Annotated in this window: 55 protein-coding genes and 1 tRNA gene (2 of these 56 cut by a window edge); 30 read left to right on the forward strand and 26 right to left on the reverse strand. The window is 39.0% G+C overall.

Going from position 1 to position 57,671, the window contains the following annotated elements:
- A protein-coding gene (locus V6C71_16855) for a response regulator (GenBank protein ID HEY9770131.1) crosses the window boundary here: on the reverse strand, window positions 1–676 show its beginning. 1,295 nt of this gene lie to the left of the window's left edge; only the first 676 of its 1,971 coding nucleotides appear in the window; its start codon is at window positions 674–676; its stop codon lies beyond the left edge, outside the window.
- 540 nt (window positions 677–1,216) lie between these two features.
- Between V6C71_16855 and V6C71_16860 the strand changes: the two genes are divergently transcribed.
- The 3 genes from V6C71_16860 (at window position 1,217) to V6C71_16870 (ending at window position 4,036) form a co-directional block, all read left to right on the forward strand.
- Window positions 1,217–2,464, forward strand: a complete 1,248-nt coding sequence (locus V6C71_16860; GenBank protein ID HEY9770132.1) for a glycosyltransferase family 4 protein — start codon at window positions 1,217–1,219, stop codon at window positions 2,462–2,464.
- 33 nt (window positions 2,465–2,497) lie between these two features.
- Window positions 2,498–3,703 (forward strand): glycosyltransferase family 4 protein, encoded by a 1,206-nt coding sequence (locus V6C71_16865; protein ID HEY9770133.1) that lies wholly within the window; start codon window positions 2,498–2,500, stop codon window positions 3,701–3,703.
- A gap of 126 nt (window positions 3,704–3,829) precedes the next feature.
- Entirely contained in the window at window positions 3,830–4,036 is a 207-nt protein-coding gene (locus V6C71_16870) for a sensor histidine kinase (protein HEY9770134.1), read from the forward strand.
- Window positions 4,037–4,133: 97 nt separating this feature from the next.
- On the opposite strand, the gene V6C71_16875 is transcribed toward V6C71_16870, so the two are convergent.
- The gene (locus V6C71_16875; GenBank protein HEY9770135.1) at window positions 4,134–6,083 is read right to left on the reverse strand and encodes an acetate--CoA ligase family protein; all 1,950 of its coding nucleotides are present in this window, start codon (window positions 6,081–6,083) and stop codon (window positions 4,134–4,136) included.
- A 307-nt stretch (window positions 6,084–6,390) separates the two neighbouring features.
- Here V6C71_16875 and V6C71_16880 point away from each other — a divergent pair, with 307 nt between their 5' ends.
- Window positions 6,391–7,239: a cyanophycinase gene (locus V6C71_16880; GenBank protein ID HEY9770136.1), complete on the forward strand. Its 849-nt coding sequence runs from the start codon at window positions 6,391–6,393 to the stop codon at window positions 7,237–7,239.
- An 18-nt stretch (window positions 7,240–7,257) separates the two neighbouring features.
- On the opposite strand, the gene V6C71_16885 is transcribed toward V6C71_16880, so the two are convergent.
- Complete coding sequence (locus V6C71_16885) at window positions 7,258–9,123, reverse strand: chloride channel protein (GenBank protein HEY9770137.1); 1,866 nt, start codon at window positions 9,121–9,123, stop codon at window positions 7,258–7,260.
- A gap of 419 nt (window positions 9,124–9,542) precedes the next feature.
- Window positions 9,543–10,295 (reverse strand): amino acid ABC transporter ATP-binding protein, encoded by a 753-nt coding sequence (locus V6C71_16890; GenBank protein HEY9770138.1) that lies wholly within the window; start codon window positions 10,293–10,295, stop codon window positions 9,543–9,545.
- 389 nt (window positions 10,296–10,684) lie between these two features.
- On the opposite strand from V6C71_16890, the gene V6C71_16895 reads away from it, so the two are divergent.
- The 3 genes from V6C71_16895 to V6C71_16905 are packed head-to-tail and all read left to right on the forward strand — an operon-like array spanning window position 10,685 to window position 13,083.
- The gene (locus V6C71_16895) at window positions 10,685–12,232 is read left to right on the forward strand and encodes an ABC transporter permease subunit (GenBank protein ID HEY9770139.1); all 1,548 of its coding nucleotides are present in this window, start codon (window positions 10,685–10,687) and stop codon (window positions 12,230–12,232) included.
- A 53-nt stretch (window positions 12,233–12,285) separates the two neighbouring features.
- Window positions 12,286–12,669, forward strand: a complete 384-nt coding sequence (locus V6C71_16900) for an S-layer homology domain-containing protein (protein HEY9770140.1) — start codon at window positions 12,286–12,288, stop codon at window positions 12,667–12,669.
- Complete coding sequence (locus V6C71_16905) at window positions 12,670–13,083, forward strand: hypothetical protein (GenBank protein HEY9770141.1); 414 nt, start codon at window positions 12,670–12,672, stop codon at window positions 13,081–13,083.
- Between the two features lie 78 nt (window positions 13,084–13,161).
- Here the strand turns inward: V6C71_16905 and acnB are convergent, their stop codons facing one another.
- From acnB to V6C71_16925, 4 genes are all read right to left on the reverse strand, one after another.
- Window positions 13,162–15,759, reverse strand: a complete 2,598-nt coding sequence (acnB, locus tag V6C71_16910) for a bifunctional aconitate hydratase 2/2-methylisocitrate dehydratase (protein HEY9770142.1) — start codon at window positions 15,757–15,759, stop codon at window positions 13,162–13,164.
- 221 nt (window positions 15,760–15,980) lie between these two features.
- A complete protein-coding gene (locus V6C71_16915; GenBank protein ID HEY9770143.1) occupies window positions 15,981–16,259 on the reverse strand; it encodes a GIY-YIG nuclease family protein in 279 nt (92 codons plus the stop codon).
- A gap of 2 nt (window positions 16,260–16,261) precedes the next feature.
- The gene (locus V6C71_16920) at window positions 16,262–16,594 is read right to left on the reverse strand and encodes a hypothetical protein (GenBank protein ID HEY9770144.1); all 333 of its coding nucleotides are present in this window, start codon (window positions 16,592–16,594) and stop codon (window positions 16,262–16,264) included.
- Window positions 16,591–17,247 (reverse strand): hypothetical protein, encoded by a 657-nt coding sequence (locus V6C71_16925; protein HEY9770145.1) that lies wholly within the window; start codon window positions 17,245–17,247, stop codon window positions 16,591–16,593. Before V6C71_16925 ends, V6C71_16920 begins: the two co-directional genes overlap by 4 nt.
- A gap of 139 nt (window positions 17,248–17,386) precedes the next feature.
- On the opposite strand from V6C71_16925, the gene V6C71_16930 reads away from it, so the two are divergent.
- The 4 genes from V6C71_16930 (at window position 17,387) to V6C71_16945 (ending at window position 19,399) form a co-directional block, all read left to right on the forward strand.
- Window positions 17,387–17,938, forward strand: a complete 552-nt coding sequence (locus V6C71_16930) for a hypothetical protein (protein HEY9770146.1) — start codon at window positions 17,387–17,389, stop codon at window positions 17,936–17,938.
- 156 nt (window positions 17,939–18,094) lie between these two features.
- A complete protein-coding gene (locus tag V6C71_16935; GenBank protein HEY9770147.1) occupies window positions 18,095–18,700 on the forward strand; it encodes a Uma2 family endonuclease in 606 nt (201 codons plus the stop codon).
- A gap of 126 nt (window positions 18,701–18,826) precedes the next feature.
- A complete protein-coding gene (locus tag V6C71_16940; protein HEY9770148.1) occupies window positions 18,827–19,042 on the forward strand; it encodes a hypothetical protein in 216 nt (71 codons plus the stop codon).
- 30 nt (window positions 19,043–19,072) lie between these two features.
- Entirely contained in the window at window positions 19,073–19,399 is a 327-nt protein-coding gene (locus tag V6C71_16945) for a toxin-antitoxin system HicB family antitoxin (protein HEY9770149.1), read from the forward strand.
- Window positions 19,400–19,412: 13 nt separating this feature from the next.
- On the opposite strand, the gene V6C71_16950 is transcribed toward V6C71_16945, so the two are convergent.
- The 3 genes from V6C71_16950 to V6C71_16960 all read right to left on the reverse strand — a co-directional run bounded on the left by V6C71_16950 (window position 19,413) and on the right by V6C71_16960 (window position 23,947).
- Window positions 19,413–20,165, reverse strand: a complete 753-nt coding sequence (locus V6C71_16950; protein ID HEY9770150.1) for a DUF3153 domain-containing protein — start codon at window positions 20,163–20,165, stop codon at window positions 19,413–19,415.
- A gap of 69 nt (window positions 20,166–20,234) precedes the next feature.
- Window positions 20,235–21,539 (reverse strand): TldD/PmbA family protein, encoded by a 1,305-nt coding sequence (locus V6C71_16955; protein HEY9770151.1) that lies wholly within the window; start codon window positions 21,537–21,539, stop codon window positions 20,235–20,237.
- A 149-nt stretch (window positions 21,540–21,688) separates the two neighbouring features.
- Window positions 21,689–23,947, reverse strand: a complete 2,259-nt coding sequence (locus V6C71_16960) for a ribonuclease R family protein (GenBank protein HEY9770152.1) — start codon at window positions 23,945–23,947, stop codon at window positions 21,689–21,691.
- Between the two features lie 555 nt (window positions 23,948–24,502).
- Between V6C71_16960 and V6C71_16965 the strand changes: the two genes are divergently transcribed.
- Complete coding sequence (locus V6C71_16965; GenBank protein ID HEY9770153.1) at window positions 24,503–25,285, forward strand: hypothetical protein; 783 nt, start codon at window positions 24,503–24,505, stop codon at window positions 25,283–25,285.
- Window positions 25,286–25,430: 145 nt separating this feature from the next.
- Window positions 25,431–25,742: a DUF6679 family protein gene (locus tag V6C71_16970; protein ID HEY9770154.1), complete on the forward strand. Its 312-nt coding sequence runs from the start codon at window positions 25,431–25,433 to the stop codon at window positions 25,740–25,742.
- 87 nt (window positions 25,743–25,829) lie between these two features.
- Here the strand turns inward: V6C71_16970 and V6C71_16975 are convergent, their stop codons facing one another.
- The 3 genes from V6C71_16975 to V6C71_16985 form a co-directional block, all read right to left on the reverse strand.
- Window positions 25,830–27,482, reverse strand: coding sequence for an MBL fold metallo-hydrolase (locus tag V6C71_16975; GenBank protein ID HEY9770155.1), 1,653 nt, complete (start codon window positions 27,480–27,482; stop codon window positions 25,830–25,832).
- Between the two features lie 185 nt (window positions 27,483–27,667).
- Window positions 27,668–27,790 carry a hypothetical protein gene (locus V6C71_16980; protein HEY9770156.1) on the reverse strand — a complete coding sequence of 41 codons (123 nt, stop codon included), beginning with the start codon at window positions 27,788–27,790 and terminating at the stop codon, window positions 27,668–27,670.
- Between the two features lie 108 nt (window positions 27,791–27,898).
- The gene (locus V6C71_16985) at window positions 27,899–29,824 is read right to left on the reverse strand and encodes a cation:proton antiporter (GenBank protein ID HEY9770157.1); all 1,926 of its coding nucleotides are present in this window, start codon (window positions 29,822–29,824) and stop codon (window positions 27,899–27,901) included.
- Between the two features lie 684 nt (window positions 29,825–30,508).
- Here V6C71_16985 and V6C71_16990 point away from each other — a divergent pair.
- Entirely contained in the window at window positions 30,509–32,158 is a 1,650-nt protein-coding gene (locus V6C71_16990) for a glycosyltransferase family 39 protein (protein HEY9770158.1), read from the forward strand.
- A 174-nt stretch (window positions 32,159–32,332) separates the two neighbouring features.
- Here V6C71_16990 and V6C71_16995 read toward each other — a convergent pair whose 3' ends face one another.
- Entirely contained in the window at window positions 32,333–32,719 is a 387-nt protein-coding gene (locus tag V6C71_16995; protein HEY9770159.1) for an AbrB family transcriptional regulator, read from the reverse strand.
- A 258-nt stretch (window positions 32,720–32,977) separates the two neighbouring features.
- Between V6C71_16995 and V6C71_17000 the strand changes: the two genes are divergently transcribed.
- The 7 genes from V6C71_17000 to V6C71_17030 all read left to right on the forward strand — a co-directional run bounded on the left by V6C71_17000 (window position 32,978) and on the right by V6C71_17030 (window position 38,199).
- Window positions 32,978–33,421, forward strand: coding sequence for an Rrf2 family transcriptional regulator (locus V6C71_17000; GenBank protein HEY9770160.1), 444 nt, complete (start codon window positions 32,978–32,980; stop codon window positions 33,419–33,421).
- Between the two features lie 14 nt (window positions 33,422–33,435).
- The gene (locus V6C71_17005; protein ID HEY9770161.1) at window positions 33,436–33,621 is read left to right on the forward strand and encodes a hypothetical protein; all 186 of its coding nucleotides are present in this window, start codon (window positions 33,436–33,438) and stop codon (window positions 33,619–33,621) included.
- A complete protein-coding gene (locus V6C71_17010) occupies window positions 33,618–33,827 on the forward strand; it encodes a hypothetical protein (GenBank protein ID HEY9770162.1) in 210 nt (69 codons plus the stop codon). Before V6C71_17005 ends, V6C71_17010 begins: the two co-directional genes overlap by 4 nt.
- Window positions 33,802–34,833 carry an adenosylcobinamide-phosphate synthase CbiB gene (cbiB, locus tag V6C71_17015; GenBank protein HEY9770163.1) on the forward strand — a complete coding sequence of 344 codons (1,032 nt, stop codon included), beginning with the start codon at window positions 33,802–33,804 and terminating at the stop codon, window positions 34,831–34,833. The genes V6C71_17010 and cbiB overlap by 26 nt, the downstream gene beginning before the upstream one ends.
- 876 nt (window positions 34,834–35,709) lie before the next feature.
- Entirely contained in the window at window positions 35,710–36,066 is a 357-nt protein-coding gene (locus V6C71_17020) for a Mo-dependent nitrogenase C-terminal domain-containing protein (protein ID HEY9770164.1), read from the forward strand.
- 45 nt (window positions 36,067–36,111) lie between these two features.
- On the forward strand, window positions 36,112–36,879 hold the full coding sequence (locus V6C71_17025) for a hypothetical protein (protein ID HEY9770165.1): 768 nt from the start codon (window positions 36,112–36,114) through the stop codon (window positions 36,877–36,879).
- Between the two features lie 153 nt (window positions 36,880–37,032).
- On the forward strand, window positions 37,033–38,199 hold the full coding sequence (locus V6C71_17030) for an ABC transporter ATP-binding protein (GenBank protein HEY9770166.1): 1,167 nt from the start codon (window positions 37,033–37,035) through the stop codon (window positions 38,197–38,199).
- Between the two features lie 115 nt (window positions 38,200–38,314).
- Here V6C71_17030 and V6C71_17035 read toward each other — a convergent pair whose 3' ends face one another.
- Complete coding sequence (locus V6C71_17035; protein HEY9770167.1) at window positions 38,315–40,198, reverse strand: ferredoxin--nitrite reductase; 1,884 nt, start codon at window positions 40,196–40,198, stop codon at window positions 38,315–38,317.
- 792 nt (window positions 40,199–40,990) lie between these two features.
- On the opposite strand from V6C71_17035, the gene V6C71_17040 reads away from it, so the two are divergent.
- Together V6C71_17040 and V6C71_17045 are read left to right on the forward strand one after the other, a co-directional pair.
- Entirely contained in the window at window positions 40,991–41,608 is a 618-nt protein-coding gene (locus tag V6C71_17040; protein ID HEY9770168.1) for a hypothetical protein, read from the forward strand.
- A complete protein-coding gene (locus V6C71_17045; GenBank protein HEY9770169.1) occupies window positions 41,605–41,877 on the forward strand; it encodes a hypothetical protein in 273 nt (90 codons plus the stop codon). The genes V6C71_17040 and V6C71_17045 overlap by 4 nt, the downstream gene beginning before the upstream one ends.
- Window positions 41,878–42,210: 333 nt before the next feature.
- Here V6C71_17045 and V6C71_17050 read toward each other — a convergent pair whose 3' ends face one another.
- Window positions 42,211–43,938 carry a diflavin flavoprotein gene (locus V6C71_17050; protein HEY9770170.1) on the reverse strand — a complete coding sequence of 576 codons (1,728 nt, stop codon included), beginning with the start codon at window positions 43,936–43,938 and terminating at the stop codon, window positions 42,211–42,213.
- Window positions 43,939–44,111: 173 nt separating this feature from the next.
- Window positions 44,112–44,939, reverse strand: coding sequence for a phytoene/squalene synthase family protein (locus V6C71_17055; GenBank protein HEY9770171.1), 828 nt, complete (start codon window positions 44,937–44,939; stop codon window positions 44,112–44,114).
- Between the two features lie 283 nt (window positions 44,940–45,222).
- Here V6C71_17055 and V6C71_17060 point away from each other — a divergent pair, with 283 nt between their 5' ends.
- From V6C71_17060 to V6C71_17075, 4 genes are all read left to right on the forward strand, one after another.
- The gene (locus V6C71_17060) at window positions 45,223–45,540 is read left to right on the forward strand and encodes a 2Fe-2S iron-sulfur cluster-binding protein (protein ID HEY9770172.1); all 318 of its coding nucleotides are present in this window, start codon (window positions 45,223–45,225) and stop codon (window positions 45,538–45,540) included.
- A 62-nt stretch (window positions 45,541–45,602) separates the two neighbouring features.
- Window positions 45,603–45,815, forward strand: a complete 213-nt coding sequence (locus V6C71_17065; GenBank protein HEY9770173.1) for a hypothetical protein — start codon at window positions 45,603–45,605, stop codon at window positions 45,813–45,815.
- A 46-nt stretch (window positions 45,816–45,861) separates the two neighbouring features.
- Window positions 45,862–47,079: a transposase gene (locus V6C71_17070; GenBank protein ID HEY9770174.1), complete on the forward strand. Its 1,218-nt coding sequence runs from the start codon at window positions 45,862–45,864 to the stop codon at window positions 47,077–47,079.
- 104 nt (window positions 47,080–47,183) lie between these two features.
- The gene (locus V6C71_17075; protein HEY9770175.1) at window positions 47,184–48,302 is read left to right on the forward strand and encodes a branched-chain amino acid ABC transporter permease; all 1,119 of its coding nucleotides are present in this window, start codon (window positions 47,184–47,186) and stop codon (window positions 48,300–48,302) included.
- A gap of 106 nt (window positions 48,303–48,408) precedes the next feature.
- Here V6C71_17075 and V6C71_17080 read toward each other — a convergent pair whose 3' ends face one another.
- Entirely contained in the window at window positions 48,409–48,714 is a 306-nt protein-coding gene (locus V6C71_17080; GenBank protein HEY9770176.1) for a hypothetical protein, read from the reverse strand.
- Window positions 48,715–49,588: 874 nt separating this feature from the next.
- Window positions 49,589–51,187: a hypothetical protein gene (locus V6C71_17085; protein HEY9770177.1), complete on the reverse strand. Its 1,599-nt coding sequence runs from the start codon at window positions 51,185–51,187 to the stop codon at window positions 49,589–49,591.
- A 332-nt stretch (window positions 51,188–51,519) separates the two neighbouring features.
- Here V6C71_17085 and V6C71_17090 point away from each other — a divergent pair, with 332 nt between their 5' ends.
- From V6C71_17090 to V6C71_17100, 3 genes are all read left to right on the forward strand, one after another.
- Window positions 51,520–51,891, forward strand: coding sequence for a hypothetical protein (locus V6C71_17090; GenBank protein HEY9770178.1), 372 nt, complete (start codon window positions 51,520–51,522; stop codon window positions 51,889–51,891).
- Window positions 51,892–52,078: 187 nt separating this feature from the next.
- The gene (locus V6C71_17095; protein ID HEY9770179.1) at window positions 52,079–52,324 is read left to right on the forward strand and encodes a hypothetical protein; all 246 of its coding nucleotides are present in this window, start codon (window positions 52,079–52,081) and stop codon (window positions 52,322–52,324) included.
- Between the two features lie 27 nt (window positions 52,325–52,351).
- On the forward strand, window positions 52,352–53,410 hold the full coding sequence (locus tag V6C71_17100) for a radical SAM protein (protein ID HEY9770180.1): 1,059 nt from the start codon (window positions 52,352–52,354) through the stop codon (window positions 53,408–53,410).
- An 86-nt stretch (window positions 53,411–53,496) separates the two neighbouring features.
- Here V6C71_17100 and V6C71_17105 read toward each other — a convergent pair.
- The 6 genes from V6C71_17105 to V6C71_17130 form a co-directional block, all read right to left on the reverse strand.
- A tRNA-Cys gene (locus V6C71_17105) sits at window positions 53,497–53,568 on the reverse strand.
- A gap of 72 nt (window positions 53,569–53,640) precedes the next feature.
- Window positions 53,641–54,102, reverse strand: a complete 462-nt coding sequence (locus V6C71_17110) for an anti-sigma regulatory factor (protein ID HEY9770181.1) — start codon at window positions 54,100–54,102, stop codon at window positions 53,641–53,643.
- Window positions 54,103–54,457: 355 nt separating this feature from the next.
- A complete protein-coding gene (rlmD, locus tag V6C71_17115) occupies window positions 54,458–55,819 on the reverse strand; it encodes a 23S rRNA (uracil(1939)-C(5))-methyltransferase RlmD (GenBank protein ID HEY9770182.1) in 1,362 nt (453 codons plus the stop codon).
- Between the two features lie 69 nt (window positions 55,820–55,888).
- The gene (locus tag V6C71_17120) at window positions 55,889–57,220 is read right to left on the reverse strand and encodes a cytochrome P450 (GenBank protein ID HEY9770183.1); all 1,332 of its coding nucleotides are present in this window, start codon (window positions 57,218–57,220) and stop codon (window positions 55,889–55,891) included.
- A gap of 259 nt (window positions 57,221–57,479) precedes the next feature.
- Complete coding sequence (locus V6C71_17125) at window positions 57,480–57,614, reverse strand: hypothetical protein (GenBank protein HEY9770184.1); 135 nt, start codon at window positions 57,612–57,614, stop codon at window positions 57,480–57,482.
- A gap of 12 nt (window positions 57,615–57,626) precedes the next feature.
- Window positions 57,627–57,671: the 3' portion of a hypothetical protein gene (locus V6C71_17130; protein ID HEY9770185.1), read on the reverse strand. The gene runs 78 nt beyond the window's last position; the window shows 45 of its 123 coding nt (coding positions 79–123); the start codon falls outside the window, past its right edge; the stop codon is at window positions 57,627–57,629.

A 57,671-nucleotide genomic window follows, 5' to 3' on the forward strand; every position in this document is an offset into this window, starting at 1 on the left:
GAAGGCTAATTGCCCATTCGCTCTTATAGGTGGGAGCTTTCAGAATTAGATAGGCTAAAGCTGCTGTCCATAATAAAGTATTCCCAATCAGCCATATTGCTAAATAAGATTTCCGACTTCTATGAAAGCGACGTAAACTAAACCCGGTTTCGAAGTTTGCAAGGTTTACGGTTTTTACAGATGAACGAATTGCACTTATTTCTGAGGGTTTTGGCTTTCTAGATTCGCTCGTTTTTGTTGGTAGCAAATTTAAATTGAACTCTGGGATTTGAGACAGTGTTTGATTCAATAAACCCGGTCCAATTTGAGCATAGCCTCTGTGTACAAATCTAATCACTGCTATTAATTCGTCAAGAGGAGGAACTTTGATTAAATAACCAGTTGCTCCAGCCTTTATCGCCTGATCTAGGTAGTAAGCTTCATCATGCACACTTAAAACAATTACTTTAACTCTAGTAAATTGCTCACAGATAATACGCGTTGTGGCAATCCCATCTAAACCAGGCATTTCCAGGTCAATCAAAACCAAGTCTGGATGCAGCTTACCAACTTGCTCTATGGCACTATAACCATCACTAGCAGTACCCACAATTTCCAAATCTACTACAGGCTCTAACCAAACCCTAAGGGATTCTCTGAAAGTTTTTTGATCGTCAACTAATAAAATCCGAATCATATTATTTTTTGTCAAAAAGTTAGCTCATTTCGACGGTGAATTGGCTTAATTTGATTGCTATGAAAATCTAACTAATAAATTTACTTTTTTATAAAAAAGAGTTTGAAATTTTAGTAATTTATACTCAGCAATATACATTTAAAGCCTACTTTTGTAAATATAGATTCAAATATGTTGCATTTTGTATAAGCTTTGTAGTGTAGTGTATGGTTTAGCTCTTTACATAGTCATTGGAATACATATGAACTACAAAATGAATAGTGAGTTATTACTAATTTTGTGATTATAACGATACCGATTAATCAGACAAAGAAGTAGTTGTTCATCGCAACATCACATTAATTAAAAATATTGCTTGAAACATAATATAATCTATGATAATCTTTATCAGTATAAGCTTTTAAAATAAACACTTAATTTATATTATATATCTGCGAACCATTTTGGGTACGTACTACTCAAAACGCGCATATAAATTGATTCTGTTGCTTATGCATATCCATAACTTACATAAGCTTATGTAATTGATTGTGAAAAAACATGAAAAATAAGCCCACACTATCAATTTTCTACCAGTTTAATCCTTGGAGTAGTAGCATTGGTGGGATTCAAACTTTTGTCTGCTCTTTTTTAAAGTATGCTCCTCCAGAGTTTGAAGTCAGGCTTATAGGCACTGGAGACAACGATACAGCTATTGGACAGTGGCAAAAAAAAGAATTTGCGGGTCGAGAAATTCAATTTATGCCCCTAATCAAAATCGAAAACGATGATGTTCGGCATTTAATTCCCACAACTTTAAAATATACAGCTGCTCTACTCAAACATGATTTTGCCTCGGATTTCATGCACTTCAATCGTATTGAAGCAGCTTTAGCGACTAGTAACTGGCAAGGAGAGAAAACTCTTTTAGTTCATAATGATATCCAAAAACAAATGGATCCAGTTGCTGGTAATAACGCGATTCTTTGGCAAAAGTTTCCCACAGCTTATTTCGCTTTAGAAGGCTGGTTAATCAAGCAGTTTGATTACATCTATTCTTGTCATACTCAGACAGCCGAGTTTTATCAGCAAAAATATTCCCAACTAGCTGACAAGATTAGCTATCTCAAAAATACAGTCGATGAAGAGCGATTCTATCCTTTAGATTTTGCAACCAAACAAAAGCAACAGCAAGCATTAGCAACAGAAATGGGGTTGCCTGAAGATACTCGTTTCATCCTTTTTGCTGGTCGTCTTCATCCCCAAAAAGATCCTTTGTTACTGATTGAGGCTTTTGCTGTTCTTAAACAACCTAAGGTTCACTTATTAATGGCTGGTGCAGGAGAATTAAAATCGCAAATAAAGGCAAAAATAGACGATCTTGGTTTAGCACAACAGGTGACAATGCTAGGAGCAGTACCTCAAGATAAATTAGCTTCTTTACACCAAGTCAGTAGTGTTTTTGTTCTTTCCAGTGTTTATGAGGGTTTACCCCTTACGGTTTTAGAAGCACTATCCTGCGGTACGCCAGTAGTTACTACCAATTCAGGAGAAACGCCAGACTTCTTAACTAATGATAGTGGCATTGTTTGCGACCAAAGAACGCCTCAAGCGATCGCAGCCGCGCTCAGGCAAGTCTTACAACACCCAGCAAAGTATCCCCCTGCCGCCTGTGTCCGAACAGCTAAGCCCTACAGTGCCAAAACAGTCGTAGGCGAAGTTTATCAAAATATGCTGGAGAGATGGGATCAAAGCTCAGCCTCGAATACCTTAACGAATCAGCCAATCGCTAAAAAACAATTCGTTTAAAAAATCCTTTTAGAAAAATTGTAACTTAAAAATATGAAGATAGCCGTTATTGGAGTCAAGGGACTACCTGCTAATCAGGGTGGGATTGAACATTACTGTCAGGCACTCTATCCCCGAATGGTTGAACTAGGACATACCGTAGATTTGTATTCTCGTTCCAGTTATACAAAGCAGCCTTGGTTCTCTATTCGCCAATATCATGGAGTACGAGTAATTTGCATCCCTTCATTGCCGTTTCGAGGGCTAGATGCTTTAACTAACTCGGCTTTAGCTGCGATCGCAGCTACATTAAAAGACTACGATATTGTTCACTTTCATGCCCTAGGACCTTCCTTGTTTAGTTTTATCCCTCGGTTGTTATCCTCGGCCAAAATCATTGCAACCTGTCAGGGATTAGATTGGCAGCGAGGAAAATGGGGCAAGTTATCTAGCCGTATTATTCATTGGGGAGAAAAAGCGGCAGCTAAGTATGCTCACAATGTAGTTGTAGTTTCCCAAGCCCTAAGAACATACTTTGAAAAAACTTATGAGATCGAACCTATATATATTCCTAATGGACCAGGGATATATGCAAAATCCGATCCAAATTTTTTGTGTGTTAGGTCTTTTGATTTGAAGCCAGGCAGATATTTACTTTTTGTCGGTCGGTTAGTACCTGAAAAACGACCAGACTTATTAATAGAAGCGTTTAAAAGACTGAAGCGATCTAACTGGAAATTGGTTCTAGCAGGGGGGGACAGCGACACCACTGAATACATCAGTAAACTGATGAAATTATCTGGTAATAATCCTAATATTGTTTTTGCAGGAGAACTTCGAGGTAGTAGTTTAGCAGAAATGGTGAGGGGGGCAGGTTTATTTGTCCTACCCTCAGATCTTGAAGGATTGCCTTTAGCGATGTTGGAAGCGATGCGGGAAGGTGTACCCGTAGTTGCTAGCGACATTCTTCCTCATCAACAGTTGATTGGTAGCGATCGCGGAGTTTTATTTGATTCGGGAAGTGCAATTTCCTGCTCCGAAGCTCTAGATTGGGCAATTGATCGACCAGAAAAATTAGCTGTCATGGCGAGAAATGCACGAGAGCATATCAAGGCTAACTATGACTGGGATAAGATCACCATTGATAATTTATCTGTTTACGATCGAGACTTTAAACTAGATTCTTCAGGAAAAATTACTGGTTCAACCGCTGCCAATTCTCAGGTTACATCGCTGAAAGCAAAAGTTACGCAATCATAAAATCATCAAGAGTTTCAGTCGAGTAATTAACGGAAAAAAATCAAAATTTTCGCAGGCGATCGCGCGTTGGGCATAAATCCTTATTATGTTGCCGAAAATTGATGGTTTACGTTTGTTAGAAAATATTTGTTCGGCAAAAATTCTGACTCCTGTGTTGTTGTTAACAGTAGCGGTATAGCTGCTCAAGATTTGCCTTACTTGTTCGATCGCTTTTACCGTCGCGATCGCGATCACGACATTCCAGGTGCGGGTTGGGGACTAGCGATCGCTACTTTAATTGCCCGTTGTCATGGTGGTCAAATTTCTGTCACTAGTCAAATACATATGAACTAACTACCTTTAAAGTTAGCTTACCTATGTTTAATAGTTAGCATTGCCAAATCGGGAAAGGGTAAATAAGAGAATAGTTAGAATGACATTCTCAGCTAATTTATTCTAAGATGGTCGCGATTTCTTTAAGATAAACCTGCTCTAATAATTCTCCTGATTCTAATTCATACTGTTCCAACAAACCTCGATGTCTGATACTAATTTGTCGGTCTTGTTTAATAATTACCGTGGAGTCAGGAAAAACATCCCGCGCTAACATAGTTTCTACCTCGCTGGGGTCGTCTAAAACTACCATGTTGCTACCATAGTAAAACATTCCTTCTGTATTTAATACTTTTTCGTCGTATTCGGCAATTAATAAATCTAATCGAGGATTGCGTAAGAGATTACGGACATTGGTATTGTAATTAGAGTTGAGTTGCTTTTCAGAACGATTGACAATAATTCCTTCGCGACATACTGCACCAATTGTCCAATCAGGATGAAACGTCAGAATGCGATCGCTCAATCGCTGTAGCTGTCTTAGGGTAATACGGTTAAGGCTAATAATGGGAATTCGAGCATCTTTACCCGAATCAAAAAAGGTTTCCAAAATGCGTGAGGTAACGTCTACTGGTTCACCAATGGCAGGATTGAGGTGCATATAAACTCCTGGTGCAGCGTTAATTTCAATAATGCCAAAGCTATTTTGTTTCCAGGATTTAGCAATATCGGCAGTAATGATATCAATTCCCATGCAGGTAAGGCGGAAATGCTGAGCAATATCCTGTGCCAAAATAATATTATCAGGATGTATTTTATTAGTGGCATCGATACTAAAACCACCAGAAGAAAGATTAGCAACCTTACGTAAATAGACAATGCGATCGTTTTCAATTACGCTATCTAAATCCAGTCCCTGTTCTAATAAATACAGGTACATCGCCTCATCAGTTTGGATTTTACCCATTGGCGAATTAGGAGTGTCATTGCGTTGGGGAGAACGATTTTCTCTTTCAATCAGTTCTCTTAAAGAAGATCGACCATTGCCAGTTACTGAGGCTGGTTGACGTTCAATCGCTGCGACAAAACGACCGTTAACGCATAGTAAACGATAATCATGACCTGCAATGCTATTTTCCACAATAATTGCTGATTTTTCCCCTTCGGGAACAGCATCTACCGCCCTTTGATAAGCGGTTTTCAGTTCAGATTCTGCTTGTATGTCGGCAGTTACCCCAATACCTTTATGTCCCGATACGGGTTTGACAGCCACGGGATAACCCAATTCTTCGGCCGCATCACAGGCTGCCTCGAAAGAGTAAACTATATCCCCTTGAGGTACGGGAAAACCTAACTCGGCTAAAAATCGTTTGCAATCATCTTTTTGCGTTGTAAAGTCAGAATCGAGATGACTATCAGTATCAAAAGTGGTGGCTACTCCTCTGATTTGCTTTTTGCCATAACCATACTGCATCAATCTTTCATCCCAAAGATAAAAGCTAGGTATTTCTTTGGCATTTGCCGATCGCAATAGAGCATATACAGTCGGGCCACCATATACTGAATTACGAAAAACTTGTTGCAAGCTATCAATTTGTGAGGCAATTTCCAAATCCTCGCCCCTGGCGAGCGCCTCAAACCAATCCCAGACTGTATAAATTACCTCTCTTGTAGTGCGCAGATGTAGTGCTTCTATGGCAATTTTGGCAGATTCAGATTCTTGAGGATACGGTTGCGCCACTGGACGCAACGGGAGATGTCCGTGCTGCTGTACACTCCAACCCTGGAGATGTAAATCCATGTCTAGCTTATTTACCATCGAAGCTGTACTAGCAAATAACTCTGCATGAGAAGAATATTCTTTTTCGGTTAATCGGGGATAACGCGCTCCCAATACAGCTAAATAATCAGAGATAGGCAAAGGGCGATCGCATCCTGTTAAGACCAATTCAAACACCAATGAGGCTCGATTTAAATAAGGATTTGGTCCTAGATATTCTTGAAAGTTGAATAAATCAAAAACATCGGTGTTCCTAGCATTTACACGAACTGGTCGATCTATGTCCATTAACCTTGAATTTCTTTCACAGCAACATCACTTACAGTAGGGATAGCTTTGGTTTTTCACCTCTATCCAGGGATTTATTTTTTAGCTAACCAAACTAAACACTTCTGCTCTGCAAGCTGATATTTTATATATACTAATTGTTTTTCAATTTTATAGAAAGTAAAAGGGGATCGTGCCATATTAACCAATAATTATTAGTTATCTATCTTGCAAAATATTAAAATACACCTTTAGCAATATACAAATCAATTTAAAAATATGTTTTATTAGAAATTATCAATATTATAATAGATAAGTTAATGTAGCTATGGTGGCACTTGAATCTAAAAAAAGCGATGACAAAAATGTGGAAGCTGTTAGCAAATCTCAATCTGGACAGCTAATAATTATTGGTGGTGCGGAAGATAAAGAGGGTGAATGTAAAATATTAAGAGAATTTATCCGTCGTGCAGGAGGCAGAAACGCTCGAATTGTGGTGATGACTGTGGCGACATCTTTGCCTGAGGAAGTAGGTTCAGACTATCGATATTTATTTGAAAAGTTGGGTGCAGACACAGTTGAGATTGTCGATACCGAACGTCGAGAAGATGCTAGTAATGAAGGAAATCTAGAAGTTATTGATAACGCCACGGGAGTATTTTTCACAGGAGGCGATCAAGCTCGGATTACCGAAATTCTTAAAGATAGCGAGATTGACAATCTGCTTCATCAAAAGTTCGAGCAGGGTTTAGTTATCGCAGGTACAAGTGCAGGAGCAGCCATGATGCCCGATATTATGATTGTTGAAGGCGACGGCGAAACTAATCCTCGTCTGGATACGGTTACTTTAGAGCCAGGTATGGGTTTCTTACCCCAAGTAGCGATCGATCAGCATTTTTCCCAAAGAGGTAGACTGGGCAGGTTTGTTTCTGCTTTAATTCAACAACCTGCGGTATTAGGTTTTGGTATTGACGAAAATACGGCGATCGCCGTAAATGGAGATGAAATCGAAGTTATTGGTGAAGGTGCAGTAACTATTGTTGATGTTGCCAATCTCAGTCACACTAACCTCAATGAATCTCTACAGGATGAAGCTTTAGCAATATGTGGTGCAAAATTGCATATCTTACCTAATGGCTATCGCTTTAGTCTCAAACAAAGAGATTGTCTTTGTTAATCTTAATCAGCAATAAATTTATATTTTTAATGAATAAACTTGATATGAACTAAGAGCTGCTTGAGTTAAAATCAAATCTTCAGCTAAATATATTTGTTCTTTACTGATTACTCCCAAAATCAGACGGGGGTTGTCGCGATCAACCACTGGTAGTAAATATAACCCCCTAGTTCCCATGCGCTCTAAAGCCGAACTGATTGGTTCTTCGGGATAAGTATAGAGAACTTCTAAGGTACAGATATCTTGTAGTTGTGGTCGATCTGTCTGTGGTGCTGAGTGTTGTTGGAGTTCTAGAACATGGCGTTTAATATCTGCCAGAGTAACAATACCGATCAATTGCTGCTGTTGGTCGATTACTAAAGCAGTGTGAGATTTATTGCTTAAGATTGTTTCCCCAGCCTCTAGCACTGATAAAGATTGAGGCAATGCCAAATAAGAACTTGACATCATTTCGGCTACAGACATTTGACCTAGCAATTCTCGTTCATCCTGTTTTTCTAAGTTCATGCCCATTTGCTGAAGGTTTAAGCCATCGGTTGCTTGTTGAGATTGAATCAAACCAATAATCCAAACGCTAACGCCCACAGCAGCCATTAAAGGTAAGATAATCGAATAATTTTGAGTTAGCTCAAACAGTAAAGCGATCGCGGTTAAAGGCGCGTTAACACTTGCAGCTAAAACAGCTGCCATGCCCACGATGGCGTAAGCAGGAGGCGGGGCAATGGCTAATTCTGGAGGCACGATTAAAGCTAAGATATTGCCGTAAGTCGATCCCAAACAGGCCCCTAAAAATATAGCTGGAGCAAAAACTCCGCCTACAAAACCGCTACCTAAACTAATAGCGGTGACAATTAATTTAACTATGAGCAACCAAGACAATAAAGCCAGGGAAAATTGGCTTCCCCTTAAAATCTGCTCTACCGTGCCATAATCTACTCCCAAAACTTGGGGTAAGCTTAAGGCTACCGTACCAAGAACTATCCCACCAAGGGCAGGTTTGAGCCAGATCGGTAGTTTGCCTAACCACTGTAAACCAGCAATTTCTCCTCGAAAACTAGCTTGCGCCAATTTAATTGCTTGGGTGTAGGTAAAAGCGACAAGACTAGCTAATAATCCTAAGCCCAAGTAAAATAACCATTCCCAATAGCTAAAAACTTGATAAGTTGGTAATTCTAAAGCTGGATGTACGCCCAAAATCGACGAGGCGATCGCCGCACTAATAAAGGCAGACAGCAAAATTAAACTAGCTGCTGGAGTGGTAAACGCCGTATCCAGAACTACTTCTAGGGCAAAAAAAACTCCAGCAATGGGAGCATTAAAACCTGCTGCTAGTCCTGCTGCTGCCCCTGCACCCAACAGTAGCCGATAGCGGTCTTTGGAGACTTGAAACAGTTGTGCCAGAATAATGCCAATATTCGCACCAATTTCCACACTGGGACTTTCTGGCCCTAAAGAAGCCCCCGTACCCAGAGAAATAGAGGCTGCCAGCATTTTGAGGGCAGGTCGCCAAGGCGCGATTTTTTGCTCTCTAGTACTCTTGAGTAAAGTATAAAAATCTTGACCTAATACTTGAGGAAACAGCCATTTCATCGTACCGACGATCGCGCCACCCAGAGTAGGTATCAACAATAATGTCCAACCACCCCAAATGGAGATTATTCCTAATAGTTTTTCAAAACTCCAAGTTTGAAATAGATCGATTAAATAGCGAAATAAAACGACAGTTAAACCTGAACCTCCGCCAACAATTAAAGCCACAATTAACACTAAGGCTTCTGGTGAAGGTTGAAGGCGATTGAGGCGATCGGTTAAATATTCTGAAAGGGAAGACGGATTCGATTTAGGAGCTAAAAATAGCTGGGATTGGATATGTGTATCGATCATTAATGGGTACGCTTGCGATCGCTAACCATAATTCCGAGATTAGCGTCCAATCTAAGATTAACTTCTTTCTAAATAAATATGTGTTTTAAGTCTAAAAACTGCAAATAAACCAAAAATTGCCAGTAGTTGTCAGAAATTAGCCATAAATATCCGTAATTATCCCAAAAATATTATAACTCTCTCATTATTTTATTAAAGTCATCTGGTTATCTTGGTTAAAGATTTGTAAATAATAAATAAATCAAGAGCAACCTATCGATGGCAGTTTAATTCTATTGATAGTTATTCCTTTGATAACTCAGCAAATAGCTAATAGCTATTTGCTACGAACCGAAACACTTTGAGCAAGGAAGCCCGTCGAGGAAACCTCGACAAGGGCAAGTCTTGCTGTTGTACCTTATACGTTAAATCACCAAGGCTTAATTATTCATCCGACTAAGAAAAGCTTTAAGGCGATCGCATTGAGGATTGGTCAATACTTCTTTGGCATCTCCCTGTTCTTCTACGACTCCCTGATTGAGAAACATAACTCGGTTTGCCACCTCGCGGGCAAACTGCATTTCATGGGTAACTACTACCATCGTCATTCCTTCTTCAGCAAGCTGCTTCATTACCATTAAAACTTCTCCGACTAATTCAGGATCGAGAGCGCTTGTCGGTTCGTCAAACAGCAGCACTTCAGGCTTCATACAGAGGCTGCGCGCGATCGCCACCCGCTGTTTTTGTCCCCCAGATAGCTGTTCGGGATAGGCGTCGGCTTTACTAATCAAACCCACCTTATCTAAATAATGTAGGGCGCGATCGCGACATTCTGATTTTGATTCCTTTAATACCTCAGCAGGCGCTAACATCAAGTTTTGCAACACATTGAGGTGAGGGAATAGATTGAATTGCTGAAAAACCATACCTACCTTAGTTCGTAGCTGCTTTAATTTGTGCGCGCTAATCGTTGGTTGGGAAAGATCGATATCCATTACCCTGAGCTTGCCACCATTAATAGTTTCTAAGCGGTTACAGCAGCGCAGCAAAGTACTTTTTCCACAGCCAGAAGTACCAATTATTGAAACAACATCTTTTTTATAAAACGAAGCAGTAATCCCTTTCAATACCTCTAATGAACCGTAGCTTTTTCTTAAATTATCAAAGGAAATAACTGGGGCAGAAGTAGACATACTTATTAAATCTTATCAAATTACTCTCAAGTAAAATAACTCACTATTTTTGGTTCAACTGTACAATTGAACACATTAATTATATTAGGTTATGTTCATAATTCGTCTTATTTGCAAAATTTTGCAACCATTAACTTATGCTAACCACATCTATATGGTATATAGCTTAAAGTAGAGTTTAGTTCAAAAGCTTATATCCTGTATCCAGCAAGGTATGGTGGTTGAATAAATTAATTATTAAATGCAGCTAGTAAGATTAGTATTGTTATGAATTTATAAATTTACTTGATATTAATCGATAGTTTTGCTCCAAAAAAAGACTCTGCTAATTTTTTAAATTTAAACCTATCTAGATAAAGAAAATAGTAATCATAAACTATTAAATAACTATGAATAAAAATAGCTTACGATTTTGGTTAGGAAAAATAGGATTCAGTTTAGTTGGATTATTATTAATAATTAGCCTCAACTTTTATTTAACTTCTTCTTTAAACGCTCAAGGGGTTTTAAAAGTAGGAACAGACCCAGCTTTTCCTCCTTTTGAAATGCGGGCTTCAAATGGTAAAGGGTTTACTGGATTTGATATCGATCTATTTAAAGCAATTGGTGAAGAAGCGGGTTTAGAAATTCAGTTTCAAAGTATGCCCTTTTATGGGCTAATTCCCGCTCTACAGGCTAAAAACATTGATGCGGCAATCAGTGGCATGACTATTACTGCCGAACGGGCCCAGACAGTAGATTTTGGTCGCCCATACTTTCAATCTGGTTTGGCGATCGCCGTTAGGAAAGAAGACAAAGGGGAAATTAAAAGTTTTGATGATTTAGAAAATAAAAAAATTGCCGTTGCGATTGGTACAACTGGAGCGCAGGAAGCTCAGAAAATAGCAGGCTCAGAAATTTTTACTTTTGATAATCCCCCACTTGCTCTACAAGAATTAAGCAATGCAAATGTAGATGCTGTAGTCAATGATGCTCCCGTAACTCTTTATGCAATCAAAGTTGGCAATCTTAATAATGTTGAGGTGGTTGGAGAACTATTGACTGAAGAATACTATGGAATTGCCCTGCCGAAAAACTCGCCCAATTTAGAGAAAGTTAACAATGCTCTAGATGAACTGCTCAAGAGCGATCGATATCGCGATATATATCAGAAATGGTTTGCAGGAGAGCCGGCAAAATTACCTTTAGTTGCTCCAGCCTTAGAAGGAGAAGCCTCTGCCTTTAGCCTGGCTAGAATGTTGCCCACCTTACTATGGGGAGCATTAGTAACTGTAATGTTAACGACGTTTTCGGTATTCTTTGGCACAATTGGCGGCACTTTACTGGCTTCAGCCTCAATTTCCGACTTCAAACCTTTGGGTTGGTTGAGTCGCATCTATGTAGACTTCTTTCGCGGTACGCCTTTGCTAGTTCAAATCTTTATGATCTACTTTGGTTTACCGTCTCTACTACAGCAAATAGGCTTAGATTTTAGCTTTAATCGGTTTGCTGCTGCGGTTACGGCTTTGAGTCTTAATTCTGCTGCCTATTTAGCCGAGATTATTCGCGGTGGTATTCAATCGATCGACCAAGGACAGTGGGAAGCTTCTCAATCAATGGGAATGGGTTGGTTGCAAACTATGCGCCACGTCATTTTCCCCCAGGCTTTTCGGCGAATGTTACCGCCTTTAGGTAATGAGTTTATCACCATGATTAAAGACACGAGCTTAGTCGCGATTATTGGTTTTGAAGAACTATTCCGTCAGGGACAACTAATGGTGGCAACTACTTATCGTGCTTTTGAAATTTATGCAGCAGTAGCCTTAATTTATCTGTTTTTAACCTTTATTGCTTCTAGAGTCTTTAGTTGGCTAGAAAAACGGCTCAACCCCGTGCGAAGTGCTAATAAAAAAGCCTCAGCCCAAGTTGCTTCGAGTTCGGAACAATTAGCAGGCTAATCAAGCTTAATAATGTTGGCAGACAAAAATCAATAATTTTAGGTGAGAGGATAATGTTTAATCGTGTAGTTAAATTGCTCCCTATAGGTGCAATAGTTTCTGGTGTCGTTTTGAGCGATGGCGATCGCGCTCAAGCCACGCCCCAGAATATCTATCAAGATGATTTAGGGCAGGTTACTAACGTCAATCAGCTAAGAGATGTTGCTCCGACAGACTGGGCTTACGAAGCACTGAGAAGTTTAGTTGACCGCTACGGCTGTATTGCTGGTTTTCCTAATCAAACGTATCGCAGCAACCAACCCTTGACTCGTTATGAATTTGCCGCAGAATTGGCTACTTTGGGGGGTAGAGTCGATGAACTGGAGAGTCGGACGGCTGTATTAGAAGACAGTTCTTTTTCCACCACTACCAAGCTAAATACAGAGATCGTTAACTAGGTGCTGGGAACATTTGGCGATGCTAAACCAGACGGTAGCGATGTTGATGATGAAATAACTTTTAGCAGTCGCGTTCAACTCAATTTAGATAGCACCTTTACGGGAGAAGATCTGCTACGAGTGCGATTAGAAGCAGCAAACATTACTACTCCAGTGGAATCTGGCAAAACTAATTCTTTAGCGCTTAACTTTGAGGGAGATAATGGCAACAATGTCGAAATCGACGATTTATACTACACTTTTGCTGTTACCGAAAGAATTTCTGCTTTAGTTGGTGTTAATGGCGTTGATGTCGATGATTTTTTTGATGTTGTCCCGACGATGGGAGTAGCCTATGACACGCTGAGTCTATTTAATCAGAATTTTGCTCTTATATCAAAAGATAATGCTTTATTACTCTGCTTTTTAATTTGAGTTGATATTTAACACTTTGATCGCCGTCAACTATTTTCGTCAACCCCTCTCGTGCGAAGAGAGAGGTTGGGTGAGAGGTTAAACAGGCATCCCTAAAATATCCTCAATTTTAGGCATTTCTTCTAACGAAATTACTCTACCTTCATCTTCAAAGCTATCAATCTGATCAAAGTTGAGATAGCGATATAGATCGTTTTCAAAAGGTGCAATTTTCTCTTTGACAACTGTCATGTATTCTTCCACGGTAGGAATCTTACCCAACAAGGCACAGACAGCAGCTAATTCCGCCGAACCTAGGTAAACCTGCGCGCCTTTACCCATGCGGTTATTGAAGTTGCGGGTAGAAGTAGAAAAGACAGTAGCATTATCTTCCACACGGGCTTGATTACCCATGCAAAGAGAACAGCCAGGCATTTCGGTACGTGCGCCAGCAGCAGCAAACACTCCGTAGATACCTTCCTCGCGCAGTTGCTTTTCATCCATGCGAGTAGGGGGACAAATCCATAAGCGTCCCTTAACTACCCCTGCACCCTCAAGGATTTTGGCAGCAGCGCGATAATGTCCGATGTTGGTCATGCAAGAACCAATAAATACTTCGTCTACTTTATCTCCTGCACATTCTGACATTAGCTTAACGTTATCAGGATCGTTGGGTGCAGCGACGATAGGTTCTTTTATTTCACTGAGGTTGACTTCAATAATATCAGCATATTCTGCATCCTTGTCGGCAGACATTAACTCGGGATTGGCAAGCCACTGTTCCATTCTAGCTACGCGACGCATTAGAGTACGGGCATCTTGATAGCCACGGGCAACCATGTTTTTCAGCAGTGCCACGTTAGAACGTAAATATTCGGCGACAGTGTTTTCACTAAGTTTGATCGTACTACCAGAACACGAACGTTCGGCGGTAGCATCCGTCAGCTCAAAAGCTTGTTCTACCTTGAGATTAGGTAAGCCTTCCATTTCCATAACTCGCCCGTTAAAGACATTTTGCTTGTTTTCTTTAGAAACAGTTAGTTTGCCCTCTTGAATAGCTACCCAAGGAATAGCGTTAACGATATCTCTTAAAGTTATTCCTGGCTGTAATTCTCCTGTAAAGCGAACTAAAACAGATTCAGGCATATCTAGAGGCATTACACCCAAGGCAGAGGCAAAAGCAACCAAACCTGAACCAGCAGGAAAGGATATACCTAAGGGAAAACGAGTATGAGAGTCTCCGCCAGTACCAACCGTATCGGGTAATAGCATTCTATTTAACCAAGAGTGGATAATACCATCTCCAGGACGCAACGCTACTCCACCACGAGTCGAGAAAAAATCAGGTAAATCTTTATGAGTTTGAATGTCTACAGGTTTAGGATAGGCTGCGGTATGACAGAAGGTTTGCAAAGTTAGGTCGGCATTAAAACCAAGACAAGCCAACTCTTTTAATTCATCCCGTGTCATCGGTCCTGTAGTATCTTGAGAACCAACGGTAGTCATAATCGGTTCGCAGGATGTATTAGGACGAACCCCTGCCAAACCACAGGCTTTACCAACCATTTTTTGCGCCAAAGTAAAACCTTTGCCTGTATCTTCTGGCATAGAGGGGCGAGTAAAGACTTCAGACGTATCTAGTCCTAATGCTTCTCTGGTTTTATCAGTTAATGCACGACCAATAAGTAAAGGAATTCTACCTCCTGCCCGTACTTCATCGATGATCGTATCTGGTTTGAGAGTAAAGCTAGAAATAACTTCGCCAGCTTCGTTAGTAATTTCGCCTTTATAGGGATAGATCGTAATTACATCGCCCGTATTCATTTGGACAACATCACATTCGATGGGTAATGCACCAGAATCTTCGGCGGTATTAAAAAAGATCGGCGCAATTTTGTTACCCAGAATATAGCCTCCAGCTTTCTTGTTGGGAACAAAAGGAATTTCATTGCCAATGTGCCACAATACAGAGTTAATCGCTGATTTACGAGAAGATCCTGTCCCAACCACATCACCTACATAGGCAATAGGATGTCCTTTTTCTTTTAACTTCGCAATGGTGTCTAATCCATCGGGCATCTTTGACTCTAGCATTGCTAAAGCATGGAGAGGAATGTCTGGGCGAGTTGTCGCATGGGGTGCAGGAGATAGGTCATCGGTGTTGGTTTCTCCTGGTACTTTAAAGACGTTAACGGTAACGGCTTCAGCCGGCTTAGGGCGATGGGTAAACCATTCTGCATTTGCCCAAGAATGAATTACCTGTTTGGCATATAAATTGCTTTTAGATAATTCCAAGACATCATTAAACTCATCAAATACTAACAGAGTTTTACTTAATGCCTTAGTTGCTTCAGTGGCGATCGCACTATCATCAGACTTTAATAAATTAACCAAAGACTTAACATTGTACCCTCCAACCATCGTACCAAGTAAGCGTACTGCTTCGGTGGTAGAAATTACAGGACACTCAATCTCACCCTTAGCTACGCCAGTTAAGAAACCAGCCTTAACATAGGCTGCATCGTCTACCCCAGGTGGAACTCTATCTCTTAATAATTCTAGTAGTTCTTTTTGTTCTGCTTGGGGAGGATTTTTTAATATTTCACATAGTTCTGAAGTTTGCTGTGCTGTTAAGGGTAACGCAGGAATACCCATAGCTGCTCTTTCGGCTGCGTGTTTTTTATATGCTTTTAACATTTAGTAGTTCTCCTCTTTCTATATGTATATTTATTACAGAATATCTATTGTCTCATCTCTCATCGATCCTAATAATTCCAGGTTGATTGAAGTAATTTTTCAAGAAACAAAATGACTTAGATGTGAATACAATTATTCTATTGCTTCCAGTTTTGTGTAGTGTATCGAGATTGTCAGACTGTAGCGGCGAGGTTAAGCAATCTTGCTCAAAAGGATGCTGATTAGACAATAGGCGGAGTTTTAATATTTAAAGGAGGCTGATCAAACGCGATCGCAGCATTCTCGGCACGGTTTAATAACCATTCTGGTATTTGAACCCAGACAATAAAGGCCTTAGTCCCACACATAGCAAGTATTTTACTTGTTTTATGATGACCGTTGTTCCAGCGAAGATAAATATTTTTTGCTTGTCCAATATATAAAACATTGTTGTTAGCATCGACAACTTTATAAATGCCGCTAATTTTTGGTAAGCTATGAAGCTCAGTAATTGGTATCATGGCTACAGCTCTTCTAGATGAATATCTGCCAACTGAGTTTCCAACTGAATACGCTCCCAATCAACTTCTATTTTAGCATCGTTTAAACCTGCCATACGACCGACGGTTAATAAAGAGTTTTTCAGCATTTTTTCTGATGCTTCTAAATTTTGAAGAGAAATATCTAAATTTTTTTCTTTTAGTAACTTTGTTTGGTTAAAAATCTCAATCCAGCATGATTTATATCGCAGATCTTTTCCCTTCGTTAAGTCCGAACGTTTTTTCTTTAGTTGTTTAGTATTTTTGGTATGAGTAAGATCATAAACTACTTGCTTTATTTTAAATAATTTCATCATTTATCTTGCACAACTTTGGCGTATCGAATCGCTTTTTTGACTATTTTAAGAATTTCTGATTGTTCTAAATTTAAAATATCTCTGCCTTTTTCAACAGCTTTATTAACTGAACGAGTGTCGTAAATAGCATTTATCTTGGCAATTACCTCTAAAGATACTTCCTCTTCCAGTAATTTCTTAACTAGTTCTCGCTGTACTCGATAAGTATCGTTCCAAGTTTGTAGAGATCTTTGACTGCTTTCTAAATTGCCAATTCTTTTAATTTGCTCAGACCAATTATCGAGGAGTTTTACTAATTCTAAAGCGGTTTTTACTTTTGCTTTATTAAAAATTTGCTTAAGAGCATTACCTTTTTTGTGGCTATCTTCAATAACTTTAATATGTTCTTCTTGATACTTTGCTAAAACTTGTTCTGCTGCGCCAACTGCTGCTTTTTTTTGTTGATAACTTTTAACATAACCTTGTTGTTCACGAATTTCGTTCAATACCTCATCATAATTAGTCATGTTGTGACGATAATGATTAAAAAGCTGCCTACCATTCGCTTTGTCATAATCAATTATTTTTCCGTGTTCATTTTTTATTTGATAAAAATTTTCAAGGTTGCGTAATTCTATTTTTTCGCGCGGATTAATATCTTCATTAATACTCATAATATAAAAGTTTTTTTGCTTGTAGACAAATATAATATTATATATTACATAAAATAGCAATCGCAATCACAATCAAACAATTGATTGTCTAGCAACAATGGAAGCAGTGATTTTATTATTCCAAAAAGATTAATTCAGAATGGATGTATTTATCTTTCCCATTGCCAGTCTTTTGCAAGCTATAATCCAAGAAGCTCATGCTGAGAATCAAGGCCGACACGAAGAAAAGATGTCGCAAATCAACTTAATTGCTAATTCTGAATTAAGAGATAGTTATGTACAGCAGCTTATTTTAGATAAGTTTTTAGCCCCTGTTGAAGATGCACAACATCAAATAAAAAATACTGCTAAACACGCTCAATATATGGCTGAGTCAGTTAATTATTATTACCGAGATCATTATTTATCAAAAGAGCAAGCAAAAGATGTTTGTCAACGGTTTCGTTTCTTAGCAGTCAAAATTGCCGAAGTTGATTCTTTATATGAGTTGAAATTAATATATCAGGCAATTACTTTGTTTGCGCATCGAATGTGTGAATTTAAGCATAATGACCGTAAATATTCTATAGAACAAGCTGTCAGGAAAAATATTTTAGATAGACTGAGTACTTGTATTGCTGTAGAAAATAATTTTCAATGCAGATTATCTTTGATGAGCAATAATAGTAAGGGTACGAAGAATAATAATTAAAAAAGTTTGATGTCAGCCTGATGATTCTTATTTTATTTTGATGAGAGTAATTAAAAATAATTTAAGATATTGCGATCGCCTTGGCAAATCCCTGCACTTCTACGCTCATAAAACATACAATTATAATATTAACAACAATTATCTAGGTAATATTTGATGATTACCTCTCCTCAAAATTCGTATTTGACAATCAAAGAATATCTTCAGTTAGAAACAGATAGCGATATCAAACATGAGTATATTGATGGTGAAGTTTATGCAATGGCTGGTGCTACCGATACCCATGTCACTATTGCAGGAAATATCTTTGCCCTACTACTTTCTCACTTAAGAGGTTCTGGGTGTCGGGTGTATATTTGCGATATGAAAGTCACGATTGAAGCCAAGAATTACTTTTACTATCCTGACATATTAGTGATTTACGAAGAGAAGGACAAGGAAAACAGTACGTTTAAAAAGTTTCCCAGTTTAATTATTGAAGTGTTATCTGACTTCACTGAAGCTTTTGACCGTGGTGATAAGTGTGCTGACTATAAGTCTTTGCCAAGCCTACAAGAATACGTGCTGGTTAATCCAAAAAAAGCAAGAATTGAGTGCTTTCGGGGCACAGAACGCGGTTTATGGTTGTTACAATTTTATGAATTAAAAAATGAGCAATTTGAATTAGCTAGCGTTGATTTCGCAGAAAAGATTAGTGATGTATACGAAAAAGTGGTTTTTAGTGAACAATCTGGTTCTAAGAAACAGCAAAATTTTATTTGAATAAAAAGAGTTCTTGAGAATATCGCTTTATCAAACCTTTCCAAGATCGAGGCGATCGCAATTTACTAATTTAGTTATATATAATTGACATAGTATCATTATTACAACTATTGTGTATTTAATGATATGGCACAAATCATTAAACTTGTTGCTCAAATTCGCAATAATCCTCAAGATGTGAGGTTCAATGATTTGGCAAAAGTCTGTACTCATTATTTTGTTGAACCGAGACAACAAGGAACAAGTCACTTTGTTTATAAAACTCCTTGGCAAGGTGATCCTCGTGTAAACATTCAAAATAAAAAAGGAAAGCCAAACCGTATCAGGTTAAGCAAATGCTAGCTGCAATTAAAAAGCTGGAGAGTAACAGTAATGATTAACTTTGAACACTATACTTATAGAGTCATTTGGTCAGCAGAAGACGAAGAGTTTGTAGGATTATGTGCAGAATTTCCGAGTCTTTCATACTTAGATGAAACACATTTAAAAGCATTGATAGGTATCACCAATCTAATTAAAGATATAGTTGATGACATGGAAGCTAACGGAGAAAAAGTTCCTATACCTATCTCGGAAAAAAAATACAGTGGAGTGTTTCAAGTTCGGATTCCTCCAGAACGCCATCGTATGTTAACAATTGAAGCTGCCGAGCAAAATGTTAGCCTGAATCGTTTGGTAAGCGATAAACTAGCTGGTTAGTTGCAAAATGTGACTAAGCTATGCCAGGAAAACGGCGATATTTGAGTAAGTAACCCAAGAGCATCAGCAAGATAATTATCGCTGTACCGATGCCAATAGGACTAGGTAGCCAAAAGATAGCATGGATATGATTAACTTCGCCTGGATGGAGTTGCCAAACTAGACCTTTTGTTAAAGTATTATTTATTGGTTGAAGATTTTCTGAATTAGAGATACTGCGAGCAATCCAAGGAGTAGTTAACTGAAACTTTAAGTTAGCTATCGAATCTGGATCGATGATAATTTTATCTTGTTGACTCAGAATTTTTAATGCTCTTAGGTCAATCGCCAGATCTAAGCTGTTTCTTTCAACAAAGATTAGGTTGCTTTGATGGATCGATACCTGGGAATTAAGCTTAATCAAATCGACTCGATCTTTGGGAATAGTCGCATTAGGAACAATGCTAGTTTGAAAAAGCTGATTAAACTTTTGGGCTAATTCTGCACCATTACCGAAGGGAATAATTAATAAGAGTTCTTGAGAATTAAGTTTTTTAACGTTGCCATCAAGTTGGCGCGATCGCTTTTGCAAACTATCCAACCATTTTTTCGTATCCGATGGCGCAAGATTACTCAGTTTTTCACTAACTTTTACGTGCTGAGTAATCTCTCCACTATAGGGAGTCGCAAAATTAATTCCTACCTGATAATCAACGCAGCCAGTTAACAAGACTGTTAAACATAAAATGACAGGCAATAAAAATCTCACAACGCTAATATTTTTCATGATTAACTACCCATCGCATAGAGTTTCTTAAGTTTGCCGAGATGTATTTTATTCTGACTTCTGACTTCATTACTGTCTTGCTGCTACACCTAATTGAGCAAAAACAATATGAGGAACATAGGCACTGCTACCAACCCATTCAGGGCGATCGCTTAGATCGATTATCTGGCTGAAGGCTTCAAAAATGTTTCCTGCCACCATTGTATCTTTTACTCTGCCGACAATTTTTCCCTGCTCAACTTTGTAACCTAAATCTATATTGACGGAAAATTCACCTGCTAAAACATTAGATTGTCCCGCACCCAAAACCTGATCGACAATAATGCCTTCTTCCATGCCAGCAATCAAATCATCAACGGTAGTTGTACCAGGGCTAATGCAGACATTGGCTAAACTGGGGCTAGGACGCGAAATACCGCCTCGAAAACCATTGCCACTAGATTCTACTCCATGGCGAGCTGCCCAGCGTCTATCCCAGTAAAATTGCTTGACCACGCCTTGCTCGATCAAATACTTCTTGCTGGTGGGTACTCCCTCATCATCAAAATCACAGGCAGAAACTCCAATAGTAGGATCTTCATAGACATTAATTTGTCGATCAACTATTTTTTCGCCTAATTTATCGGTTAAGGGAGAGGCTTTTTGCACCACAGATTGACCAGAAAAAATTGTGCCAAACATTCTGCCCATAGTGCTGCTGACTGCACTAGGAGTAAACAACACGGGATATGTCCCGCTGGTAATACTTGCTTTAGCTTCAGCACGTTGATATTTAACAATTAACTTGTTTAAAATTGCTTGATAGTCTGGTTGGCGATCGCGAGTTACTTCATAAGCATAAGCCTGTAAAAAATCTTCGCCCCGCACCAAATTACCTGATAAAACCGCACTAAGACTTTGGCTATTCTGTTCGGTGTAAACGTTAGTTGTCGTTGCTAGCTTTACCTGACTAGAACGGCTATGAAAGCTAACGTCTACTAAAATATCAGGATTATATTGATGAACTTTGCTAATTAAGTCTTCTCCTACCCCGACTAATTTTTCGGTATTAGGAGGCTGGTAATCGCTTTTTGGCTCAACTGAATTAACATCTTGAGTAAAGTCAAACTCTACAGGATCGCCAATTTCGGCAGTAGACACGGCTGCATCAACCAAATCTGACAAACGAGTTAAATCTGTAGAACTAGCAAATCCCAACTTGCGATCGGCAATTACTCTTAAAGCAATACCTTCTGAAGCTTTAGTTTCTAATGACTTTAAACGGTTATTACCAAACTCAATTGGCGTATCCTGGCTGGCAACGTAATACACTTCTGCTTCGATACCTTTTTTATTTGCCAGGTCAATTACCTGTTCGACTATCCGATCCTTCAATGCTCTTGCTCCTTTTTTGATGACGTTGCTAATTTTAAAGTGCTGCTAAAAGCTATTAGCTATTAACTTTTAGCTTTTATTACTGGGGATGGGAGAAGTGTTTAAATTGTTTCTTGCCTTCTTGCCTTCTCTGCACCCTACAAGCTTACTTACTCCTCTTCCCAATCAGCATTTTGGGCTTCACTGCCACCGCCAACGGTAACGAGGTCGATTTGCTGACGATAGTAATCAACGCTTTTGACCTCTACTTCTACGCGATCGCCTAAACGATAGGCAGTACGATTTTTTCTGCCTACCAGACAGCTATTACGAGAACGATATTCATACCAGTCATCTTTAAGAGAACTAACGTGAACCAAACCTTCTACCAATAAATCCTCTATTTCCACGAAGAAACCATAAGACTGTACTCCCGTAATCAAGCCTTCAAAAATTTTACCTGTCCGTTCCTTCATTTGTTCGGCTTTTTTCAATCCAGCCAAATCCCTCTCTGCGTCTTCTGCCTGTTTTTCGCGGTCATTTAAGAAGGGCAGCATGGTTTGAATATCGATTTCAATTTGTTCTTGGATATTAGGCGGCAGTACCTTCCAGTTAATTTGTCCGTGACTGCTGCTGCTGGTGAGGTCAACACCGTGTTTGGTGCGGCTATGACGGCGATCGCGTCCATGCTCAAATATCGTCTTTAAAATGCGTTGAATAATTAAATCGATATATCTTTGACCAGGAGAAATACAGTGAGTGTAACCATCTTCATAAGCTAAACCAAAGTGATGCCCTGGTTTAGTTAAATATTTGACTGGTTTAAAGGTGCTTTGCAGCAGATAATTCAACACCATTACTGCCGAAGAGGTGGCAAATTGTTCGGTAAGCCTTTGGTAGTCTTGAGAAGAAACTTTGTCTTCGACATTAAGGTCAATATCCAAACCCAAATTATTCCCCAGCTTAATTAAATCTTCTAATTCCTCAACGTCTGGTTCTGCTTGAGTACAGTAAATTCCTGGCAATTCTAATGCCTGTAGATGTTCGGCAACTGCTTTTCCAGCTAATATAGTTAACTCGGTCAACATCGAGTGTACGGGTAAAGCTGCTACACCAAGAATTGTTCCTACCCTTCCTTCATCTTTATAAAGGTTATGAATTTCTGGCGTTGTAACTTCTAAACCACCTCTTTGTAAGCGTTGTGCCTTAACCAAAGGACTTATAGTAAAGAATAAATCTTTAAGCAGAAGAACTAGGTTAGCTACTTTTTTACCTGGTCTTTTTTCTGACCCAATCAACTCTTGTGTTTCTTGATAGGTAAGCTGATGGTCTACTGAAATGACCGAAGGTATAATTTTATATTCGCTCGTATTTCCTTGAGAATCGAGGGTTAGCATTACCGAAATTGTCAAACGGTTTCTGCCTGGGATTAAAGAACACAGCTTACTGACTTTTTCGGGAAACAAAGGTAAAACTTGTTTGCGTAAGTTTACTGCTACACCGCGTTTTCTGGCAATACGGTCTAAAACTGTATCCTGTTCTATGTAATGGGCAACGTCGGCAATATGTATGCCTAACTGCCAGTCTCCTGATTCGGTTTTTTCTAAGGTGAAGGCGTTTTCAATCCAAGGATTATTTTCTAGATTAGATTCGGATTCAATTGTAAAGGTTAACTTGTCTCTTAGATCCTGACGGCTTTTGATCTCTGCTGCGGGTATACGGGCAGTAGGTAGCTTAGACGTAGCAGCGATCGCTTTTTCGGGAAAGTTTAAGGGAAGGTCATGTTTACAGGAAACAATATCAACATCAGCAGCTTCTTCGGCATCACTACCTAAAACTTTCGTTACTTTTCCCCAAGGAGGATTTTGTCCTAAAGGATAGCGCAACACGGATACGTGAACCAGATGTTCTAACGCTGCTTCTAAGTCTTGACCATTTTCTTTGAGGTCTAGTTCAAACAATAAGCGATCGTCTAAAGGTATGGCTTTGTAGTGTGCTTCTTTGTTGGTTACTGTGGCAAGCAGCGAAGGATTAGAACGCTCCAAAATCAGTTTGACTTCTCCCTCAGGAGAACGACGACGACTGCCTTCTTTAATGATTTTCACAAAAACGCGATCGCCATTCCAAGCATTACTCAGATGACTTTCCCTGACATAAATATCATCAGCATTTTCTTCATCTTGAATCGCAAAGCAAAATCCTTTGCTAGAGCATCTTAATTTAGCTTCAACCACATTATCTTCATAGATACGGCGATACTTACCTCTTTCTTTAATTAAAACATTGATTTTTTCTAGAGCATCCAAAGTAATCTGTAATTTTTGAATACTCTCCTCATCCTCACAACCGAGTTTTTTCTCGATATTTTTGCCCGCAACCAACTTATCATCAACGAACTGAGCGAGTAATGTAGCGATTGAAAATTCCATTTAAAAATTATCCTTATCCAGTTTTAATTTAGTAACATACAACAGAAGCGAAGAAAACTATACTAACCCGTACGCACTGTTTGCACACTTAGTGCGTTACCTTAAGCCAGGGTTTGTTGAGACGGAAACTTCTTTCACGGTTTAATCCCTGGTAGGGAGACCAATGGCTTTTTTACATCACAGAGACATAATGACGTAATATACCTCTTTGTGCTTTTACTTAATTGATGCCGTAAGAGTTGAAAGCTATCATGGTTCTTACTTTAAAGGGCTTCAAAAGCATAGTGATATTATGTTAACTGCCCAATTTTTTAGAGCTTGGCAATTTTCTCTTGCGGTGGTCACAATCTACTCTGCCCTGAGACAAAGCCTGCCGTAACCATTGCTCAATAAATAAATTGATTGTGAAACGCTATTACCAAAATTACGAGTTAATTTATAGTCAATTCAGTATCTATTGTAAATTCTCGATGCTTATTGGCAAATTTCTTTTTTACCAGAAGATTAAATAGTAGATTGGTACTAACATTTATTTTAAGATTAAATTAAACAAAAATGATCCTAGCTAAATTTCGTCACAGGTATCCTCAAGGAAGTTTGGTCAGTGAACTAATTAAAATTGACCGAGGAACATACATCGTTAAAGTTTTGGTACAGGTTAACAACGTAATTTTGGCTACTGCTTTGGCTGGTGCAGACACAGTTGAAGCTGCCGAGGATGCTGCGAGGCAAAGAGCGATCGCTGCTTTGTTTTTAGACGATCAACCAGCTAATAATAGCGTTATTGAAGCTACTCCATCCAGAAAAATCTCTTCTGCTACTGCTACATTTATTAAATCAAATATTGAAGCAAACCCACTTGAAAATCAGAATATTGTTAATTTTTCTGAAGCTCATTTTAAACAGCCTGAGCCAAGTAGTATGGCCCAGACAAATATTACGACAAGCAATCCGATTTTAGAATCAACCCCAACCCAGCCAAACCATAAGTCTGAGGTTAAAGATACGACTCAACCCATCAACACTGCCAATAATCTATTTGGTGAGACATTTACTGCCGAAATTCCGCAAAATTCTGCTACATTATCAGCTAATAGTGTACCAGAATCTATCTTTGAAGCTAATTCGGCTAATACCACTGCGGAAATTGAGGCGATGGACTTTAATGAAATTAAACAACAAACTGATATTGAAATTAAACGATTAGGCTGGACTAAAGATCGGGGCAAAGAGTTTCTCAAGAGTCGCTATGGAAAAAGAAGTCGCCTTCATCTAACTGACGAGCAGCTGCTAGAATTTCTACGCTATCTAGAAAAATTGCCCAATCCAGTTGAATAGGTCAAATTGACTGCTTAAGATTTGTTAAACTCAGTTACTTAGTTACTTGAATAAAAATAGTCCTTGAATCATCGTACTAAAATAGCAATAATAGATACAGTTAAACTTAAAAAAGTTTTAGGAGTTACTCGCAAAGGAGAAACCCATGTTACACCGCAAGATTTATCAACTCTGTCAAGATGATCGTGAAGTTTGTATTTTCTTGCGGGATCAACAACGCTGGATCGAAAGCGGTCGTATTGTTGATTTCGAGGGAGACATTGTAACGATCCGTTATGAAACTGAAGAAGAAGACGAAGTTAGCTCCTGGGAAGAAATGGTTCGTTTAGACAGCATTGGTGCTGTTACCCAAAAGCTGGCTTCAGTGTCTAAAACTAATACTGAAATTTCAGTTTCCGATGATTGCCCAGAAGCTGAGCAAATTCATCCCCAGTCACCAGAACATAACCCAGAATAAAGGAAAGTTAACGACGATTCGTTATGACTGGGATCATTCATCCATATATTTAATTATTTAATATTTACTACTGGGAATGACTATTAGTTAATCAGTTTCGTCATTAGCTTCAAAAACTGGACAGTAACCTTCGGGAACAACTTTGAACCCGTACAAGGGGGAAAATTGATTCCAGCAACGCTGGTTATTATAGTGCAAACAGCGATTACAGCAGTCTAAATCTGATGAGATTCGCGCTTGATTATGAGAATTTAATAATTCTCGTTGAGACACTCCTTTTATTACCAATTCATTGCCCTGCCATCGAGCCTGAATAATACCTGTATCAGCAATATTTTTCCATCTGGAGTCACCGCTGATATTATCTGGAAGAACTATAGCGATCGCCGAACCAGCTTCATTTAGCTCTCCTTCATAGTAAACAGGTTGTGGAGCTTGTGGTTGAACAAAGCGATCGCCGATCGGCAATTCCACAAGTATCTCCTGAGCAGGAGAATGAATTTGGTAGCGATTACGTAATTCTTCTAGACTAGCCAGCTCAAGCAAATAGTTTAAAGAGCCATGAACCAAAATAACGTGTTGCGGTCGCAAATTATGAATCAACTGAGTCGTATTGCGACCATCGCTATGCTCAGCTAACAAATAAGTTTCGATGGTCACCGAAGATAAACTATGTATTAGCTCTAATCTGGGGGAATTTGGGTGAATATATTCTTGGGGATGTTCGGGTAATAATACTAACCATTCGGCAGTTTTGTCGGTTAGATACTGCCACAAATTACTTTGATAATCGACTAGAAAAACTCCAGGGTTTTTTTTACCAGCAATAAAGCTATTAGGATGATTGATTCGGCCCATACGAGGGCAAATTCGTTCATCCCAAAATAAAGATTGGTGTTTGGCAAAATTTTGGACAGATTCGGGAAATTGAGCTAATAACTCTAAATAAATATCGCAGGTTAAAGCGACAGAATCATCGACCCAAATATCGAGATCGCGTCCCGTAAATTGATGATGAGAACGCAAGAGCTTGAGAATTTCTTGTCCTAAGCCAAGGGGAGGAACAGGAAGCAACACATTTTTTCCTGCTTCAATGGCTTGGTTAATGCGCTCCATCAACTGCTTTTCCTGAAGACGGCGATGGGGATGGCGTACTGTACCGTAACTGCCTTCTAAAATTAGAACCTCTGGAGCTAGTCCCCGCAAATTCTCAATCGACATTCCTTCGACTAACTGAAAGTTAGAAACCGAAAAATCGCCAGTGTACATTACTTTATAACTGCGATCGGGCGTGGCGTGAGTAATGATAATCGCCGCAGCACCAGGTAAATGTCCCGCAGGAACTATCTGTATCTGTAAATCCGTCCCAATTTTTAATGGCGATCGCCAAGACAATGTCTGACACCAATCCAGCTCCCCCTTGCTGCTCTCACTCATCCAGTGACAGCGTAAAAGTTTGGCCGTAACTTCGCTGGTATAAATTGGCAGGTCGGGATAAGCTTGATGTAGCTTGAGCAGACCACGGCAATGATCGTCGTGGGCATGAGAACAAAAAACTAAATCAGGAGATTGCTCTTGCTCCAGCAAAGCTGATAAATCTTCTAAACCGCAGTCTAGCAAGATACGGTAGTTACCGATTCGCAACAGCAAACAGACACCTTCGTCTTCATGGCCTGCTGCATAAACAAAACAGGATAAAGGCAGGGAACTAAAGGTAGTTTTTCCCTGACTTATTTTCATAAAATTAACTCCTAATAACCCAGACTTTGAGCGATTTTTAACACTAACGTCAATTAGCGTCTTTGTTTAAAATCTTAAGTTATAAAAGTAGTTTTACTTATTTTAATTTAAAGAGAAGTTAAGTTTATTTATGGTTGTTAATTAACTTCTGGCAATAGCAATACAGAATTATAGCCTGGCTGTAATTAATGAGCTGAACCGTTGCCATCGTATTTATCAGTATCGTAATAGCCTCCTTTAGTGCCAAAAAACAGACAGGCTACTGAAAAAATTCCAGTTAAGATTAATATAATCAGTTTGACGTCCATAGTTCTAAAAACTCGTTTAATATACCTTACAGTTAATATTAATGCGATTTTTGGCAGGCAATTCTGCAAAAAATCTATCGATTAAACTGAATAATTAGCTTATATAGCTTATTTTGCCTCTTCAATTTTCTCTGAAGCTACCTGAGGCATAGAAGCAGCTACGGAGATTTCTTCTACTTCAGGAAGCTTTTCTAATACAAGGCGAGAAGATTGGTTTCCTCCTGAGAGGCGTTTTAATAATTTTGGTCTGGGGTCATGGATCAGATAGTAAATTTCATCTTTGACTTGCCATTCTTCTGCCGCTACTGACACCTGTAGAATGTCTCGGCGTTTTATTAATAGAGGCAACATTTCTCCTGCACGAATTAAAGCTTGGAGATGAGCTGACTTAAACAAAAAATCCGACTCTTTTAAAACTGTTTTTCCTAGTTTTATTTGTCCGTCATTGATATAGCTATTCCATATTTTAACTGGTAATTGAGGAATTAATGCCTGACTAACTTTTGTTTTACTGCTGCTTTCAGTTAAGCTATTTTGAGGAAACGCAGCTAAGACTCTAGGAGGCTGAAACTCTTCTGCTGCTCGTTGAGCTAAAACTAAGTTAACTTCGCCATTGTTAGTTAGAGCTAAAAACGTTCCCATAGATTCAATGCCTGCCTCGGCCAACACTTCAGTATCTAGCGCGCTACTCTGAAACACGGGTAGATTATCGGCTTCTGCTTTTTTACAGGCTTCAGGATCGGTATCAATCATCACTACAGATTCTCCTAGCTGCTGAAACAACCGACCCATAAAACGACCCAAGGCATCACAGCCAATAATTACTGCTCCTTTAGCATCGCTGGAGGTAATCTTTAGCCATTTAGCGACCCACCGCGCTGTTAATCCTTGAAAAAAGACAGTCATCAAAATAGTCAAAAAGACTAGAGCTTTGATGGCATCTCCACCGTTAATACCTTTTTCAGTTAATAAAATGGCAAATAAAGAAGCTACAGAGGCAGATACGATACCTTTGGGCGCAATCCAAGCCAAAAATAGCTTTTGTCGCCAGTTCATGTTGCTATTCCAGGTGCAGACAACAATACTGATCGGTCTTACTACCAGCATGAGAACCCCAACTGACAGCACGCTTCCCCATCCTAAGGCGAAGACACTAGCAATAGATAGATCGGCAGCTAGCAAAATAAATAATACGGAAACACACAGAACCGTTAGCTGACCCTTGAATCTTTTCAGCAATCTTTCTTCAGGTATAGCCGAAGCCTTAACTACGATACCAGCTACCACCGTTGCCATTAAACCAGATTCACTCCGCAAACTTTGTGAAAGACCAAATAGTCCCCATACTGCTGCCAAAACGACTAGATTTTTTAGTTCGTCTGAAAGACTATTCGCTTTTTTGAGCAATAGTCCTAATAACCAGCCTCCAAGTCCACCTACCACCGCTCCAATTCCCAAGCGTAGCAGCAGACCACTCATGATATCCAAAGGCGCAGCATTAGTATTGAGAATCGTATTTAGTACTACTACCGCCAAGATTGCGCCAACAGGATCGATTAGTACCCCTTCCCCTTCTAAAAGAGTTGCTACCTGCCGATCTACTCTTACCTGCTTCAGCAAGGGCCCGATTACGGTCGGTCCTGTCACTACTACCAAAGAAGCATAAAGAAATGCAATTGACCAAGGAAACTCGGCTAGCCAATGAGCTGCCATTCCTCCCCCCACCAGGGTAATTAAAGTACCAACGGTTACCAAGTTGCGTAAACTACCTGATACTTTGCCCAGTTCTCGTAGTTCTAGATTCAGTCCTCCTTCAAACAAAATGATCGCAACAGAAAGAGCAACTAATACTTCTAACCCTACTCCCAAATCATGAGGATGAAGTATGTCTAATGAATCCGCACCTAATAAGATGCCGAACAACAATAAAAAAACAATACTGGGAACTTGGAAATATTCGGCTACTACTTGTGCGCTGATACCTGCAAGAACGGTAATAACTATTTGTATGGTAATTTGAAAAGATCCTTCCATAAGATAAGCAAAAAATTAGCGTTCTTTGCAGATTGTCGGTTAAATTGTTAAATAAAATAGATTGCTCAACTTTGTAATAGTTATTTCATTTTATTTACCATTCGAGTATATTTACTATGCTCAAAACTTGATAATTTTCAAATTAAACTGGTTACTAATTTTAACTTAGTCGAAACTTGTTGATTGACCAGTATTTTAGCATTTTAGTCTCAGATTGCTCTGCCAGCTCCTTCAACCGCAGAGCAGGGTTAATCGACGGAACTTATTCACCTTCTAAACTTAAGCAGCGATAAAACTTATTAAGCTGGTTGTCAGAAGATATTTTTCTGGTTAAAGGATAAATTTTGGCTAAGACCTGGTAAAGCTTATCATAGCGATTAGTAAAAAATGAAAATTTTTAATGTTTTTGGATTGGCTTCGTCAGTACCAACAGAAAAAGATAGACTAATGAAGGTTAAGCTGATCATGAGCTTAATTTTTGTTTGTTCACAAGAATGCTGTCTAATAATTTAGAGACTGCTAAGCAGTGTAAAAGGTAATATGTTTGGGTAATTGCAATAGGTCAAAGTAAAATTAAATCTTACTGTCATCAGATAAAAATACGTTTTAATCTTCATATTTTGGGCTCTTACCAACATGAATCGGAAATACAAATAATTATTTTTTCCTGCTGTTCTAAAACTTATGTCATCTCACCATATATCTATTTGGAGTCGCTCATCTAATAAACTGCGCCAAAGTGAAATTCGGCTAGAATGCTTCTGTCTTTCTGGTTTATCAATAGCAGCATTAGTTTTATTTTTAGTAAATTTGGCAAACTTACCTCTATTAGATCCAAACGAAGCAACGTTGGCGCAAGTTGCCAAAGAAATTTATCAAAGTACAGCAACGTTCAACTGGGTTTTTCCGACTTTATGGGGTGAGCCATATTTAGCTCAACCACCTCTGGTGCACAATTTAGTAGCGATCGCCTATAGTATTGGTGGTGTTAATGAATTTACAACTCGGTTTCCAGGCGCATTACTTGGCGCTGTCTCGGTTATCTTAATTTACAATATCGGGCGCGAAATTTTCATCGCTCGTATTCCTGCCTTGTTTTCGGCTTTGGTATATCTAACTTGCTTGCCTGTAGTGCGCTATAGTCGCTTAGCAACTTTAGATGGTCCCCTACTCTGCTTTGAGCTAGTGACAATTTGGGCTGTTTTGCGATCGCGTCGCGATGTGAGATGGGCTTTGGTTACAGGCATTGGTTTGAGCTTAATTAGCCTGACCAACGGGTTGTTTGGTTGTCAAATTTTGCTAATTAGTTTGCTGTTTCTGCTCTGGGATACCCCCAGATTGGTAACCTCAGCCTATTTTTGGACAGGTCTAATTTTAGGAGCTATTCCTGGAGTTGTCTGGTATGTCGCTCAATGGTTTCGTTATCACGAATTCAAAACTACGAAGGATTTAATCGAGCTGTTTTTAGCTCAGACTGTTTCGACGAGCGTGGAGCTGGGATTGCCTGTCGGATACAATTTACTACAGGGTCTGCAATATTTTTTGCCTTGGATCATAGTCGGGTTTACCAGTTTAACTGTAATTCAGCAAAATTTTCATTGGGGATGGGGTAAACTACTAGCTGTATGGATCGGAGGATATTTGATCCTTGGGTTTTTAGTGATTCATCAAGACTTTTGGTTAGTGTTGCCTGTATATCCAGCCTTGGCGTTGGCAGCAGGAAGACAGCTGGATCAGATCGCTAATTTGCCCAGCTATGTTGCTTATCCTCGAAGTTGGATGTATGGATTTGCTCTGATGGCGGTTATGGCTGCATTGGCAGGGTTGAACTGGGGCATTCGTAACTACATTGATTTTTATTTGCCATTTGTTTGTGGCTCACTGAGCATTACTTTTGCTGCGACAGCGATTGTCATTGCCCAACAGGATAAGCAGTTTATTCCTTTACTATTTTGGGGACTTTTTATTTCATTTTTTTTACTGTTCATTTCTCCCCATTGGATTTGGGAGCTAAAGGCAGTAGAGTCGGTTAAACCGATCGCGGAACTAGTTAAACAGTATACTCCGCCTCAAGCAATAATTTATAGTTCAATGCCTTTAGAGCGACCTAGCTTGGATTTTTATAGTGATCGCCAAATAGTTAATCAATCAATCGAGGAACTTAAACAGCACTGGCAAGAAAATGCCACTGTCTATTTGCTAGTTGATTCTCTAGCTTTGAAACAGCTCAATCTTCCGCAACAGGCGATCGCTAAAGACGCTCAGTTTGAATCTTTGGGCTGGATGCTAGCGATTAAAAAACCCAAATCTATTTTGGCTGGACAGCTCAGATAATTTGATTTAGTTAACTAGCGCTCAGAGCAGGCTGCAATTATTAAATACGATTAATCACAAAATAGAGGTTGAACGATCAATAACTTTGTATTCAATCGAACCCCTCTATCATTTTTATTTTATCCAAACTGGCTAATATTTATTTTGCTAACTGTGACAAAATTTAATCAAGGCTTATTCTTCATCATCAACGCCAATTTGTCGCAAATGAATATGCTTTCTACCTAGAGTTATTTCAAACTCATCTCCTTGTTTCAAACTCATTTTTTTGGTGTATGCAGAACCAATCAATAAGTTTCCATTAGATTGAACGCTAATACGATAACTAGCGGAACGCCCACCTCTACCTTGTCCATTAGAAGTGCTATCTAATTCAATTCCTTCTGCATCAATTAGTGCATTAAGGAACTTCATCATATTGACTCGCTCTACTCCGTTTTTGGTGACTGTATAATAGCCGCACTTTTTGGCTTTTTCCTCTTTTGAGAGATTGCCTAGCTCTTTAACTTTATCTATTAATGTCGGACCGACTAAAGGTTGTGGTTGGGTTGCTTTTGCCATTAATTTGAAACAACTAAAAAATTATTTGGTTTACAGTTTTGCACTTAGCTTAAAGTTAGATCGAGCTAAGTTTTTTGACTTTGCTATCTTGATATAAAACTATATTACACTTATTGAGCATAATCAACTAAATTAAAATTTAATTAAAATTTCAGTTGAGCGATCTATATTATCACTGCCGAAAAATAATCTTTATAAGTTTGTCAAAAAATAGCGAATTATTTACGTAAGTTTTACTTAAAATTAAGCAAAATAATAATGAAGTTAACTACTCGTGGCCACTATAGTGTTAAGGCATTATTAGACCTTAGCTTACAGCCTGAATACCAACCAACATCTGTAAAAATGATTGCCCAAAGACAAGATTTACCTGCACCATATCTCGAAAAATTATTGATTGAAATGAGACGCGCTGGCATAGTCAAATCAGTCAGAGGAGCGAAAGGAGGCTATCAGCTAGCAGACAAACCAGAGCAAATTTCTCTAGGCAAAATTTTAGAAGCTGTAGGAGAAAGTATTGAACCTTTACCTAATCACTCTCCTGATAACAATTTAGCAGAAGATTGGGTCACTTTTAGTTTATGGCAAAGACTACATCAAAAACTCAAAGAGGCATTGTATAGTATTACCTTAGCTGATTTATATTATGATGCTCGCAGTTGGCAAGCTGCCCAAGGCGAAGAGAATAATTTTATTGTTTGACCCAAATAATGCTTATGATTGCTTCAACAAAATCTTTAATTTGTAACGGAGGTTGTCATTGTGGCGCAGTCCGTTTTCAAGTATTAGTCGATCGCTTTACGGTAGAAAATTGTAATTGTTCAAATTGTCGTAAAAAAGGTTTTTTGCATTTAATTGTCCCACCAGAAAATTTTACTCTATTAAAAGACAAGATATCTTGACGAACTATACTTTTAACACTAACTTAGCTCAGTATACTTTTTGCTCAATTTGTGGCATCCATGTTTTTTATCGTCCTCGCTCTCATCCCAAGATGATCGATGTTAATTTTCGCTGCTTAGATGAAAACATAATCGATAAATTTACAATTCGACCTTTCGACGGACAAAACTGGGAAGACAATGTCGCTCAAATTCGAGATGAATGATCCTGCACACTTCATTTTTTCTGCCTTATCGTTTCAATCGGGCTTAATTTTACTATTAGCAGCTATCGCAGATTATCTAATTGGCGATCCTTGGGGATGGCTTCACCCAGTACAGATTATGGGTTGGCTAATTCAAAATTATACTAACCTAGCGCTAAAAATTTGTCCTCTAGGTTGGCAACGTCGTTTTGCAGGCGTGCTGTTGGGCTTATTACTAATTACTGGTAGTGGATTTTCAGGCTGGTTAATCGTGCAGGGTTGCTACCAGGTTCATCCTGGGCTAGGGTTCATCCTGGAAATAGTTATCCTCGCCAGTTGCTTTGCTGGAAAGAGTTTGCGAATTGCAGTGCAGCATGTTTTAGAGTCGTTACAGGTTAATGATTTGGCAACAGCGCGATCGCGTCTGAGTTTATATGTGGGGCGAGATACCGAAAATCTATCTCAACCAGAAATACTTAGGGCATTATTAGAGACAGTGGCAGAAAATGCCGTGGATGGAGTCACTGCACCGCTTTTTTGGGCTATTATCGGCTCTTTTACCACTATAGGTGCTGTTCCTGTGGCATTAGCCTATAAAGCTGCTAGCACCTTGGATTCAATGGTGGGTTATCTCCGCGATCCCTATTTTGATTTGGGTTGGTTTAGCGCGCAGCTAGAAGACCGTTTGACCTGGATTCCCTGTCGTTTGACAGTACTTACACTCAGCCTTTTTTCGGGTAAACCCGCACAGGTATGGGCAATATGTCGCCGTGATGGAGTTAAAGATCCTAGTCCCAACTCAGGCTGGAGTGAGGCTGCCTATGCGGGAATTTTAGGAATACAGTTGGGAGGAAAAAATACTTATCGGGGAGTAGTGAAGGAAAAACCCCTGTTAGGAGACGCGATGGCAACAATTTCTCTAGCCAAGATCGATCGCGCTTTAAACTTGACTCGTTATTGTTTTTTAACTTGGTTGGCGATCGCTTTATTGATTCACGGACAATTTTTACTGTTTGCTGGGATTTAAATTTGACCTTAAGTCAATCAGGCAACAAAAGTCGAGCGCTCGTTTTTAAATAACCTGGTTATTTGGTAGCAACTAATACATATTTTCTACCCAAGGAAAAATTAGAGCGTTATACTATTTCTGATCGATAAAATCACCCTCAACTCACACTGTTTCTGTGTTTTAGCTATGACCAACAGCTAGGGATAATTTATGCCACCAACAAAGTAAACTTAGTCATACACTTTATGACTTATATTCTTGTACTGATATTTAATAATCAATTTCGTACCAGTTGTTTTAGGTATGTAAATAAAGTCAAATCAAACTTGTCTGAGAATAGTTTTTTGGACAGAACATGCGCTATGGCTCAAGAGCCGCAGTTTGTATAATCGCGGTAATCAGATTTATATCTAATATTTATCAGCCCTAGATTCCAATATTACTGGCTAACTTAAGCAGAATTAGTTTTTGCTCAAAACGTAGCGAAAATAGCAATAAACCAGATAAATGTTACACAAACAACAATACTAGTAATATTTGTCTGTTAAAAAATAAGCTGTAGTCTTACTGCTGCTTAAATATAGTTGTGTTTCCTCTCAATGTTTACCAATTCTTGACTACATCTTCAAACAAACTTCACATAAATTAAGTGATCTTGCTCATGCAAAACAAAAGATAAATCGTGCAGGATGATATCAAGTAGATGGTTATCAGCCAGTAACCTAATTGTTCTTGAATGCAATTTAAACTATTGTCCAAAATTTGGGAGTGTTGCTTGATTAGCTCGGATTTAACCAGCATCAAACTAACTATTTCGACATATATAGATAGAGACAATTATCAAACTAACCAATTTCTACCGTAAGCAAAACTATTGGAGTTGAGGAGTCAGCTATGAATTTAGTACAACATACATTCGAGACTTTACACTTGAGTGCCTGGATCGAGCGACAACAACGACAATTACTTTCGTTCCGAATCAAAAAGAGCAAAATTGATTTGCTTTCCCCGCTACGCAAATGCTTAGATGGAATTGAGATCGACAACAGTGCTTTTGCTCATCGCATTTGCCGCTTAATTCCCAGTCAGTGTCCCTTTGAACGTGAGATTAGGTTATTGAATCTGACTATCTTAAAGATTCCTCCTATGTGTAAACTCAACCCTCTTTACAATGAAATAATTGCCTTGCGTTTTCGGGCAATTTGTTATTTAGCTGATACGTGTGGAGAAGATATTAGCGTCTATTGTTGAGATGGATTAGAATATTAATCATCTTTTTCTCGTGAACCGACAATCGTGGCAATAATTGCGCTCAAAGCCTGGTATTTAGAACAATACGAACCAATCAAAAAAGTAATCCAGCAGCCTTGCTCCCTGCGCTTGAGCAGAAACAGCCTGCTAAAAACAGGCTTGAGGGCAGATTTTTTAGACGATCGCCTGGAAGTAGAAGGTTCAGACTGGTTTCAACTGTATTTGTCAGGTAAAACGGTCGAGTTTTATATTCAAGGAAGCGGTACTTATTTAGTTTCCAATATTGATTTAGTTTCTCAGGAAATTTATTTTACCAAATGTACCAGCATTTCTGGGTTAGAACCAACAATCTACTATAGTCCTCAGCGTTACCACCAGGCTGCTAATGAAGCTATAACTTCAGCATTGACCGCAATTATTGACGATTTAGCAGCGCGATCGCGCATTCCGCTGACTTTGGAGATTACCCCCCGCAGTTCAGGCTCTCCTTTGCGTTTAAGTAATAGTCAGTTTAGAAAGATCGGTAAAAGCTTGTTGTTAATAGCTGATGTAACTCCTGTCAGCAGTATTTCTGGAGCAGATCGCTCAGAGCTATTGCTAGACTCTAATGTATGTGTAGAACTAGGCTATGGTATCCAAACTAAAGATCATGGTCAAATTTTACTGCTGAATATGGAACGCTCTGACTTAACAGGAGTAATTCCTTTTGATATGGCTGGATATAAGCAGCTGAGCTTTACCAATAAATCGCAATTAGCCAAGAGCTTACCGAAGCTACTCGAAACCTTACTCCAAAGATACAGTTTATTTTAAGCAGAATTCAAGATAATCTGTGACTAAGCTAAATTCCAGGCAAGAATACACAGTGAATAGGTTAAACTTTAATTGAGAACTATTCCTATAAGCTCATAGTTCAAACCTGCCACAACAGCTAAAAATTAATTTTGGCTGCTATCAAAACATAAGATGAATCAGTCAGTAATTCTTCAGCTCAAAAACATTACCAAGACATATCCTCATCGAGCAGTATCTGCTATAGAGAGTCGTCATACGGTAGTTTTAGATGATGTTAGTCTGACTTTGAACCACGGAGAATTATTGAGCCTATTAGGGCCTTCAGGATGCGGTAAAACTACCCTATTGAGAATAGTTGCAGGATTTGAGTCCATATCTCAAGGAACAGTATCGATCGCCGGAAAAGTAGTCTGTACTAACTGTGAATCTTTGGCAGCGGAAAAGCGCAACACAGGAATGGTATTCCAGGACTATGCCTTATTTCCTCATTTAACCGTGGCAGAAAATATTGCTTTTGGTTTAAAAAATCAGCACAAAAACCAAGGTAAGAGTAGATTTTTTCAGAAAAAGTCTCAGGCTCAGATCGAAGAAAGAGTGAGAGAAGTTTTAGAATTAGTTGGACTACGTGCTTTGCAAAAACGTTATCCTCATCAGCTTTCAGGGGGTCAGCAACAACGAATTTCCCTGGCTAGAGCCTTAGCACCTCAACCAGCTTTAATTTTACTAGATGAACCCTTGAGTAACTTAGATGTTCAGGTACGACATCGTTTAAGAGTAGAAATTCGTTCGATTATTAAAGCAGCAGGTATCTCAGCCATCTTTGTGACTCACGATCGCGAAGAAGCCCTAGCTATCTCTGATAAAATTGCCGTAATGCGTCAGGGAAAGATCGAACAGGTAGGGGCACCAGAAGATGTGTATCTTAATCCTGCATCCCGCTTTGTGGCGGAATTTGTGACCCAAGCTAATTTCTTACCCGCTACCAAAAAAGGACAGACTTGGCTCACCGAAATTGGTGAAATAGCCCTATCTCAACCAAAGCTGGGCGATCGCAATTATGCCGAGGCAGAAATTGGCGACTTGATGCTGCGTCCGGAAGATATTACCTTAATTCCCGATCCCGAATCGCAGATAGTGGTTTGCGAAAGGCAGTTTTTGGGTAGAGAATATTATTATTGTGTGTCAACGGCTTCAGGAAAAAGAATTTATGCTCGTACTAATTTAGATCTGGCGCTCGCGCTAGAAACCAAAGTTAGTCTGTCGTTGAATCTAACTTCTGCTCGAATATTTCCTAAATTTGATGGCATAGAAAAACGTTTAGCTTCAGTATCGTTCTAAATTATTAGCAATATAGTCATTCTAAATAGAAACATGAATCACAAAAGCACGGAAATTAATGGGAATGACTATAGTTTTACATTTAGGCGATCGAATTTATTAATTGATAACCAGCTTAAGCGTCAATAACTATCGAACTAACGGGTTTAGCACAACAGGTTAAAACTTGTCCTGGTTCTAAACCGCCTAAAGCATCATAATCTTCTTCATAAGTTACTTCTCCTTTTAAAACTTTAGCTACGCAAGTGCCGCAAGTACCAGCACGACAGCTATTTTCAATTTCAATTTCTGCTTTCTCTGCTGTATCCAAAATATATTCATTCTCAGCGCAAGCTGCTTCTTTCCATGAGTTAGCAAAAAATACTTTGGTTGCCGTAGTAGAACTGGCTGATGATTTTTCAGGCTTGGCTTGAGGAGCTTCTACTACAGTTTGAGGTTGTTCGATAACCACACCATCTTTTAGTTTGGCGTTAAACTTCTCAATTAATAAGCTCCGCAATGTGGCTTTAAGATCGTCAACAGCAACACCCTTGTCAATTACAGTTCCCAACTCAGCATCTTTGCCAACTTTACCTCCAGCAAAGATTTTTGCTCCTTCTACCGCTTTACCGTCTTTACGCACTTTAGTACCCATCAAGCCAATATCTCCCGCCTGGGGTTGTCCGCAAGAGTTGGGGCAGCCTGTCCAATGAAGACGTACGCGGTTAGGGATATCTAATTCTTGGTCTAGTTCTTGAGCTAATTTCAAAGCTCTTTGTTTAGTTTCAATTAAAGCAAAATTGCAATACCGCGCCCCCGTACAGGAAATAACCGAGCGAGTTAAAGTACTGGGATTAATGGTAAATTGCTCTAGCAAAGGTTCACTGAGAAAAGTTGAGATATTTTCCTTAGCAATATGGGGAATAATCACGTTTTGCTCGACTGTCAAACGAATTTCACCATTACCATATACCTCGGCTAATCTAGCTAGCTCAAACATCGGTTCTGCTGCCAAACGTCCCATAGGAACGTGCAAACCAACATAGCTATATCCTGATTGCTTTTGAGGGTGTACTCCTAAATGATCTTTTTTATCCTGAGTAATTTCGTCTTCAAGCGCGGCATCAGCTAGAGCTTTACCTAGTTCTTGTTCTATTTCTTGACGAAATTTTTCTACCCCCCAAGTCTCAATCAGCCACATCATACGCGCCTTGGGGCGACTAGCTCTTAAACCTTCTTTCCCACCATTTTCAGTATAGACGGTTAAAATAGCGCGGCACATCTCTACTACATCTTCATCATTAGCGCGAACCCAAACCCCTAATGGAATAGACTCGGCGCAGCGTTGAGCTGATAAATATCCTCCTACTAAAACATTGAAACCTAATTCGCCGTCTTTATAAGCAGGAATAAAAGCGAGGTCGTTTAATTCAGCATGAATTGAATTATCTCTAGCACCCTCGATCGCAATATTAAATTTGCGCGGTAGATTACTAAAAGAATAGTTACCTTCACCATTATTAGTAATCATATCCTGTACCTTCTGCATCATCACGCGAGTGTCGATCAACTCATCGGGATCGATACCCGCCACTGGAGAACCTGTTAGATTGCGTACATTGTCCATTCCAGATTGAATACTGGTTAAGCCTACTTCTTTGAATTTACGGAAAATATCAGGAGTGTCTTCTAAACGGATACCCCGCAGTTGAATGTTTTGCCGAGTGGTAACATCAGCCGTACCGTCTTCTCCATAGCGTTCTATAGCACTTGCTAATACCCGCATTTGTTCGCTACTGACTACACCGTTCGGAACTCGCATCCGCAGCATAAATTGTCCAGGAGTCACAGGACGATAAAAGATACCTAACCATTTAAGACGTGTTTCTAAATCTATTTGATCGACAGCTTCCCAACCGATCTGAGCAAAATGTTCTAGCTCATTTTTAACATCTAGACCATCTTTGGCTGCTTTAACTTTTTCCACTTTATTGAGTTTAATTTCGGCTTTAATAGTCATAAATCTAAATCTTGATAGGTATAGGTATCTAAGTAAAAGATGAAGAAAATGCAGATGAGGTTGATCGATTGTAGTTGTGAGTCACCAAAATTTTGCTTGGATCTCACAGCGTGTATCTTTGCTTGAATACACTAACCTCAGTCATTTTTCATGGTTAACATTACCCCAAGATTATGTAGATTTGTTTGAATATTTTGTATCTTTAATTACTAAACATAAATAGATATGCAATAAACGCATATAACATATTTATTTTGTAAATTATACTTGAGGAGACAAAGGCTTGCAGAACTTGGCTTATAGAGAAAATTACCAGCTACGGAAACCAGATCAACTGGTTAATAAATTTATCTTAGTTTAGGCGCAACAGAAGCGATCGCACATTGCAGTCAGAAAATTGAGGGTATTACTATGCACACTTAAATCTATACAATACATTTTGGTAAGCAGATCGACTATGATGCAAATTGTGTAATGCAGTCATTGTTACAGTAATTGGTGGATCGGCTTTAGCTGACTCACCTCATTTATATTATCGATTAAGGCGATTGTGATTAATCAACTAAAGTCAATTAGGCAATTTAACTATGATTAGAAGTCGTTACTATTAAAACAATTTTTAAGCAATTTATATTTTAAATTAATTACAGAACGAGCTTATTTTATGAGTATTTCTTTTTTAAAACTCCAGTCAAGTTTTTAAATATTAAATAGTTTTTAACTAGTAGTCAGCGAAACTACCTATTACTAGAAACCTAGATTGATATTTACAGTTAATTAATGTTATTTGAAATGAAAGACATATATTTATACATTGAATTTGAGATTACTAACCTTGCTAGATTTACCTGTTTGCAAAAAATGTTTGCCCAACTAAAAGAGGTAAAGAACAATTGGATGCAGGTTGTCTATTTAGAGCAAAAACAAAATTTGAATTATAGCGATCCCGTAGATAGTTTTGCTTGGAAAGATTATTTAGATGACGAAACTGTGCAGTGGTTCGATAACAGTTTTGATTACGATAGTGAAGAAGGCATAATTTATTGGAAACTTTGGGAATTGACCAAGCCAGAAATTCGTTTGCAACATCCCTTTTTTAAAACTCCAGGTAATTGGTATTTTGAATCTATGTTAGATGCCATTTTTAATGGTGATTACTCTCTAATCGATTTAGTTCAAGAAAAAGATTATCAAGGATGTTTGTATTACAAACCTCGCGTCTCTGCTTTTGGTGGTTCAGATAGTCTAGTAGAATTAATTAGATCCTTTGGTAATCAAGTAACTTACGATTCTTGGCAGGAAAATAGTAATCCAGTCAGAAAATCAGAATGGAATTACCAATTAGCAAAAAAATTGGTAAAGCTAGGTATTGGTTTTACTCCTGAATTGTTATTAAAAAAGACAAAATGAATAAGATCAAAATAAACAGTCATTTGCCAAAACCAGCAATTGAGACTTTAACCAAATATTTAAAATCTCACCCTGAATTAAAATTAGACGATCCAAAACCTACAGTCAGAGTCATGGTAGGTACGCTAAATTATTTTACAATGCTGCAAGAGATGCCCCACGGTAAAGATATTCTCCCTTTAGAAAGCGATCGACCAGTCAATACTTTAACTAGGATGATTACTACCAATAAAAAAATAAGTAATTTTACTTATTTTTGCTTTGATTGAATAATTATCAATGATTAAAAATTACTCACCGTCGTAATTTATTTATTGTTGAAGGTAAGCTGATTAACATTAATAACAATTGAGAATTTAATTTAGCTAGAGTTTAGTTATTTTAACAGTCATTTCAAGATGCCATTGCAGTTAATGATTAACTCTTGCTTAGAGGAAGGAGAATCTTTGCCAAAGGCTAGCATCTTTAGAGGAAAATTACAAAACGCCTGATTAAAACATCTAAATATTAAAAAAGTTGTTAGTTGCCTGCAAATTTTCTAAGACTAACAACTAACAACTAATTAAATAACAGCCTCAACCATTACTTATGTAACATCGAGTTTAATAATGATTTCCTACCTTACGATGGTGAACTGCGGTTAAACCATCTGGATTAGAAACTCGACCTAAATTGACCTGACTATAGACAATCCAATGATCGCTACATTCCATACGGCTGGATACCTCACATTCTAAATATGCCAAAGCATCAGTCAAAATAGGAGAACCGTTAGCTGCGGTTTGAGTTTTAACTCCTGCGAAACGATCTGCACCTGGTTTAAATCGCTTGAGAAAGTGTTTCATCAAAGTTTGATACTTACCTTCTTCCAGGATATTTAAGACGAAGCGATCGCCAACCTGCATCAAAGATTCAATTGCCCGATCTTTAGCTACAGCAATAGTCAATCCAGGTGGTTCAAAACTAGCCTGAGATACCCAGGAAGCCAACATCGCGCTACTTACATCTCCTTTAGTCGCGGTAATAATGTACAGTCCACCACTCAAGCGTCCGATCGCTTTATCTAAATCGCTGTCGAGAGATTTCATTTGCTTGACTAAATCCTTACGGGTGAGGAGTTGTCCCAAATCAGTTCCTGACTCTTCACATCTCTGATAGTCAGCTTCAGTAGGTACATCTTTGATCCTGATCGCGGGGAAGCCAGGTTTTAAACCCGCCTCGCGAAACTTAGTTAATAGTGGATCGATGGGTTCGTCATCATCACCGTAGGATTCAAACATCCCAATCATCTGTTTTTCTTTAGATGCAGCCAAAACTGTACCTAAATTAGCAGCAATGTCCTGTTGCTTTTTGCCACCCAACGGCGGCATACCAAGCACAATACCCACAGAACGATTAACGATTTCGTGGACTTCAGTATTGTCAGCCGAGCGCAAATCGACCATTTCTACTGCCACACCAGTTTTGGTAATGCCTTTGGCAATTGCTTGGCTAATGCGATCGCTGTAGCCATAATCGGAGACATAGAATACCGCTACGCTCTTTTCTGCCTTAGTTTGGGCTTTACTCCAGTTACGATAGCGATCGAGTAATTCTTGAAGGTTGTGGCGCAATAAAGGGCCATGTCCATTAGCGACAGTCTTAATTTCGCTCAGCTGATCCATTCGCTTCATTGCCGAAAGTACAGAGCGAGCATTAGGTCCCATTAGACAGTCATAATAAAAACGATAGTCTTTTTCAATTGCCTTAAGATCTTCGTCGTAGATAGCATTGGAACAGTAGTGCATCCCAAAGGCATCACAGGTAAATAAAATACCTGACTTGTGGTCGTAACTAAAAATAGTATCGGGCCAGTGTAAATTAGGCGCATTAACAAACTCAATTACATGACCTTGACCTAAATCAATTGTCTCGCCATTTTTAACGATCTGTTGTGCAAAAGGCTGGTGTACTAAATCTTCTAAAAACTTAATTGCCATTTTGGCAGCAACTACCGTCGCTTGGGGTGCAAGTTCCAGAAAATCTTTGACTAGCCCACTGTGATCGGGTTCAGTATGACTAATAATCAGGTAATCAATTTGTTGCGGATCGATTAAACCCTGCAAAGTATCTAAATACAGCTGGCGAAATTTAGCGTGGGACGTATCGACTAAAGCAATTTTATCACCACGAATTAAATAAGAATTATAGGTCGTGCCGTTTTGTAGACCAAACTCGATATCAAAGCGATCGCGATCCCAGTCTAGGGAACGAATTGCTGTAGTATCAGGGTCAATCTCGGCAGTTTGAATACTTAACCTTGGTTGGGTTTTAATTGGTGTTGCGACCATAGCCCCTCTTTTAACTTTTATTAAATTTCTTTACTCTTCTTCATTGTGCCACGACTTTTTAATCTGTAATCAATACTTATTTATCACAATGTTTGGTTTTATTTATGTGATGAGAAAATGGGGATCGAGTCATAGAGATAGAGATCTAGCCAATCGTCCCCAAGCGAGAAATACTAAGCAGATTTAACGTTAGCCGCCTTCTCGACTAAATTTAGAACATCATAACGGCTCAGCTTGGGTTTACCAAGTGCGATCGCATCTAAAGTACCTTTGGCTAATATATAAGGAATTTGGCAAAAACTCAAAGCTGGACTGCCTTTGGGCAAAGCTTCAACATATAAATCAGCCTGCTTTAATTGGCGACGAGCATAGTGTTGAACATCTATATTTGTCCAGCCTTCAGGAATAAAGCTAACCCCTCTTTGAGAATCTTCTCTTTGGTTACGAACAATATTCACCGCCTGTAAACCGCGTCCAAAAGCGATCGCATATTGGCGATTAGTTTTGGTATCATCGTACCAAGCCCACAAATCTGATAGCAATAAACCTACAGCTCCTGCTACGCTAAAGGTATAGCGATCCAAATCGGCTTCGGTGCTAATTGTCCAGTTATGTTCTGCCCAATATGCCATTCGATCTGCCATCGCTGCGGTAGCATCCCAAATTCGGGGAGCGATCGTGTTAGGGGCGAGACTTGCCCAGTCCCCAACACATAAACTAACCTCTGGCAAAACGTTACTATAACAAGCTAAATCTGCGCCAATACGAGCATAAGCTTCAACATCGGTCATTTCTTGCATTCTCTGGCTAATACTACGCAGAAGTTCGGCTTTGGTATGATTGTCAAGATCTGGAGTGTCTTCTATTTCATCAATTGCACGCATACAGAGATAAGCTGATGCAACTGCATCTTGTAGCTCTTTTGGCAAGCGGGCAATAGGAATGTAAAATGTCCTACTAGTTTGTTTTAGGGTTTCTAATGCCCTGTTCTGCAAATTCATTAGATCCGCTACTCCTCACACTGATCAACAATCACAGTAATCGTTGTCGTTTGCTCAAATCTGGAGATTGAACGACGCAAATGATTGTGACTTATCGAAAAGCATACACTGAAAATTTGATTTCTAGATGAGAAGAGCATAAACTTTTTAAGTTGATTATGAATTGTCGATGGTTAATGCTTGATCGCTAGTTGCTGTTTTACCTAGTTCACAGATATGAGAAAGTCTATTTATGAGAAGATATAAAATCTAATTAAATCATTGATAAAAATTTTTTTTAATTATGTCTAATACCTATAGCGTTGAAATAAACCATCAGGGTAAAACTCAAACTATTCAAGTTGCAGAATCACAAAATATTTTAGAGGCAGCGACGAGTGCTGGTATTGACCTACCTTATTCTTGTAGTGCTGGGGTTTGTACTACCTGTGCTGCTCAAATTCTTTCAGGAGAAGTCGAACAAAGTGACGGTATGGGCGTCTCTCCTGAATTACAAGCAGAGGGATACGCTTTGTTGTGTGTGTCATACCCCCGTTCTGATATCAAACTAGAGTCTGGTAAAGAAGATATTGTTTACGCCAGACAATTTGGTAATCAGTAATTCATGATTGAAACTTTTGATTTATACAAGACTTAAAAACCCAAGACATTGGTGGATACGTAATGTTTTGGGTCATGGCGATCGCCTTTTTCTGTATGTCCACTAAAATTTTGGCGATCGCCATTCTAGATTTGAGTAGATGCAATTTTTTAAGGATCGAGAGGACTTCTTACTCCTTTACGGAAAAGGAGCGTAAAGCCACTGTCTTTCAAAACGGTGGATATAAGCGACCGACAGATTTCAAATCTGTCGAGCCAAATTTATTTGGCAGTTAGATATTCATGGTATACTATTTTACGTAGCAGTTCAACTACGCAATTCATGTTCATTTTAGAATATAAGCTTAGAGGTAAACAAAAGCAATATCAAGCGATAGACGAAGCTATTCGTACAGTTCAGTTTGTACGAAATAAGTGTCTTCGCTACTGGGAAGATGGTTCTGAAGTAGGTCAGAAAGATATCTACAGATATGTAACCCAACTCAGAAAAGAGTTTGCTTTTGTAAAATCTCTTAACTCTACCGCTTGTCAACAAGCTTGCGAAAGAACATGGACTGCAATATTGAAGTTCTACACTAACTGTAAAAATAAAGTTGCGGGAAAGAAAGGGTATCCTAAGTATTCTAAAAAAACTCGTTCGGTTGAATTTAAAAAATCTGGCTGGAAGCTAGATAGAGAAAGAAAACGATTGACTTTCACTGATGGTAACAACATTAATGAGATGAAGTTGATTGGAAGCAGAGATTTATTCTACTTTGCCGAATGGCAGATTCAGCGAGTAAGAATAGTTCGACGAGCAGATGGCTATTTTGCTCAGTTGTCAGTTAAGTTAGATCCAAGGGATATAACTCCACAATTGAAGCCTACTGGTAAAGCAGTTGCGATCGACGTTGGACTCAGGTACTTTTATGCGGACAGTAACGGTGAAACTGTCAATTGCCCTAAATACTATCGCAAATCCGAACGTAAGCTAAACAAATTAAATTACCGAAAGTCGAAAAAGTTTGTTCGAGGCAAACCTGCTTCTAATAACTATATAAAAGCTAAGAAAAAATACGCCAAGAGACATTTGAAGGTAAGTAGGCAGCGAGAAGAGTTTGCCAAAGAAAAGGCACTCCGTTTAATTCAATCTAACGATTTGATCGCCTACGAAGATTTAAAAGTTAAAAATCTTGTTCGTAATAAAAAATTAGCTAAAAGTATCAATGACGCTGCGTGGTCACAGCTAAGGAAATGGATTGAGTATTTTGGATTAAAGTATGGCAGGTTAACAGTTGCCGTACCTCCACACTACACATCATCTGATTGCCCCAATTGTAGCAAAAGAGTGAAAAAATCTCTTTCTACTCGCACTCATGTATGTGATTGTGGCATTGAGCCTATGGATAGAGATTATGCTGCATCATTGAATATTTTGAAAAAAGCTACGATAGGGCATATCGGAAGCTGGTCTAATGAAATATTAGATCTAAACGCTTGGGGAGATTCGACCTCTATCTTGGTTGGTGGCAACACCTGCGAGGGTAAGTCAAATCGCTGAACCAAGAATCCCCTGATTTTTAATCGGGGGAGTGTCAATGATTATATGGTCAACTAAGCTACAATCGGCTGCAAGAATGCAGTTAATAGCTGGGAAAATATTTAATGGTTGGTTACTTAGTTTTTCTAACAATCTATGTTGGGCTGTATGCCTTGTTCGCTCTAGGGCTGAATTTACAGTGGGGTTACGCAGGATTAATTAATTTTGGTCATGTAGCTTTTATGACTGTTGGCGCATATACAACAGTGTTGTTAAGTTCACAAGGTGTCCCGCTGATAGTAGCAGTTATTGCTGGAGTGGCGATCGCATCATTGCTCGGATTATTGATTGGGATGTCTACCCTCAGATTACGAGAAGACTATTTAGCCATTGTCACCATCGGAGTTTCTGAACTATTACGTCTAGTTGCTCTTAACGAAGAATGGTTGACCGAAGGATCTTTTGGCGTTCGCGGTTTTCCCTTACCTCTAGAACGTTTCGATCCTAATCTATTTCAAAAATATATTTTGATTGGCATTTTAACTTTATTAGCAATCTTCGCAGCTTGGCAACTGTGGCGAGGTGGGCGATCGCAATGGCGCGAAGCTAAAGACATTCAAGGCAAAAGCTATCAACCAACTAAAGCAGCCAGTCTAATCGTTTGGGGCATTGTGGGAATAGCAACGGTTTTAACTATATATATTAATGGCTGTGCTGCTTTACTAAACTATAACTACAAAGCTGGCTTAATGCTGTTAGTTTTAATTGCGGTAGCCGTTACTTATTGGGGATTAGATTTGCTGGTCAAATCCCCTTGGGGTCGAGTATTAAAAGCAATTCGCGAAGATGAAGAAATTGCTACAGCTTTGGGTAAGAACGTTTTTTGGTATAAGCTACAGGCGTTTATGCTGGGTGGTGCGATCGCAGGTGTGGCAGGAGCGTTTTATGCTTGGCAACTCACTACTATTTACCCCAGCAATTTCGAGACTCTAGTTACCTTCAATGTCTGGACGATGGTGGTTTTGGGTGGTGCTGGTAAAAACCCTGGGGCATTGTTAGGAGCAATTATTTTCTGGGCTTATGATGCCTTGACTCGCTTTTATTTGCCAAAATTGGGCTGGTTTAATAGTTCAGAAGAAGGAGCTTTTCGCGTCATGATCATCGGCTTAATTCTGATGATTTTAATGGTGTGGCGACCTCAAGGAATCCTGGGGAGGAAAGAAGAATTAACCTTAAGCAAGTAAAATACTGGGCAAATACTATTGGTATAGTGCCATCAAACTTCGTGAGAAGAGCTAATAGTTAAAAGCTATTAGCTCTCAACTATTAGCCAATCAATAAAATCGTTAACTATGATTGCTGTTGATTAGCATCAATATTACGCACTAAATTTCTACAGCCAGCACAATCACAACCATAAAGTTTAATTGCCTTGTCGCCTTCGCGGTCTATTTTGGCTGCTGTTTCGGCATCGTATTCATTGCAGCTACAGTCGGCAAAAGGATAGTCAGTTTCACTCTTGGGAATTTCAGCAATTTGGTTGTCTAACTCAGGAGCAGTAAAAACATACTCTCTGGCATTAACCGAATTTGCACTTAGTAAAGATAAAGCTACCGAACCAGAACAGCCTAATGTAGTAAGTAATTTTTTGTTCATTAGTTACTCCTGATAAATTAAAAATCAATTATATCCTGCATTAAATTAATTCTTGGGTAGCAGCTTTACATTACACAAAATTTTCAGGTAATTTCAGCATATTTTTGCTAAAGATTCACATTGGCAATCAATTGCCAATCTTGACCACTGAGAAACTGTCGGATGGCTGATAATTTTGGCAATTTTCATTTGGCAATAAGTACCGACTAAAATCAAACCTTGCAATCAGCAAACGGCCTTAATAGTTGATCAAGAGTGTTTAAAGGGTGAAAATAGCTTCGATTAATAATTATCAGCTTCAATCCAGCACTGTCAATAATCTCTGACAAAGATCTGTCTGATTTAAATTCTAAATTGTTTAGCTTGGCGGTCAATTCTTCGCTAAAAATGCTGAGAAATTCAGCGGTGCTTTCTCCTGAAAAAGCTTAATAATAGATAGCTGGAGTTTTCAAAGAATTATCGTTAGCTTCGAGAAAGCTCTGAATAATATCAAGGCTACTAAAATCAAGATCATCGAAAACCAGTCCATTTTCGCGATTAATTAGCTTATTTTTTAACCAATTGATCGCTAATTTTCTGCTTGATAGTTCGACCATAAAACCAAAGTTAAAAAAATAATGGTAACCTAAAATAAATTTTAAGCAAACTACAAAAAGATATACGGTTATTTAATTCTTATTGAACTACAATATAACCAATTATTTGATTCATTATTTTAATAAATATTTCTCGGTCGAAGTACTAAAAAATAACTGTCTGTCCTGATTATTCAGCTTTAACAACCAAATAATGTTGCCTTTTAAATCAATAAAGTTAAGCTATAAGTACTAGAATTACTTTGATTATTGGTTCGGTGTTAGAACTAAACCTAGAACTAAACATTTCTAGTAAGATTAAGCGATTCTTCTGAATTTAAGTTTCTCAGCCGATCGCTCAAATCCCAAGCGGGTTGCAGTTGTCCTGGTTGAAAGGTGCGACTCATGACGACATAGATTGAAGTACGATCGCAACCGATATCTGCTGCCACCACATTATCCCAAGACTCGGCAGTAAGGCGATCGTCAATCTGCCAATGCCCGTTTTGCCAAGACAAGCGACGAGAGAACCTAAATGGGGTTTTTTGTTTGCCTGTAATCAGAATTTTTTGTAAGCTACGTCGAATTAAATTAGGAAAATAACGCCCCAAAGACAACATTACTACTCGCAGAATAATTAAGTTCTTCGGGTTCATCTGCTTTTGTTTCGCCCAGCCAAGATTACCCACGATCGCAATTTGATCGGTGCTAAGGTGAACTTGATAATTATCTACCAAATGTCCCACTGCGTTTCTTCGTTTATTGCCATCCTGCACTAACAAAGAAAATTGAGTATCCGAAGCAACTAGCTGATTATCGCGAAATATTTTAAACACACCGCCTTTATTGAGGGCTAAATACAGTTCCGTATTGTCTCGGCGATCGATTAAAATACCCCCTTGTTTTAAATGAATCGTGCCAGAAGTACGAGGCTGTAAAGGGGGACGACTAGGGATAAAGTCACGCCAGGCTAAAAGATAATTCCAAGTATGATGTCCAATAATGCGATCGTCGGCATAGCAAGAGCCTAAACCATTGGCTAACCCCTGCAAAAAGCGGTCATTAATATTTAAAGCGACTGGTAGCCATTTACCTACTAGCTCAAATCCATGAGGGAAGAAGTTATAAGTATTGCGACTGGTATATTCTCCACCATAAGAACCATCGGGATGCACAAACTCCGCCGCTAACTTGACTGCTGAGGCGATCGCCTGTTTCAATCTTTCACTCTGGTTTAATTCATATAGCCGCGCCAAACAAGAAATAGTTAGGGTATGATATCCAGGATCGCAACCTTCATACTCAACAAACCAGCCTTCAGGATTTTGCCAGGACAATACCTGTTCTAAACGCTCTTGCTTACTAGCATCCCAGCGATCTGTTTTAAGTAGTCTGCCGACTAACTCCAGACAAAGTACAATTAAAGCCTGATGATTAGTTAGCCGTCCGCTTTCTTGATGTTTTGCCAGCCAGTCTGCCCGTCTGCGGAAAAAATTCAGAACTGCTTCAGAATGCTCTAAGCTCATCAAATTAGTACTTTCTAGACAGGCAAGTAAAGAAAAAGCGGCTGCGCCTGCTGCTCTTTCATAGGGAAAATAGTCATCACATGAACCATTAGCATGACTACTCCAGTAAGCATAATTAATTCCTGCTTTAACCCACTCCTCAATCATGGGCTGCTGATAATAAATATTTCCTGGAAGATTGCAATGATACGCCAAAGCTAGCGGATAAACAAACTCCTGAGACATTCCCGCCGGAAAATCAATCACCTTATATTGCCAAAAAGTGCGATCAAAACAACCATAGGTGGGGCTATGAGGATTGCGATCTAAAAGAGTCAAAATCTTGGGAATCTGCGCCAGGGCTTCGCGAGCGAATAAATCTCTGTTACTCATGGAATAGCTGTTAGCTGTTAGCTGTTAGCTGTTAGCTGTTAAAAATCATCCTGCTAATTTTGGCATAAAAATACTATCTTTAGTTCAATAGTGCGATCGCTCTGACGTAGGTTCGGCAAGATCTATGTATGTAATTTTGTGTCTTTACTACTTAATTGTGCAACGTCGATAAAATGCGATCGCGCAATATATACTCAGTAAATTGCTAAATGATTTACGTCTGTTGAAATGCTCGTAGATCACAAACATATCGATTTTATCTGGCTTTCGCTAGATGCCGTTTGATTAATCTTTGCCAAGAATAAAAGAGTAGCATTACATTATTTAACATTATGGTTTCGCAACAGTCAGGTCATCCTAGCGACCAAGAGCCAGACCAATGGCAAAAAGATTTGAACCCTGACCCGATGGCAGGTCAAAACCATGGCGTAGAGACAACTCAAGAAGATGTGTATGATTTAACTGCCTATGATCTCGAAGAACTTCATGATCGCCTCGCAGATTTTACCAAAGATGAGTTAAAAAAAATTCCCGTTCTCAAAGTTGGAACTCGTCTGCAACAGGGAGCAACCTATATTAATCTTAACGATCCTTTACGCGAGGAGTTTACGGGAATGGGAGATATGTCAGCAGAAAATAACAATTTGATAATTCCCAAGAATAAAGTTGGTTATGAATTATGGAATCGTTTGATAAGCAGTTAAAAATTGAGTGAAGGCAAAAGGATAAATAGCAAGTAGTTTAAACTACTTGCTATTTATCCTAATGCAATGCAACAACTTATATTAATTCTCGCGCCTTAGATAAAGAAATAAATATCAAAATATTAAACGAGCGCGATCGATAACTTACCAAAAACTTAGACGTGGTTGCCAAACAGATCAATCATCTATGTTTATCTGCGTGCTGTTCGAGAAGCCTAACGGCTACATCTGTAAACACGATGAGCCAAAAGCGATCGCGGTTGCCATAGAACTAATCTCACTCCCTACCGATAAATCCATCTGTGTTTATCTGCCTTCATCTGTGCGACGCGTCGCAAATCATGCACGGGCATATCCTTTAGGGGACTTTTATACAGCAAGATTTCAGACAGATAAGTCCATAACAAAACCTCTAATTGCTTTTGCTCAATAACATTAATTAATTAATCTCAATTTTCCAATGCTTATTAGCTCTACTAAACCCAAGACTACTCAATCCAAAACAAAACTCTGGTTACCCAAGCAAGTACTAGTGACTCCTGCTGCTTATGCCGAAGACTGGGGACAAGAAATTATTAAAAGAGTAGAATCTTTTAACATTCCCGTTATCAAGCTTAGACAAAATAGGATTACAGGATTGCGAGGTAAAAATGAGCGAGAAACTTATGCGATCGCCAAAAATACCTTAGCCATAGTCAATGCACCACCCAGCCAGCTAAAACTAACCCCCATACCACCTTCTGCTGATTGGCAATTTCATTTGGCGCAGGGTTGTCCTGCACACTGCCAATATTGTTATTTAGCGGGGAGTCTGTCTAATGTTCCCGTGGTCAAAGTTTATGCCAATCTACCGCAAATTTTGGCTAATCTTAGCAATTATGAGCAAGAAGAGCATCATACTACCTATGAGGTTAGTTGCTATACAGATCCCCTGGGAATTGAACACCTAACTGGTAGTTTAGCTGAGTGCATTCGCTATTTTGGTACTAGGAGTAGTGCTTCTTTGCGCTGGGTTAGTAAATTCGATTATGTAGATCAACTATTAGATTTACCCCATAATGGACATACTCATTGTCGCGTTAGCGTTAATGCCGATCCTGTAAGTCATTCGCTCGAAGGTGGCACTGCTAGGGTATCACAGAGATTGCAGGCAATACGTAAATTAGCTTTGAATGGTTATCCTATAGGAATAGTCCTTGCACCAATTATGGCGATCGTTGACTGGCAACAACATTACGCTAATCTATTTGAACAGATTGCCCAAACCTTAGATCTAGATTGCGATCTTACTTTTGAATTAATTACCCATCGCTTTACCCCTAAATCGAAAGAGGTATTGCAAACATGGTATCCCAACAGTAAATTGGATTTAGAAGAGGATGATCGCACTCACAAGCGCAATAAATTTGGTGGGGTAAAATACGTCTACAAGAAAGACACGATGCAAGAACTACAAGATTTTATTCAGACTCAAATCAACACCAAGTTTCCTCAAGCTAAGATTTTATATTGGACTTAATCTAACGTCTAGATCGCCAACACAATTGCGTGCCGATTTCTGTTAGATGCACAAATATTAGACTGCTTGAGGCACAACGCTAATCAAGGCGACACCCAGATTCGAACTGGGGGATAGTGGATTTGCAATCCACGGCCTTACCACTTGGCTATGTCGCCACCCTGCTAATAACGCTTAATTAGTATATCAAACTTTATTCACTATTAACCTGGGCTGGAATGAAAATATTTCTAACAGATAGAAGGTTGCTTTTCCTTAGTGCTTGATACTGCTTTTGACAAGGTTAATTGCGTTCCATCTCTGTTCCAATGTACGCTATCAAAAACTTCGTGTAAAATCGAAAAGCCTCTGCCATTCTCTGATTCATCTATTGGTAATTCTTTACCCCGATCGGGGCAACTGTTAAAACTTTTAAATCCTTCTGTAAAGCCGCCGCCTTCATCGGCAATTACCCATGAATATTCTGTATTGGTAACTGTAAATCTAACAATAATAGTTTTGCTAGGATCTAGTTTATTACCGTGCTTAGCTGCATTAACTAATGCTTCTTGTAATCCTAATCTTACTTCTGCTCGCCATTCTAGAGGTACGCTTACTAAGAGTAAATCGAGAACAGGACAAAGATAGAGTGTTGAAGTGAAGCTCATAGTAGTCCACTTGCTTCTATTCCAAGGAATAGGGATGGCAATCACTAATTTATACCTCTAGGTTAAACTGTAGGATTTGTGCTGTTGGAAACTGACGATTATATCTCTTGTGTCAATTTTAGAGTCGATTTAGTGACATTAACTTAAGTATTAAAGCTAGTTAAATTGGCATTTGCTAGCTGAAAAGAAACTTCCTGTTTCCTCCAGATTAGTATTTTTGCCGGTTAAAATTATTAGTTATTAGTTTTTACAGCCTCATCATGGCAGTAATTCCTTTAGTTTGTTGGCGAATCTAACAGCTAAAGTCATAGTCTTCCTCTTGAGGTTTGAACAGATGCTTACATCCCCGATATTATTAATTATACTAAATTTTACCAACAAAACAGATTAAAATCTTGAACTATTGCCTATTCAAAATGACGCAACACTCGACATGAGTGGTTTGAGGAAAGAAATCAACAGGTTGAATCTGAACTGGCTGATACATCTTCGACTGACATAATAGTTTGATATCTCTTGCCAAGGTTGCTGGTTGGCAACTGATGTATGCAATACGCGAAGGTTGCAAATTTAAGATAGCCGTAATTACCTCAGGATCGCAGCCTTTGCGGGGTGGATCGAGCAGCAAAATATCTGGTTGAAGCTCGATTTGTTCGAGACAGTGTTTGACCCTTCCAGAATAAAAAGTTGCGTTTTTGATTTGGTTGATCTTAGCGTTGTTATTTGCCTGTTCGATCGAAGCAGGATTAAGTTCTATTCCGATAACCTGGCTTACTTTTCGAGCCAAAGGTAAGCTAAAAGTGCCAACACCACAGTAAGCATCGATAATAGTTTCATTTCCGATTAAGTTTAATTGTTCAATAATCGCCTGAAGTAATAATTCTGCTGCGCTGGTATTAACCTGAAAAAAAGTATCCGCAGCAATGTGCAATTCAACTCCTGCAAAGATCTCCCGAAGATAAGATTTACCCGCAACGGTATGGGTTATTTTACCTAAAATAGCATTAGTGCGATCGCTGTTGATATTTAAACAAACTCCCACTAGTCCAGGATATTTATCCAACCAAAGCTGTGCTTGCTCTTCAATCCCAACTAACTTGGGATCGGTGGTTACCAAAGTAAGCAAAATTTCCCCAGTATTGCTGCCAATTCTGAGAGATAAATGACGTAACTTTCCCTGATGATTAGTTTCGTTATAGATCGACCATCCTCGCTGCTGAATATCCTGTTTGACCTCTTTTAGCAATGGATGTAAACGCTCATCCTGTACGGGACACTGATTAAGATTAACTAACTTATGGCTACTGTAGCGATAATAACCAGCCTGCACTTGTCCTGTAGCGGATCTGGCTAGAGGGTATGTAGATTTATTGCGGTAATTCAGAGCATCCGATGTATATAGAATTGGCTGCACCTGAATATCTGGGAAACCACCTATCCGTTGAAAAGCCTGGATTACCTGCTGACGTTTTGCTTCACGTTGATAATCCATGTCTATATGCTGCCACTGACAACCACCACACTTATCAGCCACAATACATTTAGGACGTATACGCTGCGGAGATGGATTCAGCAACTGCTGAACTGTACCCTTGGCAAATTTAGCTTTAGACTGAATTATTTTAGTAGTGATGCGATCGCCTGTTACTGTATTAGGTACAAAAACAACTCTCCCTTCATGTCTACCTACCCCTTCGCCACTGCTATTGAGATCGGTTATTTCTAGTTCAACTGTTTGACCTTGCTGTAATTTTTGGTTCATTTATTTAGGATAAATTATTTCAATGAAGATATTTAATCAGATTCGAGCAAGATGAGACTGATAACTAATTTATCGGCGACTAAAGTTAACTTTTAAACCATCGCGGGGATGAGGAGTAGGGACAGTTACTAATGCTAAGTTTTGATTGGATAATAGTTCCCACTGATAATTTTGCAACAACTTGGAGGCAAATAGGCGCATTTCCAACCGAGCGAACTCTTTACCGATACATTCTCTTAAGCCACCGCCAAAGGGAATATAGCCAAAGCTAGCTTGCTTATCCGCTGGCTGTTTGGGTGCAAACCGATCTGGATCGAAGCGATCGCTTTGGGGATAAATCTCTTCGTCTTTGTGGGTTTGAGCAATTTGATATTGAATATTCCAGCCTTGAGGAATCCGATAGCCACCAAATTCAAAAGTTTCTACCGCTTGCCTAAAGCCACCACCTACAGGCGGAATTAAACGCATAACTTCTTTTAGCACCTGTTCGAGATAAGTCATCGCTTTGAGATCTTCTAGTGTTGGAGTACCAGTTATGTTTAACTGATTTTGTTCTTCCACAAGACGCTGCATGACTTTAGGATGTTGTGCGGTTAAAAGACAAAAAGAGGCGATCGCACTAGTTAAGGTTTCGTGTCCTGCAAACAACAGTAACAATATCTGATCTTTTAATTCTTCTAAACTGAGACTATTCCCATCCTCATCTTCGGCTTGAATCAGTAACCCTAACGCATCTTTTCCAGGATTATCATTCTGCCGACGTTTGAGAATAATCTGCTCAAGTTTTTCCAGTAACTTCCGACGCGCTGTTAAAGCCTTGCCAAATTTAGTCCAGGGTAAAGAAATCGGAATCGTAAACAAACCCGCACACCAATCTTCAAAATAGTGTCCGACAGAACTTTGTGAACCACCGTCGGTACTGACAAACAAATTACTGGCAATATCGAAAGTATAGTTGCGCAATTCTGGATACCAGGTAAACATACCTGCCGCTTCCCACTTTTGCAGATAATTGTTCGTAATCTTTTCCATCGTAGGAATATAGCTAGCTAAAGCTCTAGGCTGAAACGCCTCATACAGTAGCTTACGTCGCGAAGTATGAAAGCTACCGTTATTAACCGATAAAGAGTTTTTGCCTAATAAAACTCTGGTACTTTTCGGCCAAGTAGAGACTACATACTTATTCTCATGGCGAAATAAAAAAGTATTAGCTTCTGAACCGATCATCATCACCGTCGGACTACCGAAGACTTTGGTTTGATAAACCTTGCCGTATTTCTCAACTCGTTTTTGATTAAAGTCTCGATCGTTCAAAAAGGCGATCGTTTCACCAATAAAAGGCAATCCAGTTTTACCAGGAGGTTCGGGTAAAGAATTTAATTTACTCTCACTTATAGTCATGTTTTTACCTTCAGTAGCCAGTACTGTTGCAGCTAACTTATATTTTCTCAGTTTTTGATTGATCGAATCTTGCTAATAATCTTCCAGTTTGATAAGCTTTGTTGTAGTCTGGGAGTAAGTTTAAGAATTCCATCACGCTCTTTTTCTTTGGCAGTAATATTATCTCCTAAACAAACAAGCCTAAGCATAAGAAAAATTTATTTAGATTTAGATATTTGTCGTTTTTGGCAATTATTAGCGATCGCTTTAAAGTCGATCATTAATTAAACAACCAGCTAGTTATGGGTTGACTAAAAATATTAGCCACTATTGCTAAAGCGATCGTCACTAAGATCCATTTGATAGATCCCAAAGTGCGATCAATACTTTCAACTTTGGGCTTGACAAAAGCCATATCTTGCTTTTGTTATGATACGTCTTGCTTGAGTTGTGATATGTCCTGTTCTACTAT

The organism is Coleofasciculaceae cyanobacterium (assembly GCA_036703275.1).
Classification (GTDB): Bacteria; Cyanobacteriota; Cyanobacteriia; order Cyanobacteriales; family Xenococcaceae; genus Waterburya.

What these genes read in the sequence shown, in the direction of transcription:
- V6C71_16860 (HEY9770132.1), top strand. Translation starts at nt 1,217, where the DNA reads ATGAAAAATAAGCCCACACTATCAATTTTCTACCAGTTTAATCCTTGG.
- V6C71_16865 (HEY9770133.1), top strand. Translation starts at nt 2,498, where the DNA reads ATGAAGATAGCCGTTATTGGAGTCAAGGGACTACCTGCTAATCAGGGT.
- V6C71_16875 (HEY9770135.1), bottom strand. Translation starts at nt 6,083, where the DNA reads ATGGACATAGATCGACCAGTTCGTGTAAATGCTAGGAACACCGATGTT.
- V6C71_16880 (HEY9770136.1), top strand. Translation starts at nt 6,391, where the DNA reads ATGGTGGCACTTGAATCTAAAAAAAGCGATGACAAAAATGTGGAAGCT.
- V6C71_16885 (HEY9770137.1), bottom strand. Translation starts at nt 9,123, where the DNA reads ATGATCGATACACATATCCAATCCCAGCTATTTTTAGCTCCTAAATCG.
- V6C71_16890 (HEY9770138.1), bottom strand. Translation starts at nt 10,295, where the DNA reads ATGTCTACTTCTGCCCCAGTTATTTCCTTTGATAATTTAAGAAAAAGC.
- V6C71_16895 (HEY9770139.1), top strand. Translation starts at nt 10,685, where the DNA reads ATGAATAAAAATAGCTTACGATTTTGGTTAGGAAAAATAGGATTCAGT.
- V6C71_16900 (HEY9770140.1), top strand. Translation starts at nt 12,286, where the DNA reads ATGTTTAATCGTGTAGTTAAATTGCTCCCTATAGGTGCAATAGTTTCT.
- acnB (HEY9770142.1), bottom strand. Translation starts at nt 15,759, where the DNA reads ATGTTAAAAGCATATAAAAAACACGCAGCCGAAAGAGCAGCTATGGGT.
- V6C71_16915 (HEY9770143.1), bottom strand. Translation starts at nt 16,259, where the DNA reads ATGATACCAATTACTGAGCTTCATAGCTTACCAAAAATTAGCGGCATT.
- V6C71_16920 (HEY9770144.1), bottom strand. Translation starts at nt 16,594, where the DNA reads ATGATGAAATTATTTAAAATAAAGCAAGTAGTTTATGATCTTACTCAT.
- V6C71_16925 (HEY9770145.1), bottom strand. Translation starts at nt 17,247, where the DNA reads ATGAGTATTAATGAAGATATTAATCCGCGCGAAAAAATAGAATTACGC.
- V6C71_16930 (HEY9770146.1), top strand. Translation starts at nt 17,387, where the DNA reads ATGGATGTATTTATCTTTCCCATTGCCAGTCTTTTGCAAGCTATAATC.
- V6C71_16935 (HEY9770147.1), top strand. Translation starts at nt 18,095, where the DNA reads ATGATTACCTCTCCTCAAAATTCGTATTTGACAATCAAAGAATATCTT.
- V6C71_16940 (HEY9770148.1), top strand. Translation starts at nt 18,827, where the DNA reads ATGGCACAAATCATTAAACTTGTTGCTCAAATTCGCAATAATCCTCAA.
- V6C71_16945 (HEY9770149.1), top strand. Translation starts at nt 19,073, where the DNA reads ATGATTAACTTTGAACACTATACTTATAGAGTCATTTGGTCAGCAGAA.
- V6C71_16950 (HEY9770150.1), bottom strand. Translation starts at nt 20,165, where the DNA reads ATGAAAAATATTAGCGTTGTGAGATTTTTATTGCCTGTCATTTTATGT.
- V6C71_16960 (HEY9770152.1), bottom strand. Translation starts at nt 23,947, where the DNA reads ATGGAATTTTCAATCGCTACATTACTCGCTCAGTTCGTTGATGATAAG.
- V6C71_16965 (HEY9770153.1), top strand. Translation starts at nt 24,503, where the DNA reads ATGATCCTAGCTAAATTTCGTCACAGGTATCCTCAAGGAAGTTTGGTC.
- V6C71_16970 (HEY9770154.1), top strand. Translation starts at nt 25,431, where the DNA reads ATGTTACACCGCAAGATTTATCAACTCTGTCAAGATGATCGTGAAGTT.
- V6C71_16975 (HEY9770155.1), bottom strand. Translation starts at nt 27,482, where the DNA reads ATGAAAATAAGTCAGGGAAAAACTACCTTTAGTTCCCTGCCTTTATCC.
- V6C71_16980 (HEY9770156.1), bottom strand. Translation starts at nt 27,790, where the DNA reads ATGGACGTCAAACTGATTATATTAATCTTAACTGGAATTTTTTCAGTA.
- V6C71_16985 (HEY9770157.1), bottom strand. Translation starts at nt 29,824, where the DNA reads ATGGAAGGATCTTTTCAAATTACCATACAAATAGTTATTACCGTTCTT.
- V6C71_16990 (HEY9770158.1), top strand. Translation starts at nt 30,509, where the DNA reads ATGTCATCTCACCATATATCTATTTGGAGTCGCTCATCTAATAAACTG.
- V6C71_16995 (HEY9770159.1), bottom strand. Translation starts at nt 32,719, where the DNA reads ATGGCAAAAGCAACCCAACCACAACCTTTAGTCGGTCCGACATTAATA.
- V6C71_17000 (HEY9770160.1), top strand. Translation starts at nt 32,978, where the DNA reads ATGAAGTTAACTACTCGTGGCCACTATAGTGTTAAGGCATTATTAGAC.
- V6C71_17005 (HEY9770161.1), top strand. Translation starts at nt 33,436, where the DNA reads ATGATTGCTTCAACAAAATCTTTAATTTGTAACGGAGGTTGTCATTGT.
- cbiB (HEY9770163.1), top strand. Translation starts at nt 33,802, where the DNA reads ATGTCGCTCAAATTCGAGATGAATGATCCTGCACACTTCATTTTTTCT.
- V6C71_17020 (HEY9770164.1), top strand. Translation starts at nt 35,710, where the DNA reads ATGAATTTAGTACAACATACATTCGAGACTTTACACTTGAGTGCCTGG.
- V6C71_17030 (HEY9770166.1), top strand. Translation starts at nt 37,033, where the DNA reads ATGAATCAGTCAGTAATTCTTCAGCTCAAAAACATTACCAAGACATAT.
- V6C71_17035 (HEY9770167.1), bottom strand. Translation starts at nt 40,198, where the DNA reads ATGACTATTAAAGCCGAAATTAAACTCAATAAAGTGGAAAAAGTTAAA.
- V6C71_17040 (HEY9770168.1), top strand. Translation starts at nt 40,991, where the DNA reads ATGAAAGACATATATTTATACATTGAATTTGAGATTACTAACCTTGCT.
- V6C71_17045 (HEY9770169.1), top strand. Translation starts at nt 41,605, where the DNA reads ATGAATAAGATCAAAATAAACAGTCATTTGCCAAAACCAGCAATTGAG.
- V6C71_17050 (HEY9770170.1), bottom strand. Translation starts at nt 43,938, where the DNA reads ATGGTCGCAACACCAATTAAAACCCAACCAAGGTTAAGTATTCAAACT.
- V6C71_17055 (HEY9770171.1), bottom strand. Translation starts at nt 44,939, where the DNA reads ATGAATTTGCAGAACAGGGCATTAGAAACCCTAAAACAAACTAGTAGG.
- V6C71_17060 (HEY9770172.1), top strand. Translation starts at nt 45,223, where the DNA reads ATGTCTAATACCTATAGCGTTGAAATAAACCATCAGGGTAAAACTCAA.
- V6C71_17065 (HEY9770173.1), top strand. Translation starts at nt 45,603, where the DNA reads ATGTTTTGGGTCATGGCGATCGCCTTTTTCTGTATGTCCACTAAAATT.
- V6C71_17070 (HEY9770174.1), top strand. Translation starts at nt 45,862, where the DNA reads ATGTTCATTTTAGAATATAAGCTTAGAGGTAAACAAAAGCAATATCAA.
- V6C71_17075 (HEY9770175.1), top strand. Translation starts at nt 47,184, where the DNA reads ATGGTTGGTTACTTAGTTTTTCTAACAATCTATGTTGGGCTGTATGCC.
- V6C71_17080 (HEY9770176.1), bottom strand. Translation starts at nt 48,714, where the DNA reads ATGAACAAAAAATTACTTACTACATTAGGCTGTTCTGGTTCGGTAGCT.
- V6C71_17085 (HEY9770177.1), bottom strand. Translation starts at nt 51,187, where the DNA reads ATGAGTAACAGAGATTTATTCGCTCGCGAAGCCCTGGCGCAGATTCCC.
- V6C71_17090 (HEY9770178.1), top strand. Translation starts at nt 51,520, where the DNA reads ATGGTTTCGCAACAGTCAGGTCATCCTAGCGACCAAGAGCCAGACCAA.
- V6C71_17095 (HEY9770179.1), top strand. Translation starts at nt 52,079, where the DNA reads ATGTTTATCTGCGTGCTGTTCGAGAAGCCTAACGGCTACATCTGTAAA.
- V6C71_17100 (HEY9770180.1), top strand. Translation starts at nt 52,352, where the DNA reads ATGCTTATTAGCTCTACTAAACCCAAGACTACTCAATCCAAAACAAAA.
- rlmD (HEY9770182.1), bottom strand. Translation starts at nt 55,819, where the DNA reads ATGAACCAAAAATTACAGCAAGGTCAAACAGTTGAACTAGAAATAACC.
- V6C71_17120 (HEY9770183.1), bottom strand. Translation starts at nt 57,220, where the DNA reads ATGACTATAAGTGAGAGTAAATTAAATTCTTTACCCGAACCTCCTGGT.
- V6C71_17125 (HEY9770184.1), bottom strand. Translation starts at nt 57,614, where the DNA reads ATGGCTTTTGTCAAGCCCAAAGTTGAAAGTATTGATCGCACTTTGGGA.